We start from the raw sequence: 57,671 nt of genomic DNA on the forward strand, positions 1-57,671 counted from the left end.
GGGTCTGAGATCATGGTAAGGCAAGTTTACTCGGATCGACACTATCAACGCATACCCGCCACAAACTCACTGCTCTAGTCAGCAAACTTAGTCCCAAACCAATCCAATCGCCAGTGGCGAGAACGACACTCGCCTAGCCATATCAAACACACTGGATTTATCGAGTTTGAACTCAGAAAATCTGAGCTTTGGGCGACAGACAAGTATATTTACTCGCAATTCGCGATCGGAAAATCAAGTTAATATCTCTCCTTAACATGCCGGTCCCTCTTATTTTATGTTCAAAATGACCACGATACACCTCTTAAACTTGCATAAAAATATCCCGCTAAGAGTGCAAGAAAAACAACCGCAGTGTACAGAATATTCGCATGTCTGCTAGCTCTTTTAAGCTGAGCTTTCTTAGCCACCACTAAACCTACATATTTTCTGCGATATATAAACATCATCCAGAGGCAAGGCCAAATCAAAGCAAAGCTCCCTAATGCAAGGGAAAAACCAAGGACATTATTCGCATTATCGACCGTAATAAATAGGTTGTATAAATAGTCTTGTCCGGTAGTGTAAAAAATAAAATTATTCAGCCAAAAAACGATATTACAAATTAAAAACAAAATAAGGTAAAAAGGCGACCATAGCGCATACCTAGCAAAAATTACGTCTGTACTGAATTTGGACTGGTTGTAATTGAGTAATCCCTTGTAATACCCGCCAAGAAAAAATAAGTTCATCATAATCTAGCAATCTTTCGGCGAGATGAATGCGCTAAAATCGCGTATTCCAGGTCTTTGTGAATGTTCAATGGCATCTAAAATTTCGATTTGATTATTATCATAGATGAGTGAGCCGCCGGTCCAAGCACCCGAAAAGCTTGCGCCAACTGGGCCAGTATATCCAATAGCGGATGCACCAAGGTTTGCTGAATGCTGCAGTGACGGATCAGCTATCATGTCTACAACAGCATAGTTTGTACCGACCGCTCCAGTTATTTTCCCAATACGATCAAGATGAAGAACCCGAGCCCGCACTGTCTTTATGGTATTCGGGCTTGAACCATTACCAAAATAATCATCGCCGTATAGTTTCTTATGATGAACATCATACCCTTGACCTGTTTTCGTATTGTACAAATATCCTGACCGCATGGAGTAGGTTGATGCCCCCATACTAGAGAAGGCAACCCAATCGCCGCCTAGAAAGCCTCTAGAAACTAACTCTTGAGGTGACAGTTCAGCCATCGGTTCAGCATAAATAGTAGGTCTTAGCGGATATGGGGTGCTAGTGTCACCAATAGGCAAGCGGTCATTTAGTCCTTCAAAGAATGACTTACCCGAGCTTTGAATCTTGGAAATAACCCCTCCTGAAATTAGATTAAACGCTCTCATAGCCCCAAAGGTAACCACACCGACCCTAAAAATACTTAACACGCCTGTCCTTGTTATTTTTCATTGAACATAAATTTCTACCGGCTTTCTTTTAAAAGCTATTCTTGATCTGGAAATAAATCGTTATCGCCGAAAGCTTTGAAGTTCCTGCCATCCAGCAGCTTGGCAGTTTTTGGAGTAACATGTAAATCGCCTGTAACTTCGACCGGTTGTTGCCTTTTGTGGGCGCGGTGCGATTGCCAGTATTCGTCAATGGGTAATTCCACTGTGACGTTCTTTTGTCGGTCATTTACCATTGCATCAATAACAACGGTGCCGCTGTCTTCGTTAGGCTCATGAGTGAGCTTTATCACAAGACCAGAGATTGTCTTATTTGGTATTACATAGTTGTCTTTGTAGTACTCAGATGCTTTTTCCAAATAAGGTAATGCGTCTACTTCAAATCGGTGAGTAAGTTTAATTTCTTCTGATAGTTCTTCAGTTTGAGATAATGAGATCGAAATATTAATATTTCTACTTCTTTGATCGCCACTTAAACCAAGTATTGCATCACAAAGGTTTGCGCTGACGCCTTTCTCAACGGCAGAATCAAACGCAGTTAGGCTATTGGTTGACTTGAAGTCGTTGATAGACGAATCAATAGCTGTGAGACTTCTTGCAAGTGTTTTAGTGACTGACCGGGTTACACTAACTTTGTCGAAATCATTTTGATCTTGGGGGATAAGTTCGATAGGGGCAATTAAATTTACTATATAACTACCTCTTTCCGTTTGCCCCAGTCGGATGGTGTCAAGATAGTTCGCTATTTCCTCTGAAAGCTTTCCACCACCAAAATACTTTTTCTTACTGAAAGTGGACTTGGCAATTGATACAAAGAGTTCACGAGTTTTCTCAAATAGCCTTACACCATCATCAAGTGGTATTGAACCACTTTCAACATCGTCATGCGAAACACGGATTTTCACGACATCAGCATGGAAGTTGCTCAGTTCATCAAGTACTTCTTCAAACGCTCGTTTCTCAAAGTTGGTCAAACTCTCTACTAATTCGAAAACACGCTGTGAGTAATCACGAAATTTCTTTGTGAGCGGCTGTAGAAGCTCAAATGACTCGAATTCTTCTTCCGGTCGGTGCCATAAAGATATATTTTCATCAAGGCTACTTTCCGTCCAGCCGGAAGACCTCAAATAGTTTGCGATGCTATCTGGTTTTAATGAGTGGATCGAATCAACAAGATTGTCGGGGATCATATGAATTCCCTCTTACTTGCTTTCTCAATGAGATCGAGAAGCGATTCACTCGTTATCTTTTGGCTTGTGGGGATTTGCACCGTAACTTTGGATGTGTTTGATGTCTCAGGGAAGAAGCGCAGTGATTGCCAATAGCAGCAATATGACAAAGACATATTGTCCGAATTGATTGTGATCCACTCTTCTGGTTTGCTTGGGACAATCAGCACCATCAAATAGCGTGGGCTTGTAATATCTTCACCCCGCAAATCGTTATAGTTTTTAACGGGTAATTTAAATTTAAGCGAACCGTCTTTTTCTATATCTTGAGAAGTGCATTTAAGTTGAATTTCGATTTGTGGATTTCTTACTACTCTACCTGCTACGTTGAAATTATCGGCTGAAAGGCGTAAATCTACACTGTCTATATCTACGCGGTCTACAGACGGGTTCAAGCCAAGACGTGCGGCTATTGCCTCAATATAAGCAATACTAAATTGTTCTTTTCGTGCGCTAATTTCCATATTACTTAGTAGAGTAGATTGTTATTGTTAGAAAACGAGCCAGAAGTTAATTCTTATGTATGTATGTATTGATTTATAACTCGCTTAATAAACTGGGTTTTTGTTAAGTTCTCGGCTGCACAAATATTGTCCAGCTTGTCGGCTTCTTCACGATCAAGTACCACCTGAAGGCGTTTCTTCTCGCCTTTGGCGATTTGTTCCCGGTATCGTTGTTGTCGTTGTGTGGCGGTTTTATCCACGGTGAAGCCCCTAAGCTAAATCGCGTTATACTGTAACGGATTTGGGGGCTTTGGTCGAAGGGATTTTAAAGGCGGATTACTTACGGTTATTCTTGCGCCATTCCCACGGTGGCACACGCTCACTTTCGGGCAGTCGCCAAAACCCACGCTGTGCCGCCTTGGTGTCATTCTGAAGCTTTGGTTTCAGCGCACAATCTGGGACTATTACACGGGCATAAATCGCGGTTTTCAACCCACATCATCACGGCTAAAAGCCTTGATTTCTCTACGTTTCAGCCTTGAATCAGCATTAAGAGTGGTGCCCAGGAGAGGACTTGAACCTCCACGACCATACGGCCACTAGCACCTGAAGCTAGCGTGTCGACCAATTCCACCACCTGGGCAATTATCGTATCGTTGAACGAGCACGGACTAAGATTATATAGTGCCGACCGAGAGGCTAAAAGCGAAAGTTTTTAGATCGTTAAATGACGTGTAACAGCCCACGATTGCTTATGATTTTCAACCATCCATGTATAGCGTCAAACACCCGCTAGTCGCAGCTTTTAAGCCAAAATCAGGGGCTTACCATCGCTGACAAAATTTGACACCGCATAGGCAAAAGGTGTCCATTTGCAAATTCAAAACAAAGCTCAGATAATCCGCCAATAATAACAATCGACTAGTACCTGATTAGCTTAATCCATAGGTTCAATAAGCGGAACCGGGTTACCTACAAGCGTATAATCAGGCACGACCAGGGTAGTCTTTATGTCTCAAAACACAAACACTTTGTTACTATTTTTCGACCATGAAGATAGTCACAAAACATGCTTGCTTATGTTCCTTAAACTAAAAGAGGGAGATTTAGCTCAAGCACAATTATTTGCCAATCAATTTAAAATGAAGCTGCCTCGTCAATGGGGAGATTCTTGGTTTAATCAAAGAGTCACCGCGCAGCCGGACTTTATCCGCCTGGACTATGACAGCAGTACCTCAGAGGATCTACCACTAGAGATGCTGCACCCATTATTCAAGGCCGGCATGAAAGGTGCCGCGATTGAGGTGTTTAACGATCAAGTTGGCGAATACCATCGCGCGCACTTCGTCAGTGGCTCCATGGTCAACCCGAAATCGCTATTTAAACGCGTCGAACGCTCTATTGCCGTCATTGATTCTGAGTTTGCGGCGAGTCCTGAAGAGTTGCAGCAAGCCCCACTCGATAAGCCTATTTCAATCCGTCGCTTACTCCAGCAACGTGAGCAAGAGCAAGCTGATGCGCAAGAAATGGTGGCGTTAATGCGAGACTTAGGCAAAGCCGCCAAAGACACAGGAAGCTCGCCCGAAGAGCTTTTACGTTCATCACTGGTACTTCGAGCTGTGGGCAAGGGCCTATTGCAAGGCGGAATCTTCGGACTGGTCACCATTTTACTGTTTAAAGGTTTATGGTTGTGGGTTGGCTTAACCGTGATTCTGTTGGTCGGGCTTCCACTCCTTTACGTATCGCAAGTGATCACTGAGCTTGACGGCGAAATTGACATCGAAGATGAATTTCCCGAGGTCAGCCATGCTGACTGAAATCGAATGGTGGGGCGGAGTTTTATTCTTGTGGTGGGCGCTTTGTGTTTGGTTTTTACTCATCGCCACCAAATGGGTTAAGTACGGTTTTCAGTATGGCTACTCTGCGGGAGCTTTATTATTTACCGCGATTGTTTTAGCGCTGTTTTTCTATCCGCTCGACGCGCAGTGGGCGAAGTTCTTGTATGTTGGCGTTACCGCGCTGGCTGCCGTTTGTGTAGGGCTAGTCGGCTTTTATCCTGAGCACGATGATGCTATCGAGAGCCCTGACTCGATGCTGGAAATCACGATTGATGACATAGATCGCACTATAGTCGACACGGTCGAGCCAAACTCAACCGATAGCGACGACCCAGATGAAGAGGCCAAATATGAGTTAATTGGCAATCTGATATTGTTAACGCCACTTGGAATTATACTATTACTGGGCATTTTCAAGTGCTGGCAGCTATTCCAGTCAGTTTAAGCTATTCCAGTCAGTTTAAGCTAAGTCGCTACGTTGATGTTTTAGAATGGCAGCGAGTGCATTAAGTGCCCTGCTCGCGCATGGCTTTGTCGCGCTGGTCTAATTGTTCCTGCAAACTGTCTTCTACATTCTCAGCTTTTTTTAGTGCGTCTAATTGCGGCTCAATCGCTCGCTCCAGCGGGGTCGCCGAATCGGCTCGATCCGACTGTGCATCACAGCCAGTAAGAGCCGCCGCACCAACCAAACCAAGCCCTAAAAGAAAAATACGGATACGCGAAATCGTCGTACAATTTTGTGTTTGCTTCATCAAAGCCTCTCAAGTCGCCTATTTGATGTTGATTTATAAACATTACTTTTATTGCGAATCTAAAGAATAGACCGCCAAAAAACTGTAGCACATACCAACCGATTCTAATATGCCGAAAAACTGAGACGTCATAGCGCTTTTTGGTTAAAGTCGAGCCTCACCCTTTACCGGAACCGTTAGCACGGAACCGTAACGCCACGATATACCTTGTGATAGACGCCAATAAACAAAAAAATGCCTCGCGCTTTGTCCTCCTCACGGTATTTGCGTACTCCATGGGTTTCGGCATTATTATGCCAGTTCTGCCTGAGCTAATCGTCGAACTGGAAAATGTAACCCTGTCGGAAGCCACGTGGATCGGCGGACTCATTGCCGCTTCTTACGCGGTATTTCAATTTCTAATGGGGCCTTTAGTCGGCAATTTAGGCGACCGTTTCGGTCGGCGCCCTGTATTTTTACTATCATTGGCTGGCTTCAGTGTTGACTTCCTATTGATGGGCTTTGCACAGAATATTCTTTGGCTATTCATTGGTCGAGCGGTCGCCGGCGCGCTTGGCGCCATATTCGGTCCAGCCAACGCCGTGATGGCGGATATTTCCAGCGTCGAGGACCGAGCTAAGCGGTTTGGCTCCGTCGGTGCAGCATTCGGTATTGGCTTTATGGTTGGCCCCGCTCTTGGTGGTTTACTCGGCGAGTTTGGTACACGAACCCCGTTCTTTGTTGCCGCCGCACTGGCCGCAGTCACCTTTGTGTATGGCTGGTTCGCGTTTCCGGAAACCATGCCCGAGAGCTCCAGACGGAGCTTTTCATTACGCCGCGCCAATCCGGTTGGCGCATTACTTAGTCTACGTAAGTTGCCAGGAGTGCTAGGTATCGCCTTGATCTACTTCATTTGGGTTACCAGCACGAATATTTACCCAGTCAGCTGGGCCTACTTCGCGCCAATCAAATATGGCTGGGACAGCAAGATGGTGGGCCTGTCGTTAACCTTAGTCGGTGTTTCAATGGCGTTAGTTCAAGTGTTGCTGCTAGGGCGTATGGTCAAGCGGTTTGGTGAGCGCATCACAGCCATGATCGGATTATTAGCGGCGGCGGCGTCAATGCTTGCTTACGCATTCAATGACAGTGCCACGATTGCTTTGATGTTGTGCTTATTTATTGGTGTGCAAGCGATGGTTATGCCAAGCATCAACGCCATGATGTCAAAACGCACACCAACCGATGGCCAAGGCGAGCTGCAAGGTTTTAACGGTAGTTTAGCGGCATTGGCTGCACTAACCGCGCCACTCATTTACAATACCAGTCTGTCGTATTTTACTTCGGACGCAGTCGCCGTGGCATTCCCTGGCGCACCGTTTATTTTGTCCGCCGCTCTCGCTGGCATTGCGCTCGCTTCACTATGGTTGCTAAAACCAGCTGATGCAACGCCGCCACTCAATGCGGATACGTAGTAAAAAATCAGGCCCGCAATAATACAATTTTGACCAACTATCTGTTTTGGAGAATCGAATGAACTTTTTTTATGCGCCGCGAGTATTTGCCATTGGCGTAATACTGGCAATGACTTCTGCTGCTAGCGCGCAATCAGACACTAACCCGCCCGCCACGGTGGATGCCGATGTCATCGACACCGCCAGCCAGCTAATTGACACCGCATTAAACAGCTCACTCGGGTTTGACATTGTTGAATCACTCACCACTGAAGTCGGCCCTCGACTCGCCGGCTCTGAAGCCGAACAACGAGCTCGTGACTGGGGCGTAAAACTCGGCGAGAGCTTGAGTTTTGATCGCGTATCGGTAGAGCCATTCAGCATGCCATTTTGGGACCGAGGCGAATTGCAAATTGCATTAACCTCGCCCTATCAGCAAGCCTTATATGGAACTGCCTTAGGGGGATCGGGCACCAGCGACCAGCCGATTGACGCGCCAGTTGTTTATTTCCGATCGATTCACGACATCGAGACGGTTGAAGCCGGCTCGCTAAAAGGCAAAATTGCCTTTATCGACGGTGAATTCATGGTCAAGAGCCAGACCGGTGCGGGCTACGGCGAAGCCAACCATAAACGTCGAGTTGGCTGGCAACATGCCGAACGTGGCGGCGCACAAGCATTGGTGATCCGTTCGGTAGGGTCAGACTCACATCGCTTTCCGCACACCGGCATGATGAGCAGCAAAGAAGACCAATGGGCAACAATACCGGTAATCGCGGTATCCAACCCCGACGCCGATCATTTGCGTCGACTGCATGAACTGGGTCAAACCATGAGCATGCGCGTACATTCAACCGCTGGCTGGAAAGGCTCAGTATCCAGTGGCAATGTGGTATTCGACTTAGTCGGTCGCGACAAACCCGATGAAATTGTGCTGATCGGCGGTCACCTAGACAGCTGGGACCTCGGCACCGGAGCGGTGGATGACGGAGCTGGCGTTGCTATCACAACCGCTGCAGCGGAACTAATTGCGCGACTACCGCATCGACCACGACGCACGATTCGAGTCGTGCTGTTTGGTGCAGAAGAAGTTGGGCTGTTAGGCGCCAGAGCTTATGCCGAACAACATGCCGACGAGTTGGACCAACATGTACTGGCCACCGAGTCTGATTTCGGTGCTGGCACAATTTGGCAATTAGTCTCAAACGTCAATGCAGAAGCGAATCCGGTGATTGATGCAATTGGTCGCGTTATTCAACCATTAGGTATTGCCCGTGGTGGCAGCGACGTACCCGGCGGTGGACCTGACATTATTCCGATGGCCATGCAAGGCGTGCCGACCGTACGCTTAAATCAAAATGGTATGGACTACTTCGACCTACACCACACACCAGACGACACCTTAGACAAAATCAAACCGGCCGAACTAGCACAGAATATCGCTGCCTACGCCGCCTTGGTTTATATTGCCGCCGAAACCGATGTTGAATTCCGCACTAAAAAAGACGAGCCGGAAGCAAGCACCGCCGACGAATAGATAATCGCGCTGGCTAGCTATTTGAACTCGATGTAATCCACATCGAGTTCAAATTGTCCGGCGACTTTATCATTAGAAATTAGGCCAACACGAATAGTATGGCGCAATGCCTGCTCGGTTAGCCGACCCGCCAAACGCTCTCCCAACCGCACTTCCATAAATTCATCGAACGCAATGGTATCGGTATGCCATTCACCGTCTCGATGCGGTAACACTGCTTTAAAACGCGGTTTGAAATATTCGGCATGTTGATTTAACGTAAGCGCAAATGACTGCCCACTGGCACGATAGCGGATCGTCACCATTTGGAATTTTGACAAATCATAATCTGCGGTCGGGCTACGCAGTGAGGCAAACCCTCCATTATTCTGCAGCGATACCAACCCACTAAATTGCAGGTGATCGGCACTAACAGTAAGTTGCCCCGTCGACTCCCCGCCCATAACCTGATCAAACACCGGACGCCAATCGAGCACACCTTGTTCAGCACCAAAATCGAACCTCATTCGCTTCACCACATCGGCCTATGTTGATACGTTGTATGTCATTGTTAGACACCTTAATTATCTTTACTATACATAGCCACTTGCAGGGCGGTGTCAACCGAACGACGGTTTACCCAAACCAATGCCCACACACGGCTATATAGATGTAGTTAGCCGATCTAATGTTAGTCAACACCATGAAATCAACTCGAGGAGCAACACGATGATCATTGTATGGGGCGCAATTGAAGCCAGCGAACAGAATCTTGCTGAATTGCTAGCACTTAGCTTAGCGCACGTGCGGCGCTCGCGGCTTGAGCCGGGCTGTATTCAGCACAGTGTCCAAATTGACGCGGAGAATCCACATCGCATTGTGTTTTACGAAGAGTGGCAAGATACCGCCGCCTTGCAAACACACTTCGCCGTGCCTGCCTCTAACGACTTTGTACGTCAACTAAGAGCACTATGCCAAACAACGCCAGAGATGAAAATTTACCGCGCCGAGCCAGTCGAGATGTAAGCTAAGGCCGACTAGCGCTCGAATGAATCCAAGCTCACAATAAGTTGCGCGGCATTGCCCTTCCACTTTAACGGCAACACATAAGACAAACGGGCTTGATTCAAATTGTGCTTATCTATTTCACCAATGATCACCTGCGGTGGCGAGATATGAAATTCTGGACCTAATTCGCGGCGCGCATTACCGGCAATGGTATTGGCAACTTCGCCGACTAAGTCCGCTAGATACGTTTCCGTAAACGATGATTCGCCAAGACTTAGTAACACATACTTCAACAGCGATCGCGACGAGGAAAAGAACACAAACCCCGTGGTCTGACCGGTAATCGAAATCATTCCAGTTAAATCAAGCCCAAGGCTCTCGCGATTTCGCACTAGGTATGGCGCACCTAATTGTAATGCTTCTGAATCTTTACTGAGGTGTTCAAAGTAGCGACGCACGCCAGCCAAGAAAAGTTCAATCTGTTGTTGGTCTCGCATTATCGGCGCCCCACTGCGAGCACACGCTCAATCGCACTGCATAACTCATCTTCGGTGAACGGCTTGCACAAAAAACCGTTAGCACCATAGGTTAGTGCATCAATAGCCGTTGCTTTGTCCGACAAGGCAGAGATCACTAAGATATACGCCTGCGGCAACATTTTAACCAGCGACTGAATGCACTCAACACCACCCATATGTGGCATGGTTAAATCCATGGTGATCAAGTCAGGCTGCTCGGCCTGAGCCAGTTTAAGCGCTTGATGGCCATTTTCAGCACGCGATATTTTTTCAAATCGGGTTAGCAAGCCACGATTGATCTTGTTTCGAATAACCAATGAGTCATCCACAATTAGTAGTTTCAATGCGAACTCCGCTAAGCAACCTGTGCCGCGAGCAGACCATTTGTGGACGGCTCGGAGGACCAAGTAAAGGTAAACACAAACTGCGAAAACTCATCCGCTACCGAACGCACCTTCAAACGCGCACCAAGCTCTTTTGACAATTGCCAAACCAGCGGCAAGCCCATTCCTCGCCCCGACAACGAATCGACCACCTCTCGTGTACTAAAGCGGCTACTAAACGCCCACTTTATCAACTCACTATTCGACAAGCTAAGAACAGCCTCCGGCGCAACATCACCTTGTTTGATTAGCTGCTCGCGGATCAACGCATAATCGAAACCACGACCGTCATCTTCAATCACAAAGCGATATCGACCGTGCCCATCATGACTAAGCGCTAAGTCGATACGCCCAGTGGCTGGTTTGCAGACCATCAAACGATCGGGTTTTGCTTCAAGCCCATGCGCAATACTGTTACGAATCAATTGGACCGCGATCGGGTAAAGTTTGTTTTCAAGCTCGATATCGAGAGCTTGATCAAACCCTCGAAAATTCACCAAAACATCTACGTCACGTGGTTTAGCAAACGCTTTCGCCATAGACGTCAAGCCACGCCATCGCTCATTGATCGCGGGCTGATGCACGGTGTCATCATGCCTTGCATCAAGCCGCTCATATTGAATGCCATAATTCTTTAAGCGGGAGCAGAAGTCCTCGATCAACTCGACCTGCTCTACCAACTGCTTAAGCTCAACAGTTAATGGCAGAATGTCTTCGCCAGACAACGGCCGACGGTTCGCAGTCTTAAGTAGCAGCGCCACATTATCTTCAAATAAATGCACACGATCGCCCACCAATTTCAGCCCAATTGCTTGTGCGTCGCCTTTCACCTTATGTGCGGTTTGCATGATCTGCTCTAAACTATGCGGGTCACTATCGTCTTGCTTGCGGTGAGCTTTGAGCACTTGATTAATACTGGAAAATGACTCAAGACTTTGATCGATAAAGCCTTGTAACTCAGCCGCCCGAATCGGCAACACCTGCGAGAACATAGCTAACTCGCCCTGCACTCGGCTTTCACTTTGCTCGGCTTGTTCGCGCAACAAGATTGAGTCGGTTATATCCTGCACCGTCACCAGTAATACCTCGCTGCCGTCGTCTTGCTGCAACGGAGAAAATGTGAAATCCAAATATTTTTCGACTAGTTTTCCATCGGCATGGGTAATCGAGGTTTTAACCCCTTTGAGTGGATTGATGTCGGCGATCAAATCAGGGCTTACGTGATCCTTAAAAAACAATGCAACATAATCCAATGCGTTGCGTGCCATTTTGTCAGACACATAGTGGCGTAAAAACCCGCCGAGGCGTCGACCGGAAATCCGCTCAGTAGCAAATATTTCAGCTACTCGTGAAGAATATTGTTGGCCAATTCGAAACTGCTTATCAACTAAGAATACGCCATCATCAATACTGGCTAAAATTTGTTCCGATTCCTGTTGTTTAAGTTCGAGACGTCGGTCACGCGTTCGCAACTGCTTAAGAAAGTGAAATAGAATCACAAAAAAATTGATCGTCGCTAAACTAATCCCCACTACCTGTGCACGCCGCAACAACGTCGTTTGAGACTCAGCTTGATGACTAAAGTGATCGGTTAACGCGGTCATCAGTTTGAACAGCTCAAGGTTGTGTCGGGCGATAAACTCAGATGCCGGTAAAATCTCTTGATCAGTAATAAGAGTATCAACCATTAATGGCGCTAACACTGCATCAAACCCCGTCCATAGTTGATTAGTTGCTGCGAGGAGTCGCTGCCCTTCACTGCTAACAACGGCATCAATCTGAATTAATTCCCCAGTCTCCGGCGAGCTTGTGGCACCGCCGTTAGTGAGCGCGTCAAGCGTTTCGCCAAACGTTCGATAATGCTCTCGTAATTCCTCCAATCCGGTTTGATACACCCATTGTTGCAGCTTTTGTGACTTGATATACAGCGTCGCTTTCGACATCTGTTGGCTCAAAGTACTCTGGCGTGCCGCCAAATTAATGAGTTCCGTTTGTTGCGCGATTTTTCCTGAGGTATAAAAGTTCAATACCAATACACCTAAGTCAAAAATCAAAAACAGCGCAATCGATACAACAAGAAAACGGTATTTACCGAATAGGTTTAACAACACTACGTACTACCCCTGCCACGGACGTGACGATACCCAAGCCAAAAGACCAATCTTGGGGGGATTCTCGATGCTTTACATGACAAGTGTATGACGGCGCGCAGACAACTCGGAAAATAGCCAGCAACAATCGAAGCGTGGATCCTAATTACTGTCGATTAATCCGTCGCCGCGGGCTGACAACGCCTTGGTTCGCTTTGGAGGCTCGAAAAGGGCAAATATCCAGACCTCCACGGCGCGTATACAGTGCTTGCACCGCAAGCCTGCTTGGCTGGCACACATTCAAAATATCCATATAAATTCGCTCCACACACTGTTCGTGAAACTCATTATGTAAGCGAAACGAAACCAAATAGCGCAATAATGACTCATGATCTATCGGCGCGCCCTGATATTCGATGATAACGCTGGCCCAATCTGGCTGATTGGTAATCAGGCAGTTAGACTTCAATAAATGACTGTGCAGCGTTTCGCTAACCACCGCGTCAGACTCGCGCAACCTCAGCACATTAGGTGCCAATTGGTACGCATCAATATCGATGTCTAATTCATCAATACACTTACCCGGCAACGGCATGGTGACCAGCGTTTGAACATCATCAGGAGCAATCAGCTCGACCGTGACAGGGCCGACCGCGACATTAGCCAGGTCTCGCAGCAGTGCTTCACGTACCGCAGCATGCGATTCAAAGCGTGATTGGTTAAAACTATTTAAATAGAGTTTGAACGATTTCGATTCCACCAAGTTCACGGTACTCGCAGCAAAGCTAAATCGTGCGAGCGCGACAATCGGCTTACCTCGAGGATTCAACCAAGACAGCTCATAGGCGTGCCATACATCTTCGCCAGCAAACGGCTGCTCTTCAACCACACCCAGTTCCTGACGATTCAACTGCCGTGGCACAGCCTGCAGCAAGCTCGGCGTGTACGCAGAGACATAGGCGGTAGCTTGCCCCAGCGTAAGAGCGTTGAGCTCAGGTTTATCGGAATATTGAGTCATCAGTGGCGTCTATTGTGATTGCTGCACTAAGCTATGCTGTCGCCGACTAAACCGGCGCAACAGCTTGCATTAACAGCCCACATAACCACGCACCATAAGTACCTAGCACATAGCCAAACACGGCTAACAACACACCTACTGGCGCCAGTGCCGGATGAAATGCCGCGGCCAACACCGGTGCTGAGGCCGCGCCACCGATATTCGCTTTGCTGCCAATTGCGAGAAAGAAGTACGGTGCGCGAATTAATTTCGCCATCACGACCAGCAATATAATATGGATTAGCATCCAGATACCACCAACCAAAAACAAGCCTGGGTAATCTGCAAGCGTGCGGATATCCATTTTCATACCAATGGTAGCAACCAGAATAAAGATAAACACTGTGCCAATTTTCGATGCCCCAGCTCCTTCATAGCTGCGCACTTTAGTGAACGATAAGATAACGCCAATCGTCGTTGCGATAACAATTAACCAGAAAAACTTTGAAGTAAGGCTGAATTTTTTCAGCCCCGGCGCAGTAGCTTCTAAGTAAGGTGCAATAAGATCGGCACAAAAGTGCGAGAATGCCGTGGCCGCAAACGCAATGCCCAACATCACCATCAAATCGCTAGCACTCGGATTACGCTCAATGCTTTTACCGAAAGCTTCCATTTTGGTTTGGAGGTGAGTAACCGAACTTGAATCAGCTTTAAAGAACTTATCAATCTTGTCCTTCTTACCGATACCGATTAACAACAGCGCCATCCACACTTCAGCCACGATGATGTCAACGGTAATCATGATGCCAAATAAACTGTTGGACGGACTAAACACCTCATACATGGCTGCTTGGTTTGCACCACCGCCAATCCAGCTGCCCGCTACTGTTGTCATGCCACGCCAGACCGCTTCCGGGCCGGCACCGCCAACTAACTCGGGGTTGACCATTGATACCAATAGGATCGCGAGCGGCCCACCAATAATTACCCCAACAGTACCGGTCAAGAACATCACCACCGGTTTGTATCCCAAACGTGCTATTTCTTTGAGATCGACACTCAGCGTTAGGAGAATTAAACACGCCGGTAGTAAATATCGCGAGGCCACAAAATACAGCTGCGAATGCTCACCATCGACAATGCCGAAAGTGTAAAGCAATGACGGTAAAAAGTAGCACAGCAGCAGCATCGGCACGATGCTGTAAAACTTTGTAAGTTTCGAGTTGGCGCTATTCGAGGTCCAAAATACGAAGGCGAGAATAGCCATCAACAGGCCAAATACCACCGCATCGTTGGTGATTAATGCATTAGAAGTTTCCATCGGCGTATCCTATCAGCGCGACTATCGCCGCACAATTTTTATCGTAGTAACAATTAGCGAGGCAAAACAGCGTACATCTCTAGGCGCGAGATGAACGGCGGCGCCAAACAATGAGCGCAGCAGCCATTAGTAGCTGCACTGCGCCGTACAACAAAATCGCCAGAAAAACCTGATCTCCAAGCGAATTGTCAGCACCGACAACAATCGGAAATAACGATGCTTTAAGCAATACAGCCAGATTAATGTTGCGCACAATTAATTCCATTTCTATCGCCGTTTGGTCCGACTCGGAAAAACCTATCAGCTCGCCAACCAACCAAGTCACCAGCGCGATCACGGCAAAAAAGCCCAATAGCAAGAGTGTATTGGATTGTCCAAAAGCGTCTAGATCTAAGCGACCGGCAGACGACGAACCGATCACGATTAGTAGAATCGCTAGTATCGAAGCGCGGATACACCACTTAGATATCCAAGCCGCGTAGTGCGGCAGAGCTTTGAGAATTACCATGCCCATACACAGCGGCAACAACAACGTAAAACCAATTTCTTTTATGATCTGCTCGGTAGGCATACTAAAGCCTGGCGGGAGGTGTTCGGTGACCAGAATCGATAGAATCAACGGCGTGGTGATCAGACAGGCTAGCGTGGTAATACCAGTAATTGAAATCGAAAGCGGCGCGTTACCGCGTGCCATATAAGTGAATATATTAGAAGTCGTACCGCCCGGTATCGAAGCAATAAGCGCAATGCCAACCGCTATTCCCGCCGTCTGTGCACCGGCCTCGATGAACATAAACGCAATCGCCGGCACCAGTAACAACTGCATCAGCGTACCCGAAGTCACTGACTTAGGTTCTCGCAATACATCTTTGAAATCACTAACAGACAACGTTGCGCCCATGCCAAGCATGGCAAACACTAATTGAAACGCAGCCAACCCATATTCATACTTTAAAAACAACTCACCCATTAATCGCCTCTCAGCCCGAATAATCCAAGACACGTTTATACCATTGATCAAGCTTGCGAGTTAATCGTAATCGTCTTGCTAGCTCGCAGACAAATATGGCAAGCCTTGTGTTACAAGTGATACCAAGCTGGGCAAATGAAATTATTTTGAAAGCGCTTAACGTGGCATACGTTATTATTCATTCTGTCGCGCGCACTGCTCAGCCTCATAGGTTCACATGTCCACACTGTTACCGTTAGTCTCCAGCCCATTCTACAGTTATGAGTTCCCAACGCGGCATCGATTTCCAATGCAAAAGTTTCGCTATCTAGTCGAACATCTAAAGCAACAAAAAATCCTTAGTAGCCACAACTTATACCGACCTGGCAGAGCACGACTAGACGTGTTACAGCAGGCGCATAGCGAGCAATACTTAAATGACTTTATCCACGGCAACTTGTGCGACAAGCAACTTCGGCGTTTGGGGCTACCGTGGTCACCAGGCTTGGTGACACGCACGTTGATCTCACCAAACGGCACGTTGCTAACTGCACAGCTTGCCTTACGCCACGGAATTGCCTGTCACCTTGCCGGCGGCACACACCATGCCCACCGAGACTTCGGCTCAGGGTATTGTGTATTGAACGACCTTGCAGTTGCCGCCTTAACATTAGTCGCGCAGAAAAAAGTCCAACGAGTGCTAATCTTTGATTGTGATGTCCACCAAGGCGACGGCACGGCTAGCATCTTGCAAAACACGCCAGAAGTCACAACGTGCTCGATCCATTGCGAGAAGAATTTCCCTGCACGCAAACAAGTGAGCGACATAGATGTGGGTCTGCTACCTGAGGTATCTGACGATGCGTATATGCAAGCGGTTTGCGACACCCTGTTGCTAGCCATATCGCAAACTCAACCTGACTTGATTTTATACGATGCGGGGGTCGATATATTTTGTGATGACCCACTCGGCTTGCTGAACGTTAGCGAGTTAGGCATTCGTCGCAGAGATGCATTTGTATTGCAGACCGCGATGGCCGCCAACATTCCCATCGCCACGGTTATTGGTGGCGGCTATGATGACGACGAAGTCGCACTCGCTCGACGCCATGCCATTGTCGTCGAAGAAGCCCATCGTTTGCGCTCAAGCTAAGCAGATTGAGGCTAAGATAGCGCCTACCGCTTGGATAGTTTGATCAAAACTAAGTACCACTGCGTATCAATCTAGTCTTCATCGCCATAAACAAATAAGTACCAAAGTAGAAAAACCGTCGCCAACCTAGGGGCTTGCCATCGATTCGATATTCTCGCAAAAGCATGTGGATTTTCTGAGCCATCTTGAGCTTTGACGCAGAGAGCGAATCCGAGCGACGTCGATAGTAGACCAATCGGTTGGTAAGAATAGCGCTTGAAAAGGAAGTTTGTTGATGCAAATACAACCACATTAAGTAATCTTCGATTGCACTATAACGTGGCGCCTCATTGAATCTAAGCTCCCCAATATCGCTGGTTCGCATCAATGCACTTGATGTTGTTACATTATTCTTCCTCAGCAAGCGCGCATGCGAATTCCACTCAACAGTCAATGCGCTAACGTGAGGCGGCATTTGAACAGCAAAAGTACCTACGAACGCCTGATGCTCAGTTGAAACAAACGAGAGCCCGTGTTTATGTAATACCGCTAGCTGCAGCAATAATTTATCAGGATGCCAGATATCGTCGGCATCAAGGAACGCCAAATACTCTCCTTTTGCATGCCTCATACCTAAATTTCTAGGCGCGGCTGGCCCACCTGAATTTGATGTCATCGCTAGCACCAGCACTCGTGTGTCGCGCGCAGCAAATGCTCGAATGATATCCGCGGTTTGGTCATTGGACCCGTCATCAATCACGATAAGTTCAAGGTTAGCATGAGTTTGAGTTAACACCGACTCCAACGACTCTGCGATATGAGCCGCCGCGTTCCAAGCTGGAACAATCACACTAACTAGATCATTATTCATAATGTTTTTGGCCGTATGACCATAGTATTAGAACCATGTTTTCGAGCCAATCAATAAACCACAAAACCTTAATGTCGAAAGAGTATCATTGAAATTAATATTTGACAGAATTCATCGCTCAAATCAACTTTGATCAAACTGCACACTCCAATTATGAAAAAAATTCTAGTCGTTGTTTCTCTGTTGTTAGCCGTTTCAGCCTGCACACAGGAAACTCAAAACAAATTCGGCCGCGCGATCCAAAACTGGACTGGCACAGACGGCGTGCTCGAGATATATGCTGGCGAGCGACTCGTGCGTCGATTTATGGAAATTGACAAACTATCTACCGCTATTTCGACCAAAGGTGAGAGCCCGCGCCCCTATCGATTTGGATACGGCGTGTTAGACGCCAACCTTAACGGCAAGGTCGATAACGGCGAAGGGAAAGTCTATTTCGAGTTCAGCGATTACTCAACGTCTTATGTGTTTTTCGAAAAGCCCAAAAACTCAGCGCTCTGAAATACCCCCGCACGCGGACCAAATCCAAATAAATTCATTAGAGTGCTCGCACACGGTGGTCAATTGAAACGGAGTTGACTATCATATACGGCCTTTTATTCGACCCTCCTGTCGAGAGCGACCATTCACCATGGCCAAAGTACACATTATCATGGGCTCACAGTCTGACTGGCCTACTATGCAATTTGCCACTAAGCCGCTAGACGACTTGGGCGTTGAATACGAGACTAGCGTGGTGTCAGCTCACCGAACACCTGACCGCTTAGTCGAGTTCGCTAAATCTGCCGAAGACAATGGCATTGAGGTGATTATCGCCGGTGCTGGCGGAGCCGCACATTTGCCCGGAATGGCGGCAGCAATGACGTGGATTCCAGTAGTTGCGGTACCGGTTAAGTCGGCGAGCCTAAATGGCCTTGATAGCCTATTATCCATTGTGCAAATGCCCAAAGGCGTGGCCGTAGCGACGCAAGCAATTGGTAATTCCGGCGCATTTAATGCCGGTCTTATGGCAGCACAAATCCTAGCCGTGTCGGATACCGAGCTACGCAACAAGTTGAAAGATTGGCGTCTAGCGCAAACTGAATCAGTCCCCACCGCAGTCGAGTAATTATGTCAGTTGTTATTCTTGGGAGCGGCCAGCTCGCCAAAATGTTGGCAGAAGCGGGCACTAAACTGAATTTGCCGAGCGTTTTCGTAATTACGCCAGAAATATCTACCGACCCAGTAGCAGGTCTCGGCGAGGTCCTCAGACATGAGTCTTCGGCGGACGCCGCGACCCTTTTAGCCGAACTGGATAGCGTCGATGCAGTAACCGTTGAAACCGAGAACACCAGCAGCGAGCTACTTGCCCTACTCAGTACAAATTACCCGGTTCGCCCTAATACAGCCAGTGTAGTGGCTTGTCAAAATCGTGAGAACGAGCGGCAACTACTTGACGATTTAGCGATTCCCACCGCACCACATCAAGTTGCGCGCAACAACGATGAATTCGTCGCGGCAGTAGCTTCGATTGGATTTCCTCTGGTAATTAAAACTCTAACAGAAGGGTATGACGGCAGAGGCCAATGGGTTATTGATGATGCCGAGCAGTGGCGAGACTTCAATAAAGCCAGCGTGACGCTACCGGTTCTGGTTGAGGAAAAAATTCATTTCGCCCGCGAAGTATCACTCGTCGGCGTTCGCAGCATTGATGGCAGCATGCAATTTTACCCGCTAGCCGAAAATGTTCACGTAGGTGGCATCTTAATCGCGTCATTCGCACCAGCGTCAAACGTGTCCGAAGCATTACAGCAGCAGGCACATGACAATTTGTCAAAAATCATGACTCACCTCGACTATGTTGGAGTGATGGCAATGGAATGTTTTGAAACCGAGCAAGGCTTGCTGGTTAATGAGCTAGCGCCACGGGTACACAACAGCGGCCACTGGACGCTCGACAGCAATGTCACCAGCCAATTCGAGAACCACATGCGTGCAATCACGGGGCTACCATTAGGCACTACCGACGCCGATGGCCCGACGCTGATGTTGAATATTCTAGGAGAAATCCCTGACGGTGTGCGCGACGAGAAGTGTCAATTCCAACTTTATGACTATCAAAAAACCGCGCGCGCCGGGCGCAAGGTCGGTCATTTAAACCTGCGCTACGCAAACGCAGCCGCGCTATTAAATGCCCTACAACAACTCGAAACTGTTTGGAAAAACCCATTTATCCAACAGCTGATCGCCCAATTAGAAGACTAACGGTCAAGGATTCATAGGCTTACGCGTCGACGCAAATTGGCGCGCCACTTATGACTTAAACACAGGATCAAAAATAGTGGCTTTCATCGCCACTGAATTAGCGTAAAATCACGCCCCAATAGATTGTTTGTTTAGCCATAAGAAGTGTAGGGGAATACTCGAGCCATAGCGCTTGCGATGCCTGATTTGTGATCGCCAAATAACAACTAGATAGCAGTCAAAACGCTAGCAAGCTTTGATTTTGGTGGCAAGCTAGCCGCTGACGATGAAATGACGCCCGCAGGATGTTGACGTCAAATTAGGGTCATATAAACGGATGTATCATAAATAAAGAAGAGACAAACCTATGAATACGAAATTAGTACTGATTTTATTATCAGCAAGCTTATTAACGATCTCATCCCAATCATGGTCTCAAGATTTTGATTTATCGACAATTCTAGAGCGATTGGAAAAATTAGAAAATGAGAACAAAGAGCTGCGCGAGAAATATCAAGCATTAGCAGCGAGCGTTAATCAAGTTGCACAAGCATCAAACAGTATGGCGTCCGCTAGCACCACTAAGAGCTCAGCCGATGGCGTTATTCAATTTAACTCGGAGTACGGCTACCAGTTGCTTGACCCGTTGGTAAATATCAATCGCAAGCAATTGGGCGTATTGAATGCCAAGCAAGATGGCACGCTAGGCAAAAACGTTGTTAACCTCCAAGGAGCCGTGACCGCGATTGCTGACTATCAAAGCACCAATGAGCCCAACCTATTTGGTTACTTGATGCGCCATCCAACAAGTAATAATCAACGTGGCACAACGGTATCCGAAGCGACAATTCATTCAGCACAACTTGGCTTTACTGCCACGGCTGGTGATTGGATAACCGCAAATGCCGAATTCTTGTTTGATCCGGAACAAAGCTTTGGCGCCGGCACCAATACCTCGCTGACGCGAAATCAAGTTCAAGTACGTCGTGCCTATGTGCTATTCGGCAACTTAGATGAATCACCGCTGTATGCGAGCTTAGGGAAAATGGCGGTGCCTTTCGGTTTGACCGACACCGTAAACCCATTTACCAACTCGACAGTTTGGCATGCGTTTGGTGGGTTGGCTAACGGTGCCACATTTGGCTACACCAAAGATGGCCTGAATGTATCAGCTATGGCAATCCAAGGTGGTGCGCAATTCCGTTCTGCCAACACTCCAGTGGAAGGTACATCGGTTCCCAGTAAACTTAATAACTACGCGGTTAACGCCAGTTACGAGTTTGGCTCAGAGTCAGATCAATCGCTATTAATTGGCGCGTCATATCAACGTGGTACCGCTTATTGTCAAGGCTTCCCAATTACTCACTTCTCTCAATGTGAAGAACCAAACGGTGCTTACGACGTGTACGCGAAGTGGCAATCAGACAATTGGACGGTCAAAACTGAATTTGCTAAAACTACTGACGAGTGGCCTGGCACATTCAATCCAACTATTCCTCAATTTGCCGCGAGCAAGGTATCAAGCATGGATTTTGGCGTGCAATACCGCGACGAGTTGTTCGGTAAGCCTGCGGCCTATTCGTTTGAGTTCAGCAACTTCGAAGCCGGCCCAGCTGGCGCCGAGTGGGAACGTCAGAATCAATGGGTTCTCGGCCTAGCGATGCATTACGCGCCAAATATTAAGTTATTCAGTGAGCTGATCAAAGTAGAAGGTTATGCGCCATTGAACTTCCTAAGTGGTGGACATATTCCTGATCGCCCTGACATTCCGGTCAGCGACGCTTCAGCCGATTCAGAAATCTTAATGCTTGGGGTAAACGCAGCATTCTAGAATATTTGACGGGGAGCTTGGTTGACATAAACAGCCAAGCTCCCTACTCTGGCGGCCCTTAACTCAAGGAATGAGTATTAATTAGCACACACGCTCTGTCTTACCTCTCGCAGCTTGGTCTATAGCTGCATGCCAGAGACTATTTGCGAGCGCCTAGCAGCCCCACCGTATAGCCTTCTGCACGTAATCGTTTAGTCGCTCTCGCATTAATCCGCAGCATCACAAACAAATTGATCAGTGGCACAAACAGCAAAATAAACAGTAATATCTTAATCACGATATGGCTGTCTAGAACCGATAAAACTCGGAACAACCCAATGATCGACATCAGCAAGCAGCCGAGCAGCAGCAATGGCCCCAATAAGCCGATAAAAGCTTGCGCAAAGAGCACCACAAAATACAGCAGCATGGCATAAATAATCAGCTTCTGTCCTTGCGCCAAACGCTCAGTCTGCGCTTGTTGCTCCTCGCTTTGATTATTCGCAACAATGTCTGAACTTGGGGCTTTATACGGGTTACCGATAGGCATTAAAAATTCCATTTGGCGGTTTAAGGTCACCGAGATGCTGACTAAAGCTCCGATGATAATAAGCGATACAAACCAGTGCACGGCAGCAGCGCCGCTTCTTTCTAGTCGCCCAAGTATAGCAAAGAATCCGTTAAGCAGACCTTGGCGGTAGGTGGCAGCCAACACAAGTTCTGTTACTCTATCCACACAACTAGTTCAGTAAATTCCAACGAGTGAGTCCCAATCAATGAGTAATCAGCCATCGGATGCCGCAAAAATTCCCCGTCAACAAGACAATTACACGCCTGAATCCATTGCTGAACGACAAGCGTTTTTACTCAAGCAAACCGGTGTAACGCTCAAGCACGTTGCTCATTCATCAGTGGATCCAGCCACCTTAGCCGGCAACATAGAAAACCCAATTGGCATGGCACAAGTTCCAATTGGACTCGCCGGACCAATATTGATAAATGGCGAACATGCGGCTGGACACTTTTATGTACCGATGGCCACCACCGAAGGCACCTTAGTCGCAAGCTATAGTCGTGGTATGCGAGTTTTGTCGGAGATCGGCGGCGTCACGACCACGGTCGTCGAGCGGTATATGCAACGCGCACCGGTATTTCATTTTGAGAACGCGCGAGAAGCAAAGGAGTTTGGCGCCTGGTTCGATGCTCACTTAGCGGATATTCGCACTGCCGCGGAGGCTACCACCTCAGTGGGGAAGTTGTCACATGTTGAACAGTATGGCGTGTCTCGCATGCGCTTCCTTCGATTCAACTACACCACCGGCGATGCGGCAGGTCAGAATATGTGTGGCAAGGCGACCTTAGCGGCCTGCACCTGGATCCAAAAAAATTATCCACACAAATCACGCTACACGCTATCAGGAGCTATCGACACCGACAAAAAGCACTCACACATTAATACTCTGCATTCTCGTGGCGCACGAGTAGTGGCGGAAGTGGTATTACCCAAAGAAGTGATGCAACGCGTTATGCGCGTTGACACCAAAGCACTGTTCGCTGCACGCCAGGTATCCAACGTCGGTGGCATGTTGGCGGGTACGACGAATAATGGCTTGCATGCCGCCAATGGCTTGGCTGCGATATTTATCGCCACTGGCCAAGATGCCGCCAATATTGCCGAATCACAAGCGGGCATCGTGTATGTGGATTTGCTCGACAATGGCGATTTATATTGGTCAATCACCTTACCCTCGGTGATTGTCGCCAGTTACGGAGGCGGTACTGGGCTCGGTTCACAACGCGAATGCTTAGAAATTATGGACTGCTACGGCGACGGCAAGGCCTTAAAATTGGCCGAGATCTGTGCCGCCACGGTGTTAGCTGGTGAATTGTCATTAGCCAGTGCTGTGCTTGCCGGCGACTGGGTCGAAAGTCACGATCGACTGGGTCGCAATCGGCCTTAATGGCGCATTATTAACCTAATTCTACGAACATATGGCTAATAACAGTAACTCTAACCAGTACCTAGAGCCTAGCTTGCTGCCCAGTGAATGGCTGCAAAACTGTCGCGCAAGGCTTTTGACCACGAGTCTGACAGCGCACTAAACTCTGGGTCTCCCGCTTCAATTCGCTGATATTGTGAGACTTGGTATTCACCGTCGCGAATCATCGCTAAGTCTAGTGGCATACCGACTGACAAATTCGAGCGCAAAGTACTATCCATCGACAATAATGCGGCCTTGCGCGCATCTTTCAAACTAGTTGATTTTCGGATTACTCGATCAAGAATCGGCTTGCCGTACTTGTGCTCACCGATTTGCAGATAAGGGGTATCGTGAGTCGCCTCAATATAGTTACCCTCAGGGTAAACTAAAAACATTCGGGCTTCGCCTCCGGCACGTTGGCCAGCCACAATAAATGATGCCGACGCCGCTTGGTTCATTCGATTCATTTTCTCGCTGATTTCGAGCGTTACGTCGGACAACATATTGCCAATAATGTCGACCGCAGCTAATAGGGTGGGAGCCAACATAAACGACGTTTCGGGCGTGGCATCAGGGTGCTCGATAGCTTCCGACAGCTTCGCGATTACCGTTTGCGTAGTCGATAGACTGCCCGCCGTCAGAATAACAATGACGCGCTCGCCGGGTTCCTCAAAAGTAAACATCTTTTGGTACGTGGCAATATTATCTAACCCAGCATTGGTGCGTGTATCACTTAACAACACCATGCCCTCATCAACCATTAGCCCAACACAATAGGTCATAGCAAAAACTACTTTAGTACGTAATAAAACACGCAGATTAAGGCAAGCGAGACCAGAAAGGAAGCTATTGTTGCGCGTTTACGATATTAACGTCTGTGTGCATGGTTTCTTCACCAACACCACGTGAAATACCACGAATTAATGCCGCATCCTGCGCATCTAAGCCTGACCCAACCCGCACGTAACGCGCATCTGGACAGCAATCGTTAGTCGCATCAAAGCCAACCCAGCCTAAGCCTTCAATCAGCAGCTCGGCCCACGCATGACTCGCATCATGCTGCTCGCCACTTGCGTCCATATGCAGATAGCCGGTGGTGTAACGTGCCGGAATACGATTTAGCCGGGCAGCGGCAATTAAACAGTGAGCAAAGTCTTGGCAAACACCCGTGCCCTGTTCTAGCGCTTGACTCGCGGTATAGGAACTATCGGTCGCGCCGGGAATATACTTAAACGCACCACTGACCTCACTCATGATGCCGTGCGCTACGTCCAACTGGTTTTCACCGCTCAAGTCTAGTGCGCGTTTCGCCAATTCAGCAATTCGGTCATCGGGCCGAGTAAGCTCAGTGTCGCGCAGGTACACCAATGGCGACACACGTTCATTGCGAAGTTTGATTAGTCCGTTAGTGTCGCTTGTTTCGATTTCCCCAGTAACACGAATTTCGACATCTCGTTCTAAATTTTCAACACACATGGTACGTATTTGATCACCGCCGCCATCTAAAAAATAGCTACCAAATAGAGCATCTTCGCAGTGTACCTCCCAATTAATGATTTTTTGCGAATCACACGCGGCAGGCCACAGACGGTGGCTTTGAATAATCATTCGCTGCGGTTCCGAATAGCGGTATGAGGTAGTATGGTTGATCAACATTCTCATTAGCGTTCACCAAATAGAAATGACTCACCAATCCGTTCGGCTAAGTGATTGTTTTCTTGAACAAATTGCATAAGGTACTCATGCAAACCATTGGCGATAATCTTATTCACACTAATCGTCCTGAGTTCATCCAGCATGCGCATAGCATGGGTCTGCGCCGGAGTATATTTGCCGTAGCTCGAACATAGCTGCTCAAGGTGTAAGGTTATTTTCTCAATGCAGTAGCACAACGAGCGCGGGCATGATCGATTCAAAATCAAAAAATCGGCGATTCGATCCGGAGAGTACTCACCACCATAGGCCCAATGAAACGAGCGATAAGCTCCCAGAGAACGCAGCAATGTCGACCACTGGTAATTATCAATACTGCCACCGAGCATATCAATGGTTGGCAACAACACGTGGTACTTAATGTCGATAGAGCGCGCGGTGTTATCGGCACGTTCGACATAATAACCCAGATTAAAAAAACTATATCCGTCAGTCTGCAACTGCGTGTTGATAAACGCGCCACGCACCATAGAGGCTTGTCGTTTTACCCAGTCACAAATAGTTGGGAGGTCGACGCGGTTTTCAACAGAGTCATCGAAGTCTTTAAACTCCAAGTATGCTTGATTGAAAGCTAACCATGTATCACGTGTGATCGCCGTTCTAACTTGTCGCGCATTGTCGCGTGCCATTCTCAGGCAGCTTCGAATGCTGCTGAAATTACTATTGTCGTAGACAAGGAAACTCTCAACATTTTCTTCGCTGATTTCGGAGTAACTTTCCTGAAATTGTTGCAGCGTGCTCGTGGCTGTCAAAATAGACTTCCACTCTGACGTATAACCACCGTTTTTGGCTGGCATCATCGACATGCGATACCCCACCTCTAAGTTACGCGCCATGGTATCGGCACGCTCCATATAGCGTGACGCCCAGAAAAGTGATTCTGCGTTACGGCTTAACATAGTCTATTCCTAAATATTATTTTTGGTTGCTTACTGTCGATACCTACAGACAAATCTAGTTCGACAATACCCATGTATCTTTAACACCACCGCCTTGCGACGAATTCACCACCAACGAACCTTCCCGCATCGCTACCCGAGTCAAGCCGCCAGGGCAAAGTTCGATCGATTCTCCAACTAAACAGTACGGACGCAAATCCACGTGGCGTGGTGCTAACTCTTGCTCAACATAAGTTGGTGTAGTCGACAGCGCCAAGGTTGGTTGAGCAATAAAATCTTCTGGGTCGGCTAAGATACGCAAGCGATACTGCTCAATTTCGGCTTTAGTGGAGGCTGGACCGACCAGCATTCCATATCCACCGGAACCATGCACCTCTTTAACAACCAGATCGGCGAGGTTATCTAACACGTATTTCAAGTCGTCAGCTTCAGAACAGCGCCAAGTTTGCACATTATTCAGAATTGGTTCCTCTCCTAAATAAAAGCGAATCATTTCAGGCACATAGGTATACACCGCTTTATCATCAGCCACACCAGCACCGGGTGCAGAGCATATTTGGACACCGCCAGCGCGATAAGCGTTCATCAAGCCAGGGACACCCAGCAGCGAATCTGCACGAAAACACAACGGATCAATAAACGCATCATCGATCCGGCGATAGATCACATCCACCCGCCGTGGCCCGCGGGTCGTTCGCATAAAAACAAAATCACCTTTTATAAAAAGATCACGCCCCTCGACTAGCTCAACCCCCATTTGATCAGCCAAAAAAGAATGTTCGAAATAGGCTGAGTTTGCAGCGCCCGGCGTCAGTACCACCACGGTTGGCTCATTATCACATTTTTCCGGCGCCACCGACTTGAGTGTCTTGCGTAATAAACCGGGATAATTATCGACCGGCATAATTCGGTTAGTACGAAACAACTGCGGAAACAAGCGCATCATAATTTCGCGATTTTCGAGCATATAAGACACGCCGGAAGGAGTCCGGCAATTGTCTTCAAGCACGTAAAATTCGTCGGCTCCAGTACGAACTAAGTCGACACCGATAATATGCGAGAACACTTTTTGGGAAGGCGAAAACCCCACAACAGACGGTTCATAAGCATCATTTTGATAAACCAGTTTGCCGGGCATACGACCCGATAATATTATTTCACCGCGATGATATACATCCCATAAAAAGGCGTTGAGTGCCCGAGCTCGCTGTTTAACACCACGCTCCAATTTTTCCCATTCAGTTGCGGTAAAAACTCTGGGCATAATGTCGAATGGAATAAGTCGCTCACTATCTCCGCCCTCACCATATACCGCAAACGTTATACCAATCTGCCGAAATAGTGCTTCGGCTTGTCGATGCTTCTGATGAATTAGATTAGGATCAGTCTGCTCGATCCACTTCATTACTTCTTTGTAGGGCTCTCGTACATGACCGCCCGAGGTCATTTCATTAAATGACACGTATTATCAACCTAGTTAGTCGTAACTTTATAAGGGGAAATCCAACTCCACTGCTGGACGGTGACTAGCTAGCAGCTTCAGATCTTTGGCGATTTTCGTCGCTCATTGCTACCAGCCTCTTCAATAATGACATAAACCGAGCCTCAATTGCGTGAAAATATAGCGAATTAAAACCGCTCAAATCTCTCTCAACCAACTCTCTAGCTTGTCTAAATCGGGCATACGAATCGACCGATACCCTAATTCAATTAAACCTTCACGTTGCAAACCTTGCAGCGCCTTGCCTAGTGAAACACGCGACACACCAATAGTGTACGCGAGCTCGTCTTGTCGACAAATCAGCTCATTCGGATTATTCGAGGTCTGTGACATTGCCAATAAAATACGCGCGGTCCGTTGCGGAATCGGCAACCGGCGAATCGCATCAAGCATCTCAAGCAGAATATGTGATCGCAACAAGGTAGTTTTCAACAGCGCGCGTGAGATCTCCGGCTCTGCCTCATAAAGACGCATAAATACCGCGCCACCAAGCTGATGCACTTGGCAGTCTCTGCCAGCGTACACATCATGGGTTCTCGGTAATTCGGTAAACAAGGTAAATTCACCAAAGCATTCGCCGGGTCCCAAGATAGTCGTCATCACGAACTTACCGTCATCGCCGTAAATTCCCACATGCACAGATCCTGATGCCACTATTGACAGGCCTGGAGGTTTCGCACCGCGGCTATGTATCAACTGACCGTCGCTATAGCGCATCAGACGAGCCTTTGATACCAACTGTTCAGTAGTCGCATCGGACAACAGCGCCATGAAATTAGGTGTATTAACCCGTAATAAATCCATAGATATACCCAGAATGCTAAATACTTAGCATTCTATCGCAATACTCGGTGCTAATCTGCTCAAGCGCTAACCCAATAAGGCATAGAGAATTGAAATGAAACTAGAACTAATAGTAATTTTGGCCATTCTGCTCGGATTTGTCGTGCTCGAGATTTTGTTTACTCAATTCTTCAATAAGCCAGGTCAAACGCGCTCCGACGGATTAGTCGAGTCCATTAGCACCGCCATCCTAACGCTGTTTACCCAACCTTTTGCAATCGCCGGCGGCCTAGGAATTGCCGCGCTAGTGGCACCAGACTTTCAAGGAGCACTCGAAGACTGGCCATTTTGGGCTGTGTTTGCGCTGTTTTTAATTTTCGATGACCTAACTCAATATTGGTGGCATCGGCTTTCGCACTCGATTCCATGGCTATATAACTTACATCGCCCACATCACAACGCGCCATACTTATCAATTCGTGTCGTGTACCGAAATAATCTATTTTATTATCTATTGATGCCCGGGCTATGGCTTTCCGGCGCGCTCATTTACTTCGGTGGTGGATGGGTCTATGCAGTCTATATCGTGTTGAAGATGACGGTGATCTTTGGTGCACACAGCGACGTTCGCTGGGATGCACCACTATATCGAATCAAATGGCTGTCACCACTCATGTGGGTTGTCGAGCGAACCATCTCTACGCCAGCAACACATAGCGCACACCACGGCAAACATGCCAGCGACGGCATCACCAACTACAAAGGAAACTATGGGAATTTGTTGTTCTTTTGGGACGTGTTATTCGGCACCGCAAAAATCACACGCCGCTATCCTGAGCAGATGGGAGTCGAAAATCTACCGGAGACATCAACGGCTGAACAACTGTTTTGGCCACTGATTCGAACCAAACCGGTAGAACAGATTTACCGTGCAGAGACCACTTCGCCCGAGACAACTGCTCACCAGACACCAACTTAGCGGTAGAAACCTTGACCATTTAAGCACGCTATAACTAAGGCTGACAGTCAGTTTATTGCCCTTTGCGGACATTCAGCGTTAGCTGGACAGGCGATGAAAAACTGAATTTCCCTCGTCCATGATATGGAACTTTTGTCGGGGAGGAAGTTAAAGTCTTCGAATGAAAAACAACCTGATTACTATTGGAAGTGTGTCTTAAACAGACACTCGACGCAGAGTAAAAAGCTTGGCCCCTCCTGCTTTCTCGCTTCACTAGTTAACATCTTCAAGGTAGGAGGAGTAACCAGAAATTAGTTCCGCGCAACTACAACTCTCAGTCAGTATATTTCCTTCAACTGTGTTTAAACGATTAGCCAGGACCTTCACATACTGGTCGCGGTTTGGCTCAGATATTCCTTTGACAGTCGCTATGCATTTGAAAGACCCTCTACGAGTGTATTGCTGATTGAAAGGCGCAATCAAATCGAGATTCAATGGAATGAAGCCAAAGCCGAGGAATACTAGCCGTTCACACTGCTGGACTTGTGATTGGATGGAGTTGACAGTTCCCTCAACCAATTTCTCAGCTTCTGTAAATGTCAGGATGTTTTCCGAGAGCTCGATATATTTGTCCTCAGAACCGGGTTGACCGCCAAACTCAACGTCGGGTCCACCCTTTCCCTTGACTTGCCAGCCGAGGGTGCCTAATCTGCCATAAGGATGCTCCAAGTTCAGATTAGACATTATTTCAAAAATATCGTCATCGTCAAGCACCGGGTAGTACACTTTAAGCGCTCGTTCTAGAAAATGCTCAATGCAGCGATCGTAATTGAAAATTATGAACGAGTACTTTTTAAATCTTTCCTTAAGGTCCGAGGCCTTACATTTGTCGGTCATTAGTTGGAATAGTGCTGGATACCAACTGTTTTCATATCTTTTGCGCCCAATCCACTGCGTGGAATCAGCGGGTCTACGATCTGGGTCGATCCATAAATCTGATTTCCGCTCCGCCTCCAATATGCTGGACACAATTGCAAGTTTTCCGATCTGTACTATCTGAGGGTCACTGGAATGATCATGTAAGTAGTTGTCTATCGATCTCGCTAAGGGCAACCCTCGCGCCATCTGATTAGCTTTTTTCTGGAATTCTCCAAAAATGTGGTTTTTGTCATTTGTCTTATTTGCAATCCTATTGAAGATTGCCCTTAGATTTTCATCGGTGGTTCCCTGAGCATTTCCGTCGCGATCAAGTTTTAGTTTATGTGTAATCAAGGTTTTCAGATCGAATCCTAAGGGCAGCCCGACTTCTGAGCTGGCTCCTGCGCCGACAACAAACACGGTTTTTCCAGACATCCCTTTTCCCCTAGCCTTTAGCGTTCAATAGACGACTCGTCCAAAAAAACGGCCGCAATGCGTCCATGATGTGGCATGGAGAAGCAGCCTGTCAACCACGCGAGACACTAGAAACGAAAACGAGCCACATCTTCATATCAATCTCAATGCCCGCTTAGAGTATCGAACTGCCAATTAGCCAAATCAAGGGACAAAGGTCGCATGCTTGCTCATTTGAGACATTTACAACCACCGATCAAGCAGCGGGTTAAGGCGAGAAATCAAATAACTCGGAGTTCATCATTCCTGAATTTGGTCACGATTTTTCTCAGCACTATCTACTATTTCCAACCAATCAGGAGAACGAATGTACTTTTGGACATTACTAACAAAGTCTCTTTTCTGTTTTACTATTTCTTTATCCAAGCCCTTATTTTTATTGCAATCTAGATAGTCTAGTTTTTTGCCAATCAATGAAATCCGAACCAATGGATCAAGCACTTTGTGACGGAATCCACGAAATGCCTCTTCCTTTTCTTGACCGTGAGGAATAGAAGTATCGTTGTTGAAAAAACAGCGTCCAGAATCTATGTCTGTAGAAATTCTAGCAACGCAAAATACTTGTCTTGTTCTGTAGTTAATATCTGTTCGAGCCGGATCAAGTTTCGATAGCGCGATTAACTCATCTGTATTTCGGATTACAGATACGGTCCATTCCCTAACTTCCCGTTGGTATTCAAGAACCAATTGCGCTTTTTGAACTGCTAAACTTTCGTTCGCGATAGTATCCGCTGCACTGGAAGAATGCTCAGCGGCAACCCTAGCGGCTCGTGCAGAAAAGTACGCTAACAATCCAATTAGAGCGGTAATTATGGCAGTTACTATTTCCATTAGATTTCTCCAAACTCAGTCAGGTACTGGCTTACTAGGCTCCTTTTGCTCACCCTCAATTTCAGCCAAATGGACAGTAGTGTAATGCACTGTGCTTTTATACTCACTGCTGTAACCGATCCAGTGTCCCTTATGACTTACTTTACCACCGAACAACCCTTGGTCTGATTCTAACGAGACATAATCTGCGTTCTGCGGAACTACAATTGGCTTACTATCAGCCAGCCTGAGAGATTTTTTAAAATCAGGAGAATAGTACTCAATTAAATATACGATAGCGTCCAAAATAATTTCCCCCGTAGTTCAAAATAGACGGTCGCCCAATACACTAATAGTGCGATTCAATCTTGATTTCTCTCACTTCGCAAACGACTGTTATGAGTATTTAAGACCCAGTCGATTATGTCAATGCGAATGGGGCAAAGTTGCCCTTTTCAGCCGTTCGAATAAAACCAACATTCAGCTAAAACTAATCGCTAATGCTTGAATTATCGTACTTTTTACGCAATCGGTTAATTCTAGCCATGAGCTCTGGAGTTGGCTTAGAGTCATACATGTTCGAAAGTGCGATAACCGCATCTCTATTACGACCTAGTTTTTCGTAAACTGCGGCTTGAATCGAAAAAACTTGTCGTTCCGCATCTTCTACATCTTTCGTATTTACTTGGAGTGAAACCGCCTTTGCATTTTCAGCCTCGGCCAGTGCCTCTTGATAGTTCTCTTGTAAATACTCACAGTAGGCAAGAAAGATAACACTCTTCCAAACTGGCTTTGACTTTTGCTCAAAAGTTAGTTTTCGTCCGTATTCACATGCTAACTTCGGCTTGTCTAATACTAAGTAGTTACCAGCTATAAGCCGCAAGGCCATACTATAAATTTGGCCGTTTCCTAAACTATCTTTTAGCGACAAAATTTCTTTATAAGCATTGATGCCTAAATCGTATTCCTCGATTTGATCATACCGTTGCCCCACCTCTATTAGAAACATCCCTTTAACGTATCCGGCTATATTGTCATCACTTTTAATATCTAAAATAGTATTAAATACCTTTTCATTATCGCCTTCATCAATCGCCGCAAAAACTAAATCAAGTTGAGATCGATATGGGCTTAAAGGTGATGGCGAGGCTAGTGCTATTTCAAAGCTAACCAATGTGAGTAATGCAATGTAAGCGACAAAAAGATATTTTTTTAGGTTTATATTCAATCTCAAAATCCGATTTGTGAATGGCAGAAATGAGTATTTAAGACTCATTCAATTATGTCAATACGAGCGGGTGAAAGTTGCCCAAAGCGTGCTCTCAGCGAATTCGCCTCCCAGCGTAGCAGCTGATAATTTTCACTAACCCTTTGAATTCGGCGAGACAAAAGGAAAAGGTAAAAACTCTCTCCAGCATATCTGGGCAGTACGTGCTGGAGTTTAAATCCAGCCCATCTCGCGAAGTAACGCAACTTTAGAACGGGCAACCGGCACGCACTCACCCGAGACTAGTTGGATTACATAGTCACGCTCCTGCTTTGTTACACTAGACACTGCAGCGCGCGCAACCCACCAAGAACGATGCACTTGGATTCCATCGAGACCCTTCAATTGAGCAACTTGCTCACGGAATTTGCCACGTCGAATCTTAGTTCCTTCTGCAGTGGTGAGCAGGATGTAATGTTCTTGCGCCTGCACCGTTAGTATTTCTGAGGCTGGTCTATTCGCGGCGATGTTCTTAGAGTGGTTTTGCTGGGAACTAACGAATCGATCTAGTAACAGAGCACCGCCGCCAAGAATAAAGACTGGCGCTATCAAAAAGAGGACGAACTCAAAATATGGATCGTGGCTTTTCGGGAGTAATGGTGTGTATTTCAATAGGGCTAATTCGGCGGCGCAAAGGAACGATGTTAAGGTGAGAGTGACGGCTTCTGCAACCACCGGTAATGGGAGCCTTGGTTGAATAAAGCCGAAAATAATGCGCGTTTGTACAACGATCAAGCCAACAATAATTGACCACATAGCAAGCCGCAGGGGAAAACCAATATTGTCGGTGGCATACGCTCTTCCCATCACCAAAAGCGATACAAGCAAAGCGGCATAGCCAATTTGGAGTGGCCAATTCTTGAAAACTAAATATTTCAGACCATTCATGACATATTCAGACCATTCAAGAAATAAGGTTTTAAGTTCATTGCTCACCGCCATAGAGTAAGCACATCCTCAACTCAGACTAGCAAATTTAAAACTCTATGAAAAACTTTCTCTGTATTTGTTCTGCGCTATGCTTGCTTAGCTTTAACCATCAAACTCTAGCGCAAGCGCGTGGTGAAATACCTGCATACGCTCACTTTGGTGATAAAAAAACTGCTTCTATTGATGACTTTATTACCCAATATCAGACCGCTTGGCGTGAACTCGACGCAAGCTCATTCGCCAAAATGCACTCTAAAGACACTGAATGGACAAACGCTTTCGCGCGAATTTTTCGTGGCCGCGAGGCACTCGAGATTTTCGTTAAAGAAAGATTATTCCCACAGTTTGCACAAATGCAAAGTAACATTGACACGTTAGACCTGCATGCAATCTCAAGTAGAATTCTGTCGGACTCTGCGGCCGTTCTTCATCTTTATACTGACCTAGGAACACCCACTGATCAAAGCGTGCGTCGTGTTCATTTTCACTTGGTGTTGGCCAACAATGGTGGCGAATGGGAGATTGTTCACACGGCGATTATGGATCCGCGACAGTAACCATCTCGGCAGCCACAAAAAAGCCCGGCTAAAACCGGGCTTTTTCAGAGTAATTGCAGTTGGCTATCTAGCAACTCTGGCTCTTCTACTATGGTAGAGCCTCTGCCCCAAAGCACGTTCACAGGCTCTTAGTTGCTAAGCAGTCATTCAAGACTTGAGTTACTTTCTTGATCTTTCGGAACCTAGTTCTCAAAACTTAGGTTGGTAAACTCCGAGACAACAATCGACGGTGCCTGCGCAAAGTAATCATACAATTCGTCATAACTGGAAAGATAACTGTTCGCAGTAGACTTAGCGAGTGACTGCCCTTGTTCAACTACTGCAATATGATCAAACTCTACGATATTCAAACCTTTTGACCATAGGACGATTGAAACCGCTTCGCAATTTTCGGGCACACTCACTTCGACATTGAACCGATTCCACAAATCGTTTTGATTAGCATGCCCTGCCGATGTTGGTATATGTTTGTAGATACGCCGTTTTTCATACTGACCCTCCTCCATATGCAGGAACACCCAAATACCAAAATCGGCAATTGCATTAGAACGCCTCATCTCTTCAGCGAATAACTCACGCTGCAACTTCGAGCTCAGGAGCAGGTTTTCTTCGTACCACGCTCTATACTTATTAGCCATGTCCTCATTGAAATTAACCATTCTCATTTCAAATTTCTCTCTGTCTGATTCAGCAACCTTTTCATCGAACAGTTCTTCCAGTTTTAAAAAATCAGGAGTGGTACTTTTTGCAAACCCTGAGATGTGAAGGTGTTTCCCTTGGAGCTTATTAGGCACTATGGTTTGAATCAAATAGGCTTCGTGTCGAAAGAGGTCATAAAACGAGCTGGAGTCATTTTCAAAGTCTAGCTCGGTACTGTCGATAATAAGTAAATTATCTCCATCCTGAGAATCGGTTGATCGCGCGACTTCTACTCTAGAACTCGACACATTGTAAAACGTCCATGCATCCAGATCTGCTGTCAGAGCATCAGATGACCAACAGCCAAGCCACAATATTGTTATCAAGCACTTCAAAACTTCAGTTCACGAGTAAATAAGCATCTATTTCGTCCCAACAAATATTCCTATTTTTTTGCACGAATTATGCAGCAACTTAGTGAACATCGAATTTCCGTACTGACCATTCCACAGGCAGTCATTTGGCGCAAAATTGCCCTTTATAGTCCAGTGTTGTCTTAAAGGGCTCTGATCCCTTAAGATTACTTTGCGGCCATTCAATGAAGAGGCAATGGCAACGCAAGACACCGTACCTGCGTTTAACGACTTGCACCGTAAAACACGTTGTTGGTGATTAGCAGATTGCCGCTACAGCCCTTTTTCGTCAAGGAGCTTGTCTAGATTCTCCAGAAAGTTCAGGTATGCCCTTTCATAAGCCAGTTTCCAATTAGCGTCACTTGCAACCTGTCCCTTATTGATACCATAGCCTGTCACATCGACAGTTACATTTTCGGAAGATGAGTCAAATTCAATTTGAGTTTGCAAATCTGACTCAAAACTAACCGACCACATCCCCGGTGAAAACCAAGCCCAAAATTTCGCTATGTCGACAGTGACATGATTAGGGGCATTTTCGTCATCAACTACATTATAGCCACGACTTTCAAAGCCGATAGTTAATAACTCCCGAACTTTGTCTTGAACGGTTTGACCTTCAGGTAGCGCAACGTCACCCATTGCAGCACCATAGCCATTTCTTTGCCGGCCAATCAGGGTTGACAGCTTATCTTGAGAAGTGGCACTTAAATCGCCTTTAACCGAGGGAGTGGAAGGGGCTCGAGGTTTCTGTTCGAACGCCCTTTTGTCGTGTATTTCGGAAATATAGATTGCTCCGGTCACGTTTTTTTCATTACTGTATTGAGGGATATCAAGATCAATATTTCGAGTGCCTGTTACGCATCCAGTTAACGTAAAAATAGCCAGCAGGCATACAATTTGAATTTTTTTCATGGGTTATCCTTTTCTAAAATATTGATGAAATATTAGTGAGCACAAAATTTACGCTGCGAGCCCGCGCTTGTGAAACCCTTCCGAACGAAACGGAGGTGTTTTACGTAACGGCTTTGAGTATTCCACAGCCGGTCATTTGGCGCAAACCTGCCCTAAGCGGACACTCATTAATTTCACTCTGGCCCCATTAATTTCATCGCAACGTACCAAAGCCCCAAAACTTGATGCTTATCTCGAGATAACAAAATTATGGCGCTCCAAGCAACAATTCAACGTCGAACCCAGTAAGGTCGAACTCCTTGATCCAGACTGCAGCGAGGTTGGACGATGTCGTAAGAGGCGCGGCGCCTATGTTGGTTATATACGTTGGGTCTCCTACCAGACCAGAGTCGCAACTATTACACTGAATTTCAATTCGCCAGAGCTCTGAAGTGCTATCGGTCGGAGCAGCAACATCAAAGATTATTTCGTTGTCTCCAGATTCAGGGTAGTAGAAAAAGGAGAACGATTCAGGGATACCAAATCCGCTGACCACTTCTGTTACAGTTACTACTATTTGTTCACCGCCACTTGCTAAAAAACCGTTTGGAAAAGAAATTGTGCCGGTATAACGTGTTCCAGGTTCAAGTGCAATAGGTACTTCAGTTCTGGTATTGACATCAAAGTCACTCGCTCCAAAAAAGTCGGTCGTTCCAGTGACTGTGCTCCAAAAACCACCAGTAGCTAGATCCAATGCGGTACAACCCGATAAACATTTGTACTGAATCTCTCTGGTGACAGCGTCTCCTTCAACTAAAAATGGAAGTTCATAGGGAATGCTGGAAGCGCCCTCTGGAATTGTGACCTCGATTTGACTGGTTTCGATAAATGGGCTACTAAAGTCGAAATCGAGCGGAAAAGTTTGTATTTCGACGGTGACTCCGCCTACTGGCGCAAGCAAGCCTTCTGGCAAAAGCACGTAACCATAGATCGCAGGTTCACCTTGATCACCATCGTCTTCATTCAGCAGTAAACCAATTATACCGCTTAAAGCTGGAGTAAAACCGTTAGAGGGCAAGTTAGATCCTTGCCCATTATTATTTGCTGAATCAGAGCACGATTCTGGTTGGACGTTATTAGTCGGCTCTATATTAAAATTATCAAACAGAACTTCGGAATTTGAACCGGCCGCAAAAAGAATACTCCATTGCACGAACATAGGGTCAAAACTCAAGTAGAAAGACTTGGTACACCAAAGGTTATTTGTGTCCGGCAATGACAATTCCTTTAGCCCAGTGGGTGAGTCATAAAGAATTTCCAAGGACTCGTCAACGTTGTCGAAGCGGTTATCTCTGTTGTATTTGTATTCAAAGGTCACAGTAACCGGTCGATCTACAAAGTATCCGCCAGTAACACCGGTATGCGCAGATTCCTCTATTACCTGAAGCGAAGACCCACCCTGACGATAATCGTCCTTATTCTCTATATAATGATGAGAAAAAGCTTCCCATCTTGTTTCTTCCAAAATCTTATTAATAGGTCCATTCCAAAACTGTGCATCAGCCGTATGTTGGGAAAATATCAAGACTAAGAAAATCACAGCCTTTAGGATCGGGTTATTGGGTTGTTCAATTCCGTTTGGCATGTTTTATCGAGGAATGGCTCATTTATTTCGCCGAAAGTCTAGCACGAAACGAATTGATGGCATAAGAAGAACATCTGAGTACTCCATCAAAAAGTGCGTGCAGACCCCAGCGTTCCTTCTCATGGCCAATGACCGTTTTGAGTTTTACGGACATTGGCTGAAACCTAGCAGTCTAAAACACCAAGATCAGGTTCCAACATTTACCCCTTAGCTTATCAAGTTAACGGATGAATGCACGATATTCCCCAACTAATCAGTTTGTTTGAAGTGCTTTATGGAGAACTCAACACGTTGCTCAACACTCTGCGTTCGTCGATGAGTCAGCCCTTCAATAGCTCGCAGTCTGGGTAGAATCCCCATCCCGTTGGCCATTTGAATGGCTAATCCGGGTCGGGCATTGAGCTCTAGCACCAAGGGGCCACGGTTCTTATCTAATACAATGTCAGCCCCTAAATATCCTAGACCACTCATTTCAAAGCAGGCCGCGGACAAATGCAATAAACGCTCCCAGCCATCAATTTGGATTGCCTTAAGGTCCATGCCAGTATCCGGATGTTTACTCACTGGGCGATCATATTGCACCGCCGATCGCGCAACCCCAGTCGAAATATCCAGTCCGACGCCAACCGCGCCCTGATGCAAATTAGCTTTACCGTCACTAGCATGAGTTGCCAACCGCAGCATCGACATCACTGGGTAGCCTTTAAACACGATCATGCGAATATCCGGCACACCTTCATGACTTAGTCCGTTGAACACCGGGTCAAACTCAATAAGCGCCTCAATCACCGCTACATCCGCCGCTCCGGCCAAACTAAATAATCCAGCGAGAATATTTGAAATATGGCGCACAATTTCATCACGCGAAACGTAATCGCCGCTGGCCTTTTTATAACCATTTTCATCGGAATGAAGAATGACCAAAATGCCCTTTCCGCCGCTACCCTTAGCTGGCTTAATACAAAACCCCTCATGTTGTTCCAAAATTTGGAACACCTCTTCCACATCGTGTTGCATGCGCACCACACCCAATAGGTCAGGCACGGCAATGCCATACTCAAGGGCCAAGGTCTTCGTCTTTAACTTGTTGTCCACATTCGGGAACATAGACCGATCGTTGTAGCGCGATATATAAGCAAAATTGCGCTGATTCATACCCATTACGCCGCGCCGACGTAGCTCGAAGGGATTAGCAAAATTAAACATGATTACGCTTAGTCGTCCGTCATAGGCTTGAAGCGACGAAGCTCTGATAAGCGATAACCGGTGTATTGCCCCATCAGCAGAATCGCGGCCATAATCAATGCGTGTACGCCCAAGAAATTAAACGCCCAATGACGGATCAGTGCATTGTCCATCATAAGATAGGCGATCACCGCCACCAGCAGGCTGCCACCGCCCTGAACTAAAACTTCTTGACCGCCTTCTTCTTCCCACAGAATGGACATCCTCTCGATGGTCCAGGCCATAATAATCATTGGAAAAAAGGTGATGGTAAGTGCATCGGTTAGCCCCAACCTAAAAGCAATAATCGTAAACAGCACGATAATTCCGATCACCACGATGACCACTGCCGATATCCTCGACACCAGCAGTAAATTCAGGTGCGACAAATAGGATCGAATGACTAAGCCGGTTGATACCACCAGCAAAAAGCCCAAGACTCCATTTAATAATTCTGTTTGAATAAACGAAGTCGCAATTAATATTGGCATAAAGGTGCCGCTGCATTTAACGCCGACAATCACGCGTAAAAACACCACCACTAGCGCCCCAATTGGCAACAACAGAATCCCTTTAAATAAATTTTGCTCAGCGATCGGTAAGTTGTACAAACCAAAGTTGAACAGATCGCCATTAGCGAGTTCTGCGTTAGCCGCTTGCAACGCACTACGCGTAACCTGACTGATCGAAAAGGAGATGCTCGAGTTTTCACCACCAACCACATCCAATAACGCGGGCGAATCTTGCAGCCAAATAATAACCGGCAGATCAGGATCTAGGCCTTCAGACTGCAGGTCGAACAACTCCCATTGCTGATTTATGTACACCTGCACTAACGGCACCAACGTCTGGTGTCGACGGCCATCTTCAAGCACCAAACCACCAACTCGCTTAGAGGGTACCGCCGCCATTTCCAGCAACTGCAAAAACACCTCGGTTCGAGAATAACGCGACAACAACATTGCGACGCTTTGATCATCAGACTGCAGCACACTTTCTAACTGCATTACCAACAACTCTCGATTGCCCGACTTTGCGTAAGCATCGTTTAGCAGGGCTTGTGCCGTGGCTTGATAAGGCTCGAGCCAAGGCTCAAACTCGGGCCGTTGAATCGGCTCGTCGACTCGCTCTTGATCACGGTTCTCTTTAAATAAGCCCTGGTAGTACAAGGTTTGTGGACCGGAAACTTGGCGTTTGCTCCAAACCACTTTGGAGTCGGCCGCTTCACGTAGAACATGCACACCATAGGCCGGCGACGCGGTAAACTCTTCGACCAACTCAAACTCAGGGTCTTGCGGAAGGGTTAGCTGCGCACTGACGGCATCATTCTTACCAGTAAAACTGATCTCTGCCTCTATCTGCCACAGGGTAATCTGCTCACCAGTGGTTAACGGCACACCACTTTCGACGTGCCGATAGTAGATGCTGGTCAGACCAACCGCAATCAGCGTAAAGATTAGAAATAGAAATGGGCCTCTGGCTGACAAACTAGTTGCTCCGTAATATCAATTTGCGACTCACATCCACCACCGCTATGTCACGAATAAAGCTTCTACCGATCAAGATTTGATAATCCAAATTTCGTCGGTCCGCGAGATTAAATAATTGCTTCCGGTAGATTTTTCCACCAATTAGCACATCCATCTTGATCTCAAAGCGGTCCTCGGTGATCGAGCCACTTTGTTTAATCCTAACCGTATCAAACACTGGGTATTCGTAGATCTCAGCATCTTTCTTGGTGCTTAAGGTAAAACGAATCCAGTCTTTGCCGTCGCGCTCAAAGGGCTTTAAATTATAAACCCCAAGCGACGATGTATCCGCGCCAGTATCAACCCGCGCGTTGAATCTTAAGTCTTCCTTTATTAATTTGACGCGCTCGACCTCCCCCATTATTAGCTTGCCGTCTTTAACGACTTTGGGAGCTTGCACCGGGCTAACACAACGATCAACAATCTTCGTAGTTTCCTTGACGGTTTCGAGCTTTTTCAATTCTTCAGAAAGAGTACTAATGTTCTTCTGACAGCTTTCTTCAAACGCATCGGCCAAACGACTTTCCATTCCGTCTAAGCGACTTTCCACACGCTCTAATTCGACCGCATATTGCGGGTCAGGATCAAGTTGCGAAATGCAGCCGGATAAGCCGACGGCTATTAAGAGTGGAAGAGTCAGTCTGAACATTGCGGGGTCGTTATTTACTTTTGCAGCTTATGGTATCGACTATTGCAAAAAATGAATAGTGGTAAGCCAATTTAAATAGATGTTAGCGAATGACACAAGACCGTCGTCATCGGCGTGACTAATGTCCATTAGTGGTGAGTTGGTAGCCCGAGGTCGGGAAGTGCACATGCAGAATACCAAATTGCTTAGTGTGGCGTGCAATTACCCAACGACTGTCATCAGCGCCCACCAACAAACCGGTCACGGAGTCGCGCGCATAGTCATTAGGCTCAATACTGACACTTGCGCCAACATCAGGGTGACTTAATAACTCCGCACTTAAGCCTCGCGGCTGACTTTCTAAGGCGGTCTGAAACACGAAATCACGACTGATCTTGGCCTTGTTACCATGACCGAATGCTTTCATTCTAGCTTGCCAAGCCAACGCTTTATCGCAACCATCAAGAAACACTCCCGGCCGGGTCAGGTCAGCAAACCACACTAGATGATAAGCGGCAAAATCGGCTAACGTAGGGGTATCACTAAACAGGAAATCATGGGCCAACAACTGCTGTTCAAGCTCCGCTTTAAATTGATCGAGTCGGACTTCCAAATCACTACGTTTCACACGAGGCATGTTCGATGTTTTGCCTATTCCGGCTCGATCTTTCATCAACTTAACTATCTGCCAAGGCCAGTAGCGCGTAACTAACATCGCAAGTACCGACTTCGGCACGGCGGTCTGCACAATAGCCATAAACCGTTCGGAATAGGTTTGGTCAATGAACGATTGGGCTTGCGAGGAGCAACCAGTGTAAGCTAACTCAGGACGATTGCTAAGTGCCGCAATCTCGGCCGCTATAATCCGTGTATCACAGAATAGATCAGCGCCAATTTGCGCCACAGGAATCCGCCGATAACCGCCAACTAAAGGGTCGACTATTGGCCGAGGTGGCATTGGTGGCGAAATAGCTGATTGCCATGCCAAGCCCGTATAACCGAACATTAAGCGTATTTTTTCAGAATAAGGAGATAAATCATAGTGATGTAAAATCAAGCAGCAACTCCTGGGACTTTAAGTCGGTAGCGGGTCGGTAGAGGTAAGTCGGTAGCGTTAATTATTGTGGTCACACAATAGTTGAAGCCTGAGTATAGCGTATTCCTAGCGGCGGTTAGATCCAACGACCGCTAGCTGTTAGCATGCGCCAGGCGTGCTAGTTGCGCCGTTACTTGCCGCAGATGGCCAGATTTTACCCAGACCTTGGCATCACTACCGCCAACGATTACCTCGAGCTGCGTACCGCACGGCAGTCTTATCCAGCTGGCTTCTCGTAAGCAATGACCATTGACTTGCAATTCACCGTCAAGGACAAACAGCTCGATTCCGTCGGGCCACGCGAAGGTCTGCGTGAAGCCCGCACGCCAATACTGTATCGACACCGACTCGAATTCGTTTTCAAACAACTGATTATGGCTAGTCGCAGACGCTGGAGACTCACTCCCGATACTTGCTGACGCTGAGACTAGTCGTATTTGCTGTGTATCGCTAGGGTCAAACTGCCAGAGCTTAACTAAAATAGTGCATCCTGTTTGTGACCCTGGCGTGTGACTAGTACCCGGCGGATTGCGTACATAAGAACCCGCCGGATAATCACCATGTTCATCTTGAAACACGCCTTCCAACACCAAGAACTCTTCGCCACCGTCATGTCTATGAGCTGAAAATTGGCTAGCCGGAGCGTAACGCACAACCGAGGTAGCACGGGCGACTTCGTCACCAACACGTTCCAGCGGTCGTCGCAGAACACCAGGCATCGGCGAGTTGACCCATTCTTGCTCAGCAGAATGCACCACCGCCAGCGCCTGAAAATCGGCATTAATATCCATAAACAGTCAGCACTACCCAGCGAGTTTCTCGGTATTAACTACTGGACGTCGCGGTACTTTCAGGTACCGCTTCGACCGACCAGCTGCGTGTGACATGCGGGTCCCACAATCGAGAGAACAGTGTTGGCAGGGTCCACACAAATAAAATCATGGCGACAATAATGTACATCACGTAGTGATCGATAAACCACGCGCCCGCGCACAATATCAACAGCGAAATCAATGAGAAGCGAGCGGCTTCTAATCGGGTGCGTTCGCGCTTAACATAAATCTTAGCTTGGGGAACCGCCGCTAAAATTCGCTTTAGTGCATGCGTTTTAACTTTCACATTGAGAAACTCCAGCGAGTGCAGCTCGTCGTCATGCGTCGCATAAATGACATCAGAATTATGATCTGTGCTGATTTGGGTAATCTCGCCCAACGGTAACAACGTGATCTTGCTGTGCTTACTCAAATGCACCAAATCGTTGATTGATCGACCACTTTGAAATGCACCCTGTACGTCACGCAGACATTTTTTATTAATATCAAAACACACTAAGTTGCCTTGATCGATCGCGACCACATATTTGTCGTCAACATCTAACCAACTAGATTCAGTGTAGAAACCTTCTGGCAACTTTTTCTTCGATTCACGAACCAACACAAAGCCCAGCAGCAAGTACATAAAATACGCGGCGCCGCCAGAAAATGGTAATGTCGAAATAGCATAACTGGTGAGTGAGTCATTGCGTTGCTTGGATTTCACTTGATACTCCAAGGCGTGTTCCTCAGGATTGCCAGGCTGATACAACACGGTCAGCTCTTCACCAAGCCCAGACAGCTCAAAAAAATTACTCACATCGATTCTATCTGAAACCGTCTTGCCTTCGGCTTGGAACTCATATGCTAGCCACACGTGATCGCGATAACGCTTGCGCCCTTTTAGGTTTCGATACTCTTCCGTTTCCTCAGTAATCGATAATACAGTAGCGGTCGCCGTGTCAGCGTTGCTGGTCCACTTCAAGGACTCGTGAGACACAAAGCGGGTTAAGCTCGAAATCAGTAACACCGCCAGCACGAAAAAAACCGCGGTAATAATCTGCACCAGAGTTTTTCGTTTTTGACCGGGCGATTTAATAATAGACATGCAAACTCCTTGCAGTGGAAGGTATAGTTTCACTTAATTAGAGTCGGAGTATAGCGTCTGATCTTTTAGTGTCTACTATTGCGGTGATATCACGATGCCGAACTGGGGCTAATCGACGGATGATTTTTGCAACTTCTCGCGCTGTCGTTGATATTCCTCATATTGCATATCACTGCCTTCCAAGCATTCCTCGTAGTCAGATGGAGGCAGTCCTTGGCAAGCTAAACGGTTGTTATACTGAAATGCATCGTATGTTCCCTGAAACGAGCACGCCGACGCAATGAACGCTACTGAACATATGAAAGCGACAAGCTGCAGCCTAATTCGAACAGCGTAAATCTCGCACGATTTCAACATGAGCCCTCGCGTTGTAGATAAGAAATCACCTGATGCATGGCGTTTTTTGCTTTAGCATCGTCTTTGGCCGAGCTTAGAAAATCCAATATTTTATCCACATCGAATAGCTCATCGGAAGGCTCGCACAATTGAATTCCAGTTAGCGTACCTTGCTCTTTTAGCGTTGCGAGCATATCTAAGCCACCACCGACATAAGCTTGTAGAAAAGGATTGTCACGACAGCTTGTGTCATATTCGGCACAAATGCCTTGCACTTGACCGACGGTAAGTGCTTGCGCACTGCAACTTAGCACTACCATAAGTAAGCAAAAAAACGATAGACGTAAATTGAGCCTCATACAAATCCTCTTGATTTGATTACTGTAAAACGATAATTTATAGCTGTTAAGCAATCATTTCAAGGTTTTTATAATGACTAAACAACTTTCTACGATTATTTATTGGGCGTGTCTTATCGCCTTGCTGCTACTGCCAATAGGAGCATGCTATCTATTATTTCAACTACCGATATTGAGCCAGTTAGCACAGCAAAACTTAAACCTGCCAATAAGCTGGGAGTCAGTAAGCCGTGAGCAATGGATAGTGGTGTGGGCGTTGGGCGTGGCCTACGCAAGTATCGGCTGGTTGGGCATCTACTTTCTCCGCATACCATTTACTAACTTTGCCCGCGGTGAGTTATTCACTTACCGAAACACCAAAAATCTGCGTAGCTTTGCTAAATGCCTGCTGGCCCAAACATTATTGACGCCGATATTTCATGCCTGCCTAAGTGTTGTGCTGTCGTGGAATCATCCCGCAGGGCAAAAAATCTTATCCATCACCATGGGCAGCAACGAACTTCGCTCAATTAGCTTAGCGCTGATTATTTGGGTTGTAAGCGATATCTTGCTGGCTGGCGAACAACTAAAACTTGAAAATCAGCAATTCATATAGAGAATCTTATGGCTATTCGTATTCGACTCGACGTGGTTTTAGCTGAAAGACAAATGAAAGGTAAGGAGTTAGCCGAACAAGTCGGCATTACCGAGCAAAACCTGTCATTGCTTCGCACCGGTAAAGTTAAGGGTCTTAGATTCACGACTTTAGACAAAATTTGCCAAATACTGGAATGTCAGCCCGGCGACATATTGTCTTATATTGACGATGACGCTAACTAGCACAGCGACACATGGCAGGCGGCCAGCGTCGCCACTATCCAAACAACAATACACGACTTTAGGCCGTTTCAGCCATAGGCCACGAACCCAAATCAGCAGCGCTTTATCCATTGCGTTACCGGCTTATAAATATATCGTTACCGCTTGTAACATAGACACATTGCGGACACTTGAGTCAGGCATAATAGGCCAAGAATTTAGGTTACTGGACGTCAAACAGACATTCGCCACAGCATGACAACTCTCACTCAAAGCACTCTTCATAGCTCGGCCCTAGCCTTGCTACTAGCCATTGGCTCTCACACTGTGTCGGCGCAAACCGAACCAACTCAGGACCAAGCTGCGAGCGAGTCTAACTCAGCGGCGGTGCCACTCGACAATACGGCGCCAGCTAAAGCAGTTATTGCGCCGACAGCGCCGTTAGACAGCCCTAGCGTTCCGGCCTCGAATGCTGCCAATACCGACCCAAGCACAAGCTCCGAATTAATTCCAACAGCCATTGAGCCAGTAAATTCTGCAACCCAAACGGAAGTCGCATCAGACCCCGTGCTTGCAGAGCAAGCGAGCGCGATAGAAGCCAAGCAAATACTAGAGCCCAGCGGCCCGGTATTAATGCCACTTCATTTACTCGGCACCACGGTTCAACCTAATCAAGCAACGCTATTGCAATGGGAGTTTGAAGCGACGTTTGTTGACGCCTCGGCGCAAGTTCCGGTTCTCGTGGTGAACGGGGCCAACCCCGGTCCGACGCTATGCTTAACCGCCGCCGTACATGGCGATGAATTAAATGGCATCGAAATGGTGCGACGCGTGATCCACTCAGTCGACCCCGAAAAGCTATCTGGCGCGTTAATCGGTGTGCCGATAGTCAACTTACAGGGCTTTCAACGCGCCAATCGCTACTTACCCGATCGACGTGACCTTAATCGCTATTTCCCAGGCCATGTGAAAGGCAGTTACGCATCACGTATAGCGTATTCGTTCTTCACTCAGGTAGTGCAACATTGCGACTTTTTGGTGGACATCCACACGGGTTCTTTGAGCCGCACCAACTTGCCACAAATTCGAGCAAATTTATTAATTCCCGAAGTCGCAGCCTTAGCAGAAAAAATGGGCTCAATCGTTGTGCTGCAAAGCAAGGGCGGGTCAGGCACACTTCGTCGTGCCACCACAGACCTCGGCATTCCGGCAGTCACGCTTGAAGCTGGTGCACCGAATAATTTGCAAAAAGAGGCGGTTGAATCAGGTGTTAAAAGCATCATGAGCGCCATAGATTCGCTAGGGATGACTACTCCCAAGCCATTCTGGAAACGCAGCGAAGAGCCGGTTTTTTATCAATCAACGTGGATCCGTGCACGCAAGGGCGGCATTTTATTTAGCAAGGTCGAGCTAGGTGACTCCGTGCGTAAAGGCAATGTATTAGGTTTACTCAGCGACCCGATCACTAATAAAACCACCAAAATCATCGCGCCGTTCGACGGCAGGGTCATCGGTATGGCCCTGAATCAAGTCATGTATCAAGGCTTTGCTGCGTACCATATTGGCTTAAAATCATCGATCGTTGAAGCAGCCCAACCACCAGAGTTAGTACCAGAAGACATTTCGCTAGAGACCAGCAACGAAACATCAGCGCCGAGCGAGTTAGCGAGCCCAGCAAACGATGCAGAACAACTCATCGACGAGACCGTGCCGAACAATAGTGACAACCCAGTATTGGAGCCAGAGTCAAAACCAAATCCAATCGAAGACATGGCATTACCGACCGCCGATCCTGACGAGTGATCCGTGTATCGCATTTTCACTAGCGGTTTCTAAGCTATACTCAACTATTGAGTATTGAATCGGTTCTAATTGCCATTAGCATGAAACCAACCGCGTCAATTTTTACCTTTTGTTATTTAAATAGAACAAATTATGACTGTACATATTCCAGCTAAAGCGGCATTACTGCTAGCCACGATAACCATTACCGCTATCGATGGCGAACTTGATGCTCACGAAGTCGCCATTATTAATCGTTTAGATGGTTTCACTACTTCGGAAGATTGGGACAGCGCAATTGCGGTCTGGAATGATACGCCGTTAGAGGATTGTATTGCTGTGGTCGCGGCCTCTCTCAATGAAAAGCAACAACGTGTAGCGATGGCAAACATGTTTGATATCGCAATGGCCGACGGTAGGCTTGACGAAGCTGAAAATGTGTTGTTACGTGCCTACGCGAACGCATTCACCGTCAGCGACGAGGACATCGAAAGAATCGTTGATGTCATCACCATTAAGAACGATAAGACAAAATTCTAAACCAGTAAAAAAGAGCGTTTCTGATACGCCCTTTTTCGTTGCACTTCCTGCTTTGCAAATACACGAATCGCTAAGACAGGTCGCCGGTATGAAATTAGTTGATTGCTGACAATAACTGCGGGTCGGTTACCAATTTTCTTACGCCGTGCGCATGGTCCTCTTCAAACACGTTACTCTCACACCATTTACCAATGGTGTTGATGTCAAGCTTCGCGCACTGAGGCCTAACGCTCCAAGTAACTTGCAGTGGAGAGCAAGCTTGTGCGCTGTAGCTAGGTCCGGTTGTTGATCCCATAAACTCAACAGAAGTGCCAGTATAGTATCCCCTGGTTTCAAACCTTTGCACATGTCACCTTCAGGTGTTTGCAATTCAGCATCCGAAAGCGATTTTGAGATAGCACATTGATACCCACTACCGTGGCCATCTTTTCCGTCACCAGCATAGATAGCAAAATCCGCGGCCTTATGCTCAGCATTTGAATGGAAATAGATATTGCACAAATTAAGCTCTGAAGCCGGCGGCGCGAGATCGAACTTAACGGGATTCGTCCCCGCCTGAATCCACTACGCCGGAAACACTTGCTCCAACTTAAAGGTATAAGTGCCTGCCCCTGCCTGTAGGCTCTCACTGACCATCTTATGCGCGACCTGAGTGCCTCGAATAGGACGATATCGCCGCAGACCCGGCAGTCGGCAGATTAACGGTAACAGCTTGCTCGCGAGTGCTTCACCAGCTCTGGTGTCCTGTCGTTCACCAAGCAATAATGATGGTTGAAAAATGCTAATCCGCGGGAACGGCAAAGCCTTAATCGCCTGCTCCAATTCGCCTTTCATCTTTAAATAGGGGCTCACACTCTTTGCATTCGCACCACTCGACGATACTAGAAGATAATGCGCAACGCCCTGCTCACACGCGATCTCGGCGGCTTGCAGTTGATAATCCAGATCGACTGAGCGCTGCGCTTCAATTGAGCCAGCCTGTTTAAGCGTAGTACCCAAGCAGGAAAATAGTACATCGCCTTTGAACAGACTGGAAAAATCCCCTAAGCGGTCAAAGTCAACAACATGGTTGACTACCTTATTGCCGTTGAATGCAACCGGCCGACGAGTTAGCGTAACGATCGAATTAAATGCATCCGTTCGCTCAAGTTGAGCCACAATAGCCGAGCCAATTAATCCAGTCGCACCAATTACAATGGCGGTTTTATTTGGTTCGATCATCTTCGGCAATTGAGGGTCTAAGTAACGAGGGAGCTACGTTACCACACAATGAGTGAACCTCTCGCAAGCACCACCGGCGGTTAGGGGCAACTAGCCAATTCAAAGTAGCCGGTGCTGGTTTCGGCGAGGGTTCGCACGGTAAAGGTATTGTACCAGCCGAGATAGTCACTGGAACCGAGCGCGTAGACCAAGTAACCCGAAGTAGTAGCCCGCCCTGCCGCGACATGCGCATAATTACTACTCGTAATCTCAGTACAACTTCCCCCGCCGGAGGAATTGTCACACACGTCACCGATGCCATCGCCGTCGGTATCTGATTGGTTGCTATTGGCATCGACTGGGCAGTTGTCGACATTATCAGCAACACCATCTCCGTCAGTATCTAGCGCCCCACCACCGCCAGAGCAAACTTGCAAAGGGCCGGCACAACTTGGCTCAGCATCAGCCACCCATTGGCATTGTGATTGACCGTTTGGGACTTCACGCATGGTAAAACTAGCCGTGCCAAACGCTAAATAGCACTGAGAATAGCCGACGCCCCAGGTAATATGCCCTTGCGAAATATGCAGGTTATAGTCACCCGTTATGCCAGCATCGACTTGAAAAATTACGGTTTGCGTACTGCTCAAATTAGCGCCATCGAGCGCAACCACGGTTGCACTATTCGAGCCGCCAGCAAGGTCGCACTGGCTTGCTGAAAACTGGCTACCTTCAACCACGGCGGCGACCACTGGGCCGTTAGCAAAGGTCACGGTAACTGAACTCAAATCTTGGTTCACATCAATTACGGTGCCAGCAATTGTCGCGCATTGACCAACAACTGACGCTGTCAGGTCACTGAGTGTTGGCGGGCTCGACGGCGGCGGTGGTCCAACTCTGACGGTCACTTCAACAGACTCACCCAGTGCGTTGATATTGTCTTCAGCGCGTGCAATGACTTGATAGAGACCGTCAGCCAACGCGATAGTTTGCGCCGCAAAGTCACCAGTTACCGCATCAACAGGTGTGTTGATGGTTTGCGTCAGCACCGGCGGATTAGCATCAATTTTTGAAACGCTTAGCGCTACTTGCAATACACTGCCATCAGCATCGCTAGCATTGCCAGTAATCAACAATACCCCAGACCCCGACACAGCGCTTAAACCACTAACGACGGGACGTTGGTTTCGGTCAACGCGTAAATTGTGTTGCGCAAAATAGCTGGCTAGGTAAGACGCGAAATTGATACTTTCACCGCTAACATAACTGCCTGATGCGCCGTCTCCTCCTGACCATGAGTGATCAAGACCATCGAACCACAACATCGCGACACGATCGTCCGACCATCGCGACTCTTGGGCAGTGTGACCCACACCATCACTGACAAGATTGCTCCCAGCGATTGCTGAAACACCATAGAGCTGCGCATAGCCATTTGCGTTTTGCTGGTTATAGCAGGTGTTAACCGTGGTATCGGCTGAGCCATGACCAACCACAGCGAGTTGCGTTGCAAAGTGCGAAGAAGCGGCGCCAGCATATGCAGTGCAGCGAGAGCTAAAGGTTGCCGGGCTCACCACCTCACAGCTTGATATTGCCCCATTTGAGCTGGTTCCAATGGTCGGACCAGCGCTCGGCGCTACTCCAGCAAACACATCTGGCGCTGCGCAAGCAGCTTGTGCAGCGAAAGCCGCACCGGACGACAAGCCCGTTAGATATACCTGCTCAGGATCAATATTCCTCAGCGGATCATTGCTCAAAGTATTCGCGAGCGAGACTAAGTTAGCATAGTCTCCGGAATTACGATTCACCGCGCCTTGCCAGTACGACCAACAACTAAAGCCCGCCTTATTCATAGCATCAGGAACGGCAACCACCATGCCATACTGCTCAGCGGCGTCCTCTAAATTAGCCGTGAGATAGTTGCTAATTGGTTGAACACAGCCATGCAAAACCAGCATCAAGGCTTTGCCTGATCCAATTGAAGACACGGTATCTGGCGTATAAATATTGACCGAATTAAAACCGCCGATCGCCACGTTTTGCTGCCAACTGCCGGCGAAGGCGGCTTGACTCAGACTCCCGACCGCACACAGCACGGCGACAACATAAATTAACTGTTTCTTGAACATAGATAGTTCCTCCTTATGGTGAGTTGGCCTGCAATGTCGCTGCAAAAATCCGCCATACACAGCAAACCAGTGACCGCCCTAGCGCTGAGCTTTTGCTCTATTTTCTAAGGTAGCTCGTGAATTCAACAAGAGTTGAATTGACAGGCAATATAGTTCAACACTTGTTGAATAGTCAAGCTAGCCACTTTTACCACGCCGGTGAATGGCAGACGCTAAATTATTATGAAGGAGTAAGAGCCGCTAGATCGCGAGGCTGCAACAGAGCGACATTCAGTGTTATTGAAGGGTATCAATATGAGTGAACGCGGAGATAATCAAATATACCAACTACCCACAGACTCGAATAAAGCCTGCCGCGATAAATGGAATCATAGTGCCATAGGCGGCTTCAAAATCATCTGACCGGCAACGTCCGTTGGACAGTTTATCGATACGGCCAGTTTGCGCAAACGTAAGAGTTAAAGCGCCCGAAAGATTTTGGTAGCACCAATAAATATCGTCATCTTTAGCGTTTGGTAACGCTTTCTTTAACGCGTCGATAAACTCTTGCACCAGTTTGTCAAACATCGATGACATCATCGACTTACCCCAAACCGGCGAGTTATTGACATATGCAATCAATGCTAAATAGTTCTTCCAACCGGGGTCCGTGGTTTCTTGCGCCATTTCCAATGGTCGCAAAAACGCTTCAATAATCTGTTCAACACTTGGTCCCGCTTCGCCAGCATCACGCTGACAAGCTCTTAAGGCGTTAACCCGAGAGCTATTGAGAAGTTCAGCACGACGTTCAAACACCGCGTTAAATACGTCGATTTTGCGACCAAAATGGTAATTAGCTAATGCGACGTCGACATCGGCATGGCTAGCAATTTGACGCATTGTGACGCCATCATAGCCATGCACTGCGAATAATGATTCGGCAGCATCTAAGATTCGTTCACTTTTTGAGGGAGTTGCTGACACTGAGAATGACTAGTACGTCGGAAGATGTCGATCATTATATGGAGCGCACCTAGCAGCGTCAATTTAGCCGCACTATCAATATAGCCATACTGTCAATTTAGCGGTACTGTTGAAGCTGCTTATTGGCTACAGTTGCAGCATACCGTTACAGCCTTAGTCCGCCATCAATCTCTAAGACTCGCCCATTAAAATAGTCGTTTTCGATCGCAAACAATACACCCGAGGCAATTTCATTCGGCTCGCCGAGTCGTTTAAGCGGAATGGTTTGTTCAATTTTACTCAGCACCTCTGCCGGCACTTTAGAAGTCATCGCCGTTTTAATAAACCCTGGGGCAATCGCAACCACTCTAATATTATATTTTGCCAACTCCTTACACCAGGTCGAGGTAAATGCCACCACGCCTGCTTTAGCCGCAGCATAGCTACTTTGTCCAACATTCCCAGCACGACTGATACTCGAAATATTAATAATTAAGCCGGACGATTGAGCATCAATCATTAAGGCGCTGGCTTCACGCGCGCACAAAAATGACCCAGTTAAATTAACATCTAAGACTGGTTGAAATTTTGCCAGCGGTGTTTTACTAACAACACCCTCACGCTGCTTAACCATTAGCCCATCATTGGTAATACCCGCATTATTTATCAATACGTCGACGCACCCAAAGTCTTGCTTGATCGACTCAAACACGCGCTCGACCTGCTCTTCATCGCTAATATTAGCCGCATAACCTTTGGCCGCTGGAAGAACCTCAATCGCGGTCGCGATACAGGCAGGATCAAGATCAATAATAGCAATGCTTGCGCCCTTAGCGGCTAAGGCACTCGCCATTGATAAACCCAGACCGCCGGCACCGCCAGTGATCACTACTGTTTTTCCTTCAATATTCATGAATGAGAACCCTATCCTACTTAGGAGATTAGTCGAGAAGGCCGCTATTCTGCCTAATCTAATTTGCAAATTCAACACGCGTTGAATATAGTTTGATCACAAAAATTAATGAGAAAAACCATGACTCCCGAAATTTTCAAATATTCCCTAACTATTGGCTATGCCTTGTTTGTACTCTGGCTGTCTTGGGTTGGCATGCGGCGAACTCGTGATTTAAAGGGCTTTGCTATCGGCAACAAAGATATGAGCCCGTATGTTATTGGCTTTACTCTAGCGGCTTCAATTGCGTCGACCGCCACCTTTGTGATTAACCCTGGTTTTGTCTATGCCGACGGACTCTCTGCCTTTTTACATTACGGCGTTTCTGCCTCATTAGGTATTTGTGCCGCGTTTGTCGTGCTCACGCGTGGCTTCCTACGTCTCGGCGAGACGCACCAAGCATTAACGATCCCAGAGTGGATATATCACCGCTACCAGAGCCGCGAACTCAGACTATTTTTCGCGTTGATCAATTTGCTGTCGATCACGTTTGTGGTATTAATTTTAGTCGGTTGCGCGCTACTTATGACTGGGCTATTCCCAATAGACCACAAGCAAGCACTAGTGGTTATTTTGTTGTTCGTCTTCGCGTACGTGCTGATGGGCGGCACCTATGCGCATGCCTATACCAACACGCTGCAGGGCGGCATGATGCTCTTAATCGCGATATTTCTATTTGCTGATGGCTTTGGCTTTGTTGACGGTGGGTTCATCCATTCACTGCAAAACGTGAGTGAAAATTACGCCGCCGTCTATAACCCAGAAAGTCGCCTGTACTTTGATTTTGTATCGGTATTTTTAAGCGGCTTTGTGGTTACCTTTGCGCTCATGTTGCAACCGCACATCTTGACCAAAGTTTTGTACCTGCGCAGTGAGCGAGACATAAAAAAGTTTATTGGCACTACGGTAATTGTTGGGTTTTGCTTCAGTCTGATGCTCGCCATTGGGTTTTATGCTCGCTTCGCAGGACTGGAAATCGACAATCAAGATGCCGTTGTTCGGGAGTACTTACTGTTCCGCTTTGGTGATTCCGCAGTCGGTCAATACATTCTCACGTTTATATTCCTAACCTTGTTGGCTGCCGGCATGAGCACCTTAGATGGAATACTGGTGTCGCTCTCGGCCATGGTTATAAACGACATTGCCACCCCTCTATTTGGCGGTATTAAAAATGCCTTATTGTGGTCGCGTATATTGCTTGTAGTGGTCGGTGTAGTGGCATTGTTATTGGCATGGAACCCACCAGCATTGATCGGCTTGTTTGCGCAAAAAGGAGTGTATGGGCTCGCCGCCGCTTCCGCAGCACCATTATTATTCGGCGTTTTGTATCAGGGCCAACTACCCAAATCGATGATTTTTCTAGCCGCGATAAGCGGTCTCGTTTTGCACCTAATTTTGAACTTATTTCTGGGCGTGGCCAATCCAGCGGTATCTGCGACCATCGCCATTGGCGTGTCGGTCGCATTAGTGAGCGGCTCTTTAATAATCACTAGAATCAAGATCACTTCAGGGTCATAACAGAACCGCACCATTGATCTATCAAACTAACCATCGTTGACATTTCAACAAGCGTTGAGTAGACTTTATTTCAACACGCGTTGAAATAAAGTCTTATGCTTGTTTTTGACGGTGTCGATGAACAATAAAAATAAAATACATAATGACCACATTCCAGAGGAGAAACCAATGTCCAAGCAGTCATCGCCCAGATTAGTTCCAACCCTGATAGCACTAGCCTGCGTAGCCGCATCAGCCAATACACAAGCCCAATCGACCGACGGTGAATCAGTCAGTCGCCTTGAAGAAATCATCGTTACGTCGCGAAGAATTTCAGAAAACTTGCAAGATGTCCCAGTTGCGGTATCCGCGTTTAGCGATAATGCACTAACTGAAATGGGCATCGAAAACATTACCGACCTACAACAGCGCTTACCCAACACCACGTTGCAAGTTAGTCGTGGCACTAACACTACCCTAACAGCCTATATTCGTGGCGTAGGACAGCAGGATCCGTTGTGGGGATTCGAACCAGGTGTTGGTGTGTACGTAGACGATGTCTACATTGCTCGTCCGCAAGGTGCGGTGCTCGATATCCTCGATGTCGAGCGAGTGGAAGTACTGCGCGGACCGCAAGGCACTTTATATGGCAAAAATACCATCGGTGGTGCACTCAAATACGTTACGCGAAAACTACGTGATGCTGATGCCTTTTCGGTTGAAGCCAAACTGGGGTCCTATTCTCAGCGAGACCTCAAGCTTTCCGCCGCAGCGCCAATCGTAGAAGATAAGTTTTATATTGGCGGCGCTGTTGCAACACTGAATCGTGACGGCTTCGGCGAGTTTATCAACCTAGGTGAAGAGAACTATAATAAAGACATGACAGCTGGACGTGTTTCGGCAGAATGGTACCCATCAGATTCAGTCTCATTTAGATTCACCGCTGACCGCACCGAAGACAATTCCAACGCCAAAGGCGGACATCGATTAACACCAAGTGACTTAACCGGCGAACCCGTATTAGACGATGTATTCAGCACACGCGCCGGCATGTCAACCGACAACTATGTTGAAAGCGAAGGCTATGCATTACACGCTGAGTGGGCAATTAGCGACTCTCTAACATTTCGCTCAATTTCAGCAACCCGTGAAGGCTATTCAGACACCAATATAGATTTCGACAATACCGCACTACGTTCCTTCGACGTGCCGGCCATTTATGAAGATGACCAAACCACGCAAGAGTTTCAGTTAAATTATAGTGGTGAAAATTGGGATTTAGTCAGTGGGTTGTATTACTACACTGGCGAAGCTTGCGGGGTATTTCACGCGGTGTTAGAAGAATTCGCTGGTGGCACACTGCCGCTCACCGCGACCACCGAAGGCTGTGTCGAAACCGACAGTACCTCAGCATACGCGCAAGCCAATTGGACAATTAATGATAGCTGGTCAATGACCCTTGGCGGACGCTATACCAAAGATGAAAAAGTCGCCTTTGCAAAGAACACGCTCTATCTCTTTCAAGTCGTTGACTTCGATAACCCACCAGTGGCACCAGGTATTGTGCGAACCGACGCTACCGGCAGCGAAGACTGGTCAGAATTCTCACCGCGAATCGGTTTTGAATACCGTACTGACAGCGGCAACTTAATTTACGCTAGCTACAGTGAAGGGTTTAAATCAGGTGGCTTCGACATGCGTGCGCGCACCGACCAACTGTCATCAGGCTTTGATCCTTACGACCCCGAAACCGTCGGATCGTTTGAGATAGGTTTCAAAGCAGACTTACTCGATGATCGCTTACGTACCAACATCGCCTATTTCAATGCCGACTACCAAGACCAACAGGTGACCATTCAACGCACCATCGATAGCGGCGCGGACTTCGCTTCCACCGTTCTAAATGCCGCTGATTCCGGTATCCAAGGTGTGGAACTAGAAATGGTCTACGCGGTTAATGATGCGCTAACCGCGACGCTAGGAGTTGGCTTATTAGACGCAGAGTTCGATCGCGTAACCACCACCGACCCAGCCAGCGGACAGCTAGTGGATGTGTCTAATTTATGGGACTTCGCGAATACTCCGGACACGTCGATCAATCTTGGGTTTGCCTACAACCGAACAGTCTTTTCAGATTGGGCCATGACATTCACCGGCAATGTCGCGTATCGCAGCGACACGCAAATATTCGAAGTACCATCAGCGCTCGACGAAGAGGCCTACAGCTTATTCAATGCCGGTCTTACGTTTACCTCTCCTGATGAAAAACTTTGGGTTTCACTACAAGGCAAAAATCTCGGTGATAAAGAATATCGGCTAGCCGGCTACAACTTTGCAACCACAGCTGCCGGGCCAGGTCTTGGCGGCGAAGATACTGTCGTCGGTTATTACGGCGATCCGC

Annotated in this window: 57 protein-coding genes, 1 tRNA gene and 1 pseudogene (1 of these 59 cut by a window edge); 19 read left to right on the forward strand and 40 right to left on the reverse strand. The window is 47.2% G+C overall.

Features of this window, described 5'->3' with window-relative positions; translation table 11 throughout:
- Window positions 1-737 precede the first annotated feature (737 nt).
- From DFR28_RS11440 to DFR28_RS11460, 5 genes are all read right to left on the reverse strand, one after another.
- A complete protein-coding gene (locus DFR28_RS11440) occupies window positions 738-1,427 on the reverse strand; it encodes a hypothetical protein (protein ID WP_211316965.1) in 690 nt (229 codons plus the stop codon).
- Window positions 1,428-1,483: 56 nt separating this feature from the next.
- Window positions 1,484-2,635 (reverse strand): hypothetical protein, encoded by a 1,152-nt coding sequence (locus DFR28_RS11445; RefSeq protein WP_113954440.1) that lies wholly within the window; start codon window positions 2,633-2,635, stop codon window positions 1,484-1,486.
- Window positions 2,632-3,138 (reverse strand): DUF4365 domain-containing protein, encoded by a 507-nt coding sequence (locus DFR28_RS11450; protein WP_113954441.1) that lies wholly within the window; start codon window positions 3,136-3,138, stop codon window positions 2,632-2,634. The genes DFR28_RS11445 and DFR28_RS11450 overlap by 4 nt, the downstream gene beginning before the upstream one ends.
- 53 nt (window positions 3,139-3,191) lie before the next feature.
- Entirely contained in the window at window positions 3,192-3,377 is a 186-nt protein-coding gene (locus tag DFR28_RS11455; RefSeq protein WP_113954442.1) for a ribbon-helix-helix protein, CopG family, read from the reverse strand.
- Window positions 3,378-3,673: 296 nt separating this feature from the next.
- Window positions 3,674-3,760, reverse strand: a tRNA-Leu gene (locus DFR28_RS11460).
- Window positions 3,761-4,127: 367 nt separating this feature from the next.
- On the opposite strand from DFR28_RS11460, the gene DFR28_RS11465 reads away from it, so the two are divergent.
- On the forward strand, window positions 4,128-4,934 hold the full coding sequence (locus tag DFR28_RS11465; RefSeq protein WP_113954443.1) for a hypothetical protein: 807 nt from the start codon (window positions 4,128-4,130) through the stop codon (window positions 4,932-4,934).
- Window positions 4,924-5,400: a hypothetical protein gene (locus DFR28_RS11470; RefSeq protein WP_113954444.1), complete on the forward strand. Its 477-nt coding sequence runs from the start codon at window positions 4,924-4,926 to the stop codon at window positions 5,398-5,400. Before DFR28_RS11465 ends, DFR28_RS11470 begins: the two co-directional genes overlap by 11 nt.
- A 61-nt stretch (window positions 5,401-5,461) precedes the next feature.
- Here DFR28_RS11470 and DFR28_RS11475 read toward each other — a convergent pair whose 3' ends face one another.
- Window positions 5,462-5,707 carry a hypothetical protein gene (locus DFR28_RS11475; protein ID WP_113954445.1) on the reverse strand — a complete coding sequence of 82 codons (246 nt, stop codon included), beginning with the start codon at window positions 5,705-5,707 and terminating at the stop codon, window positions 5,462-5,464.
- 209 nt (window positions 5,708-5,916) lie between these two features.
- Between DFR28_RS11475 and DFR28_RS11480 the strand changes: the two genes are divergently transcribed.
- Together DFR28_RS11480 and DFR28_RS11485 are read left to right on the forward strand one after the other, a co-directional pair.
- The gene (locus tag DFR28_RS11480; protein ID WP_211316966.1) at window positions 5,917-7,158 is read left to right on the forward strand and encodes an MFS transporter; all 1,242 of its coding nucleotides are present in this window, start codon (window positions 5,917-5,919) and stop codon (window positions 7,156-7,158) included.
- Between the two features lie 58 nt (window positions 7,159-7,216).
- Window positions 7,217-8,674 (forward strand): M20/M25/M40 family metallo-hydrolase, encoded by a 1,458-nt coding sequence (locus DFR28_RS11485; RefSeq protein WP_211316967.1) that lies wholly within the window; start codon window positions 7,217-7,219, stop codon window positions 8,672-8,674.
- A 17-nt stretch (window positions 8,675-8,691) separates the two neighbouring features.
- On the opposite strand, the gene DFR28_RS11490 is transcribed toward DFR28_RS11485, so the two are convergent.
- On the reverse strand, window positions 8,692-9,180 hold the full coding sequence (locus DFR28_RS11490; RefSeq protein ID WP_113954447.1) for a CIA30 family protein: 489 nt from the start codon (window positions 9,178-9,180) through the stop codon (window positions 8,692-8,694).
- Between the two features lie 202 nt (window positions 9,181-9,382).
- Here DFR28_RS11490 and DFR28_RS11495 point away from each other — a divergent pair, with 202 nt between their 5' ends.
- A complete protein-coding gene (locus DFR28_RS11495) occupies window positions 9,383-9,679 on the forward strand; it encodes a putative quinol monooxygenase (RefSeq protein WP_113954448.1) in 297 nt (98 codons plus the stop codon).
- An 11-nt stretch (window positions 9,680-9,690) separates the two neighbouring features.
- On the opposite strand, the gene DFR28_RS11500 is transcribed toward DFR28_RS11495, so the two are convergent.
- The 6 genes from DFR28_RS11500 to DFR28_RS11525 all read right to left on the reverse strand — a co-directional run bounded on the left by DFR28_RS11500 (window position 9,691) and on the right by DFR28_RS11525 (window position 15,940).
- On the reverse strand, window positions 9,691-10,158 hold the full coding sequence (locus tag DFR28_RS11500; protein WP_113954449.1) for a chemotaxis protein CheX: 468 nt from the start codon (window positions 10,156-10,158) through the stop codon (window positions 9,691-9,693).
- Window positions 10,158-10,523: a response regulator gene (locus tag DFR28_RS11505; RefSeq protein WP_113954450.1), complete on the reverse strand. Its 366-nt coding sequence runs from the start codon at window positions 10,521-10,523 to the stop codon at window positions 10,158-10,160. Before DFR28_RS11505 ends, DFR28_RS11500 begins: the two co-directional genes overlap by 1 nt.
- 11 nt (window positions 10,524-10,534) lie before the next feature.
- Window positions 10,535-12,673: an ATP-binding protein gene (locus tag DFR28_RS11510; protein ID WP_113954451.1), complete on the reverse strand. Its 2,139-nt coding sequence runs from the start codon at window positions 12,671-12,673 to the stop codon at window positions 10,535-10,537.
- A 145-nt stretch (window positions 12,674-12,818) separates the two neighbouring features.
- Window positions 12,819-13,670 (reverse strand): NADPH-dependent 7-cyano-7-deazaguanine reductase QueF, encoded by an 852-nt coding sequence (gene queF / locus DFR28_RS11515; protein WP_113954452.1) that lies wholly within the window; start codon window positions 13,668-13,670, stop codon window positions 12,819-12,821.
- 46 nt (window positions 13,671-13,716) lie between these two features.
- Window positions 13,717-14,970 carry a DUF819 family protein gene (locus tag DFR28_RS11520; protein ID WP_113954453.1) on the reverse strand — a complete coding sequence of 418 codons (1,254 nt, stop codon included), beginning with the start codon at window positions 14,968-14,970 and terminating at the stop codon, window positions 13,717-13,719.
- A 79-nt stretch (window positions 14,971-15,049) separates the two neighbouring features.
- The gene (locus DFR28_RS11525; protein WP_113954454.1) at window positions 15,050-15,940 is read right to left on the reverse strand and encodes a bile acid:sodium symporter family protein; all 891 of its coding nucleotides are present in this window, start codon (window positions 15,938-15,940) and stop codon (window positions 15,050-15,052) included.
- A 217-nt stretch (window positions 15,941-16,157) separates the two neighbouring features.
- Between DFR28_RS11525 and DFR28_RS11530 the strand changes: the two genes are divergently transcribed.
- On the forward strand, window positions 16,158-17,072 hold the full coding sequence (locus DFR28_RS11530; protein ID WP_211316968.1) for a histone deacetylase family protein: 915 nt from the start codon (window positions 16,158-16,160) through the stop codon (window positions 17,070-17,072).
- A gap of 49 nt (window positions 17,073-17,121) precedes the next feature.
- Here DFR28_RS11530 and DFR28_RS11535 read toward each other — a convergent pair whose 3' ends face one another.
- A complete protein-coding gene (locus DFR28_RS11535) occupies window positions 17,122-17,922 on the reverse strand; it encodes a glycosyltransferase family 2 protein (protein ID WP_113954456.1) in 801 nt (266 codons plus the stop codon).
- 153 nt (window positions 17,923-18,075) lie between these two features.
- Between DFR28_RS11535 and DFR28_RS11540 the strand changes: the two genes are divergently transcribed.
- From DFR28_RS11540 to DFR28_RS11555, 4 genes are all read left to right on the forward strand, one after another.
- Window positions 18,076-18,423, forward strand: a complete 348-nt coding sequence (locus tag DFR28_RS11540; protein ID WP_113954457.1) for a hypothetical protein — start codon at window positions 18,076-18,078, stop codon at window positions 18,421-18,423.
- Window positions 18,424-18,553: 130 nt separating this feature from the next.
- On the forward strand, window positions 18,554-19,030 hold the full coding sequence (purE, locus tag DFR28_RS11545; RefSeq protein WP_113954458.1) for a 5-(carboxyamino)imidazole ribonucleotide mutase: 477 nt from the start codon (window positions 18,554-18,556) through the stop codon (window positions 19,028-19,030).
- A 2-nt stretch (window positions 19,031-19,032) separates the two neighbouring features.
- Window positions 19,033-20,166, forward strand: a complete 1,134-nt coding sequence (locus tag DFR28_RS11550) for a 5-(carboxyamino)imidazole ribonucleotide synthase (RefSeq protein ID WP_113954459.1) — start codon at window positions 19,033-19,035, stop codon at window positions 20,164-20,166.
- 346 nt (window positions 20,167-20,512) lie between these two features.
- A complete protein-coding gene (locus DFR28_RS11555; RefSeq protein ID WP_113954460.1) occupies window positions 20,513-21,976 on the forward strand; it encodes a hypothetical protein in 1,464 nt (487 codons plus the stop codon).
- A 139-nt stretch (window positions 21,977-22,115) separates the two neighbouring features.
- Here DFR28_RS11555 and DFR28_RS11560 read toward each other — a convergent pair whose 3' ends face one another.
- Window positions 22,116-22,691: a hypothetical protein gene (locus DFR28_RS11560; RefSeq protein WP_147251008.1), complete on the reverse strand. Its 576-nt coding sequence runs from the start codon at window positions 22,689-22,691 to the stop codon at window positions 22,116-22,118.
- A 40-nt stretch (window positions 22,692-22,731) separates the two neighbouring features.
- Here DFR28_RS11560 and DFR28_RS11565 point away from each other — a divergent pair, with 40 nt between their 5' ends.
- Entirely contained in the window at window positions 22,732-23,916 is a 1,185-nt protein-coding gene (locus DFR28_RS11565) for a hydroxymethylglutaryl-CoA reductase (RefSeq protein WP_113954462.1), read from the forward strand.
- 68 nt (window positions 23,917-23,984) lie between these two features.
- On the opposite strand, the gene DFR28_RS11570 is transcribed toward DFR28_RS11565, so the two are convergent.
- The 5 genes from DFR28_RS11570 to DFR28_RS11590 form a co-directional block, all read right to left on the reverse strand.
- Complete coding sequence (locus tag DFR28_RS11570) at window positions 23,985-24,719, reverse strand: proteasome-type protease (RefSeq protein ID WP_113954463.1); 735 nt, start codon at window positions 24,717-24,719, stop codon at window positions 23,985-23,987.
- A gap of 64 nt (window positions 24,720-24,783) precedes the next feature.
- Window positions 24,784-25,599, reverse strand: coding sequence for a transglutaminase domain-containing protein (locus DFR28_RS11575; protein WP_113954464.1), 816 nt, complete (start codon window positions 25,597-25,599; stop codon window positions 24,784-24,786).
- Window positions 25,599-26,549, reverse strand: a complete 951-nt coding sequence (locus tag DFR28_RS11580; RefSeq protein ID WP_113954465.1) for an alpha-E domain-containing protein — start codon at window positions 26,547-26,549, stop codon at window positions 25,599-25,601. The genes DFR28_RS11575 and DFR28_RS11580 overlap by 1 nt, the downstream gene beginning before the upstream one ends.
- A 55-nt stretch (window positions 26,550-26,604) precedes the next feature.
- Window positions 26,605-27,996, reverse strand: coding sequence for a circularly permuted type 2 ATP-grasp protein (locus tag DFR28_RS11585; RefSeq protein WP_113954466.1), 1,392 nt, complete (start codon window positions 27,994-27,996; stop codon window positions 26,605-26,607).
- 192 nt (window positions 27,997-28,188) lie between these two features.
- Window positions 28,189-28,854, reverse strand: a complete 666-nt coding sequence (locus DFR28_RS11590; protein ID WP_113954467.1) for a Crp/Fnr family transcriptional regulator — start codon at window positions 28,852-28,854, stop codon at window positions 28,189-28,191.
- Between the two features lie 94 nt (window positions 28,855-28,948).
- Here DFR28_RS11590 and DFR28_RS11595 point away from each other — a divergent pair, with 94 nt between their 5' ends.
- Window positions 28,949-29,812, forward strand: a complete 864-nt coding sequence (locus DFR28_RS11595; protein ID WP_113954468.1) for a sterol desaturase family protein — start codon at window positions 28,949-28,951, stop codon at window positions 29,810-29,812.
- Window positions 29,813-30,064: 252 nt separating this feature from the next.
- Here DFR28_RS11595 and DFR28_RS11600 read toward each other — a convergent pair whose 3' ends face one another.
- The 5 genes from DFR28_RS11600 to DFR28_RS11620 all read right to left on the reverse strand — a co-directional run bounded on the left by DFR28_RS11600 (window position 30,065) and on the right by DFR28_RS11620 (window position 34,202).
- Window positions 30,065-31,144 carry an SIR2 family protein gene (locus tag DFR28_RS11600; protein ID WP_113954469.1) on the reverse strand — a complete coding sequence of 360 codons (1,080 nt, stop codon included), beginning with the start codon at window positions 31,142-31,144 and terminating at the stop codon, window positions 30,065-30,067.
- Window positions 31,145-31,423: 279 nt separating this feature from the next.
- Window positions 31,424-32,014: a hypothetical protein gene (locus DFR28_RS11605; protein WP_113954470.1), complete on the reverse strand. Its 591-nt coding sequence runs from the start codon at window positions 32,012-32,014 to the stop codon at window positions 31,424-31,426.
- Window positions 32,015-32,029: 15 nt separating this feature from the next.
- Window positions 32,030-32,299, reverse strand: coding sequence for a hypothetical protein (locus DFR28_RS11610; protein ID WP_113954471.1), 270 nt, complete (start codon window positions 32,297-32,299; stop codon window positions 32,030-32,032).
- Between the two features lie 184 nt (window positions 32,300-32,483).
- Window positions 32,484-33,221 carry a hypothetical protein gene (locus DFR28_RS11615; RefSeq protein ID WP_147251009.1) on the reverse strand — a complete coding sequence of 246 codons (738 nt, stop codon included), beginning with the start codon at window positions 33,219-33,221 and terminating at the stop codon, window positions 32,484-32,486.
- Between the two features lie 213 nt (window positions 33,222-33,434).
- The gene (locus DFR28_RS11620) at window positions 33,435-34,202 is read right to left on the reverse strand and encodes a LytTR family DNA-binding domain-containing protein (RefSeq protein ID WP_113954473.1); all 768 of its coding nucleotides are present in this window, start codon (window positions 34,200-34,202) and stop codon (window positions 33,435-33,437) included.
- Window positions 34,203-34,246: 44 nt separating this feature from the next.
- Between DFR28_RS11620 and DFR28_RS11625 the strand changes: the two genes are divergently transcribed.
- Entirely contained in the window at window positions 34,247-34,747 is a 501-nt protein-coding gene (locus tag DFR28_RS11625) for a YybH family protein (RefSeq protein WP_113954474.1), read from the forward strand.
- Window positions 34,748-34,929: 182 nt separating this feature from the next.
- On the opposite strand, the gene DFR28_RS11630 is transcribed toward DFR28_RS11625, so the two are convergent.
- The 10 genes from DFR28_RS11630 to DFR28_RS11680 all read right to left on the reverse strand — a co-directional run bounded on the left by DFR28_RS11630 (window position 34,930) and on the right by DFR28_RS11680 (window position 45,430).
- Complete coding sequence (locus DFR28_RS11630) at window positions 34,930-35,772, reverse strand: hypothetical protein (protein WP_211316969.1); 843 nt, start codon at window positions 35,770-35,772, stop codon at window positions 34,930-34,932.
- Between the two features lie 300 nt (window positions 35,773-36,072).
- Entirely contained in the window at window positions 36,073-36,714 is a 642-nt protein-coding gene (locus DFR28_RS19845; protein ID WP_211316970.1) for a YajG family lipoprotein, read from the reverse strand.
- Window positions 36,715-36,961: 247 nt separating this feature from the next.
- Window positions 36,962-38,338: a hypothetical protein gene (locus DFR28_RS11640; protein WP_113954476.1), complete on the reverse strand. Its 1,377-nt coding sequence runs from the start codon at window positions 38,336-38,338 to the stop codon at window positions 36,962-36,964.
- Window positions 38,339-38,587: 249 nt separating this feature from the next.
- Window positions 38,588-39,544, reverse strand: a complete 957-nt coding sequence (locus DFR28_RS11645; RefSeq protein ID WP_113954477.1) for an alpha-L-glutamate ligase-like protein — start codon at window positions 39,542-39,544, stop codon at window positions 38,588-38,590.
- Window positions 39,545-39,552: 8 nt separating this feature from the next.
- The gene (locus tag DFR28_RS11650; RefSeq protein ID WP_113954478.1) at window positions 39,553-41,049 is read right to left on the reverse strand and encodes an inactive transglutaminase family protein; all 1,497 of its coding nucleotides are present in this window, start codon (window positions 41,047-41,049) and stop codon (window positions 39,553-39,555) included.
- A gap of 1 nt (window position 41,050) precedes the next feature.
- On the reverse strand, window positions 41,051-41,740 hold the full coding sequence (locus DFR28_RS11655; RefSeq protein ID WP_113954479.1) for an ATP-dependent zinc protease family protein: 690 nt from the start codon (window positions 41,738-41,740) through the stop codon (window positions 41,051-41,053).
- Between the two features lie 118 nt (window positions 41,741-41,858).
- On the reverse strand, window positions 41,859-42,776 hold the full coding sequence (locus tag DFR28_RS11660; protein WP_147251011.1) for a glutathione S-transferase family protein: 918 nt from the start codon (window positions 42,774-42,776) through the stop codon (window positions 41,859-41,861).
- A 131-nt stretch (window positions 42,777-42,907) separates the two neighbouring features.
- Window positions 42,908-43,606: a cupin domain-containing protein gene (locus DFR28_RS11665; RefSeq protein ID WP_113954481.1), complete on the reverse strand. Its 699-nt coding sequence runs from the start codon at window positions 43,604-43,606 to the stop codon at window positions 42,908-42,910.
- A 34-nt stretch (window positions 43,607-43,640) separates the two neighbouring features.
- A complete protein-coding gene (locus DFR28_RS11670) occupies window positions 43,641-44,735 on the reverse strand; it encodes a DUF3592 domain-containing protein (RefSeq protein ID WP_113954482.1) in 1,095 nt (364 codons plus the stop codon).
- 350 nt (window positions 44,736-45,085) lie between these two features.
- Window positions 45,086-45,430, reverse strand: a complete 345-nt coding sequence (locus DFR28_RS11680) for a hypothetical protein (RefSeq protein WP_147251012.1) — start codon at window positions 45,428-45,430, stop codon at window positions 45,086-45,088.
- A 73-nt stretch (window positions 45,431-45,503) separates the two neighbouring features.
- On the opposite strand from DFR28_RS11680, the gene DFR28_RS11685 reads away from it, so the two are divergent.
- The 4 genes from DFR28_RS11685 to DFR28_RS11700 all read left to right on the forward strand — a co-directional run bounded on the left by DFR28_RS11685 (window position 45,504) and on the right by DFR28_RS11700 (window position 48,550).
- Window positions 45,504-46,025: a DUF2975 domain-containing protein gene (locus DFR28_RS11685; protein ID WP_113954485.1), complete on the forward strand. Its 522-nt coding sequence runs from the start codon at window positions 45,504-45,506 to the stop codon at window positions 46,023-46,025.
- 8 nt (window positions 46,026-46,033) lie between these two features.
- Window positions 46,034-46,249, forward strand: a complete 216-nt coding sequence (locus tag DFR28_RS11690; RefSeq protein ID WP_113954486.1) for a helix-turn-helix domain-containing protein — start codon at window positions 46,034-46,036, stop codon at window positions 46,247-46,249.
- Between the two features lie 234 nt (window positions 46,250-46,483).
- Window positions 46,484-48,031, forward strand: a complete 1,548-nt coding sequence (locus DFR28_RS11695; protein ID WP_113954487.1) for a succinylglutamate desuccinylase/aspartoacylase family protein — start codon at window positions 46,484-46,486, stop codon at window positions 48,029-48,031.
- A gap of 132 nt (window positions 48,032-48,163) precedes the next feature.
- Window positions 48,164-48,550, forward strand: coding sequence for a tellurite resistance TerB family protein (locus DFR28_RS11700; RefSeq protein ID WP_113954488.1), 387 nt, complete (start codon window positions 48,164-48,166; stop codon window positions 48,548-48,550).
- A gap of 94 nt (window positions 48,551-48,644) precedes the next feature.
- Here the strand turns inward: DFR28_RS11700 and DFR28_RS20065 are convergent.
- From DFR28_RS20065 to DFR28_RS11725, 5 genes and pseudogenes are all read right to left on the reverse strand, one after another.
- A pseudogene (locus tag DFR28_RS20065) lies at window positions 48,645-49,102 on the reverse strand (delta-class carbonic anhydrase); the annotation flags it as partial.
- Window positions 49,103-49,114: 12 nt separating this feature from the next.
- Window positions 49,115-49,771 carry an NAD-dependent epimerase/dehydratase family protein gene (locus DFR28_RS11710; RefSeq protein WP_113954489.1) on the reverse strand — a complete coding sequence of 219 codons (657 nt, stop codon included), beginning with the start codon at window positions 49,769-49,771 and terminating at the stop codon, window positions 49,115-49,117.
- Window positions 49,772-49,851: 80 nt separating this feature from the next.
- Window positions 49,852-51,879 (reverse strand): extracellular catalytic domain type 1 short-chain-length polyhydroxyalkanoate depolymerase, encoded by a 2,028-nt coding sequence (locus tag DFR28_RS20070; protein WP_113954490.1) that lies wholly within the window; start codon window positions 51,877-51,879, stop codon window positions 49,852-49,854.
- Window positions 51,880-52,206: 327 nt separating this feature from the next.
- Complete coding sequence (locus tag DFR28_RS11720; protein ID WP_113954491.1) at window positions 52,207-52,842, reverse strand: TetR/AcrR family transcriptional regulator; 636 nt, start codon at window positions 52,840-52,842, stop codon at window positions 52,207-52,209.
- 145 nt (window positions 52,843-52,987) lie between these two features.
- Window positions 52,988-53,734 (reverse strand): SDR family oxidoreductase, encoded by a 747-nt coding sequence (locus tag DFR28_RS11725; protein ID WP_113954492.1) that lies wholly within the window; start codon window positions 53,732-53,734, stop codon window positions 52,988-52,990.
- Between the two features lie 120 nt (window positions 53,735-53,854).
- Here DFR28_RS11725 and DFR28_RS11730 point away from each other — a divergent pair, with 120 nt between their 5' ends.
- Together DFR28_RS11730 and DFR28_RS11735 are read left to right on the forward strand one after the other, a co-directional pair.
- Window positions 53,855-55,291, forward strand: a complete 1,437-nt coding sequence (locus tag DFR28_RS11730; protein ID WP_113954493.1) for a sodium:solute symporter family transporter — start codon at window positions 53,855-53,857, stop codon at window positions 55,289-55,291.
- A gap of 168 nt (window positions 55,292-55,459) precedes the next feature.
- Window positions 55,460-57,671: the 5' portion of a TonB-dependent receptor gene (locus tag DFR28_RS11735; RefSeq protein WP_113954585.1), read on the forward strand. It continues 35 nt past the right edge of the window; the window shows 2,212 of its 2,247 coding nt (coding positions 1-2,212); its start codon is at window positions 55,460-55,462; the stop codon falls past the right edge of the window.

The sequence above is a fragment of the Arenicella xantha genome (genome assembly GCF_003315245.1).
Classification (GTDB): Bacteria; Pseudomonadota; Gammaproteobacteria; order Arenicellales; family Arenicellaceae; genus Arenicella; species Arenicella xantha.

Coding starts and splice junctions, on each gene's coding strand:
- DFR28_RS11445 (WP_113954440.1), bottom strand. CDS start 2,635: ATGATCCCCGACAATCTTGTTGATTCGATCCACTCATTAAAACCAGAT.
- DFR28_RS11450 (WP_113954441.1), bottom strand. CDS start 3,138: ATGGAAATTAGCGCACGAAAAGAACAATTTAGTATTGCTTATATTGAG.
- DFR28_RS11465 (WP_113954443.1), top strand. CDS start 4,128: ATGTCTCAAAACACAAACACTTTGTTACTATTTTTCGACCATGAAGAT.
- DFR28_RS11470 (WP_113954444.1), top strand. CDS start 4,924: ATGCTGACTGAAATCGAATGGTGGGGCGGAGTTTTATTCTTGTGGTGG.
- DFR28_RS11475 (WP_113954445.1), bottom strand. CDS start 5,707: ATGAAGCAAACACAAAATTGTACGACGATTTCGCGTATCCGTATTTTT.
- DFR28_RS11485 (WP_211316967.1), top strand. CDS start 7,217: ATGAACTTTTTTTATGCGCCGCGAGTATTTGCCATTGGCGTAATACTG.
- DFR28_RS11490 (WP_113954447.1), bottom strand. CDS start 9,180: ATGAGGTTCGATTTTGGTGCTGAACAAGGTGTGCTCGATTGGCGTCCG.
- DFR28_RS11495 (WP_113954448.1), top strand. CDS start 9,383: ATGATCATTGTATGGGGCGCAATTGAAGCCAGCGAACAGAATCTTGCT.
- DFR28_RS11500 (WP_113954449.1), bottom strand. CDS start 10,158: ATGCGAGACCAACAACAGATTGAACTTTTCTTGGCTGGCGTGCGTCGC.
- queF (WP_113954452.1), bottom strand. CDS start 13,670: ATGACTCAATATTCCGATAAACCTGAGCTCAACGCTCTTACGCTGGGG.
- DFR28_RS11520 (WP_113954453.1), bottom strand. CDS start 14,970: ATGGAAACTTCTAATGCATTAATCACCAACGATGCGGTGGTATTTGGC.
- DFR28_RS11525 (WP_113954454.1), bottom strand. CDS start 15,940: ATGGGTGAGTTGTTTTTAAAGTATGAATATGGGTTGGCTGCGTTTCAA.
- DFR28_RS11530 (WP_211316968.1), top strand. CDS start 16,158: ATGTCCACACTGTTACCGTTAGTCTCCAGCCCATTCTACAGTTATGAG.
- DFR28_RS11535 (WP_113954456.1), bottom strand. CDS start 17,922: ATGAATAATGATCTAGTTAGTGTGATTGTTCCAGCTTGGAACGCGGCG.
- DFR28_RS11540 (WP_113954457.1), top strand. CDS start 18,076: ATGAAAAAAATTCTAGTCGTTGTTTCTCTGTTGTTAGCCGTTTCAGCC.
- purE (WP_113954458.1), top strand. CDS start 18,554: ATGGCCAAAGTACACATTATCATGGGCTCACAGTCTGACTGGCCTACT.
- DFR28_RS11550 (WP_113954459.1), top strand. CDS start 19,033: ATGTCAGTTGTTATTCTTGGGAGCGGCCAGCTCGCCAAAATGTTGGCA.
- DFR28_RS11555 (WP_113954460.1), top strand. CDS start 20,513: ATGAATACGAAATTAGTACTGATTTTATTATCAGCAAGCTTATTAACG.
- DFR28_RS11565 (WP_113954462.1), top strand. CDS start 22,732: ATGAGTAATCAGCCATCGGATGCCGCAAAAATTCCCCGTCAACAAGAC.
- DFR28_RS11570 (WP_113954463.1), bottom strand. CDS start 24,719: ATGACCTATTGTGTTGGGCTAATGGTTGATGAGGGCATGGTGTTGTTA.
- DFR28_RS11575 (WP_113954464.1), bottom strand. CDS start 25,599: ATGAGAATGTTGATCAACCATACTACCTCATACCGCTATTCGGAACCG.
- DFR28_RS11580 (WP_113954465.1), bottom strand. CDS start 26,549: ATGTTAAGCCGTAACGCAGAATCACTTTTCTGGGCGTCACGCTATATG.
- DFR28_RS11585 (WP_113954466.1), bottom strand. CDS start 27,996: ATGACCTCGGGCGGTCATGTACGAGAGCCCTACAAAGAAGTAATGAAG.
- DFR28_RS11590 (WP_113954467.1), bottom strand. CDS start 28,854: ATGGATTTATTACGGGTTAATACACCTAATTTCATGGCGCTGTTGTCC.
- DFR28_RS11595 (WP_113954468.1), top strand. CDS start 28,949: ATGAAACTAGAACTAATAGTAATTTTGGCCATTCTGCTCGGATTTGTC.
- DFR28_RS11600 (WP_113954469.1), bottom strand. CDS start 31,144: ATGTCTGGAAAAACCGTGTTTGTTGTCGGCGCAGGAGCCAGCTCAGAA.
- DFR28_RS11605 (WP_113954470.1), bottom strand. CDS start 32,014: ATGGAAATAGTAACTGCCATAATTACCGCTCTAATTGGATTGTTAGCG.
- DFR28_RS11620 (WP_113954473.1), bottom strand. CDS start 34,202: ATGGCGGTGAGCAATGAACTTAAAACCTTATTTCTTGAATGGTCTGAA.
- DFR28_RS11625 (WP_113954474.1), top strand. CDS start 34,247: ATGAAAAACTTTCTCTGTATTTGTTCTGCGCTATGCTTGCTTAGCTTT.
- DFR28_RS19845 (WP_211316970.1), bottom strand. CDS start 36,714: ATGAAAAAAATTCAAATTGTATGCCTGCTGGCTATTTTTACGTTAACT.
- DFR28_RS11640 (WP_113954476.1), bottom strand. CDS start 38,338: ATGCCAAACGGAATTGAACAACCCAATAACCCGATCCTAAAGGCTGTG.
- DFR28_RS11645 (WP_113954477.1), bottom strand. CDS start 39,544: ATGTTTAATTTTGCTAATCCCTTCGAGCTACGTCGGCGCGGCGTAATG.
- DFR28_RS11655 (WP_113954479.1), bottom strand. CDS start 41,740: ATGTTCAGACTGACTCTTCCACTCTTAATAGCCGTCGGCTTATCCGGC.
- DFR28_RS11665 (WP_113954481.1), bottom strand. CDS start 43,606: ATGGATATTAATGCCGATTTTCAGGCGCTGGCGGTGGTGCATTCTGCT.
- DFR28_RS11670 (WP_113954482.1), bottom strand. CDS start 44,735: ATGTCTATTATTAAATCGCCCGGTCAAAAACGAAAAACTCTGGTGCAG.
- DFR28_RS11680 (WP_147251012.1), bottom strand. CDS start 45,430: ATGAGGCTCAATTTACGTCTATCGTTTTTTTGCTTACTTATGGTAGTG.
- DFR28_RS11685 (WP_113954485.1), top strand. CDS start 45,504: ATGACTAAACAACTTTCTACGATTATTTATTGGGCGTGTCTTATCGCC.
- DFR28_RS11690 (WP_113954486.1), top strand. CDS start 46,034: ATGGCTATTCGTATTCGACTCGACGTGGTTTTAGCTGAAAGACAAATG.
- DFR28_RS11695 (WP_113954487.1), top strand. CDS start 46,484: ATGACAACTCTCACTCAAAGCACTCTTCATAGCTCGGCCCTAGCCTTG.
- DFR28_RS11700 (WP_113954488.1), top strand. CDS start 48,164: ATGACTGTACATATTCCAGCTAAAGCGGCATTACTGCTAGCCACGATA.
- DFR28_RS11710 (WP_113954489.1), bottom strand. CDS start 49,771: ATGATCGAACCAAATAAAACCGCCATTGTAATTGGTGCGACTGGATTA.
- DFR28_RS20070 (WP_113954490.1), bottom strand. CDS start 51,879: ATGTTCAAGAAACAGTTAATTTATGTTGTCGCCGTGCTGTGTGCGGTC.
- DFR28_RS11725 (WP_113954492.1), bottom strand. CDS start 53,734: ATGAATATTGAAGGAAAAACAGTAGTGATCACTGGCGGTGCCGGCGGT.
- DFR28_RS11730 (WP_113954493.1), top strand. CDS start 53,855: ATGACTCCCGAAATTTTCAAATATTCCCTAACTATTGGCTATGCCTTG.